We start from the raw sequence: 57,671 nt of genomic DNA on the forward strand, positions 1-57,671 counted from the left end.
GGGTTTCCCACATGGCTTCAATGGCGGCCATCTTCATTTTCTGGTGCTCGCTGGTCGCATAACCGCTCTCGTCCCCCAGCACCACCACCGATAGCGACGCAGCCAGGCCAAAGGACGCGGCCACGGTCATGGAGCGCTTGGCCAGATCCACATGCCGCCCCTTGAGCAGGTACCAGGCCGAGACGCCCAGCACAAAGAGCGCGGCCACGGTGTAGCCCGCCGAGACGGTATGGACAAACTTGGCCTGGGCCACCGGATTGAACACCACGTCATAGAAGCTGGTCACCTCCATCCGCAGGGTGTCGGGGTTCAGCCGCGCCCCCACCGGGTTCTGCATCCAGCCATTGGCCACCAGAATCCACAGCGCCGAAAAGTTGGTGCCCAGCGCCACCAGCCAGGTCACCACGCAGTGCGCCAGACGTGACATGCGTTCCCAGCCGAAAAAGAACATGCCGACAAAGGTCGCTTCGAGAAAGAAGGCCATGAGCCCTTCAATCGCCAGCGGCGCGCCGAACACATCCCCGACGAAGTGGCTGTAGTAGCTCCAGTTCATGCCGAACTGGAACTCCATGACGATGCCTGTGGACACGCCCAGCGCGAAGTTGATGCCAAACAAGACGCCCCAGAATTTCGTCATCTGGCGCCAGATCGGTCGGCCGGTCATCACGTAGATGGTCTCCATGATGGCCAGCAGCACCGCCAGACCGATGGTCAGCGGGACGAAGAGAAAGTGATAGAGCGCTGTCATCGCGAACTGGAGTCGCGATAACCCGACGAGATCAAGCTCCATGTCATGGTCCTTTCAGGATGAAATTCGTTGCAAGTTCAATCAGGGCGAAGCGATGCAAGCACCGCGTCGAATTCGGAAGATCCCCGGCGATGCAGGGCCTGCAGCCGCCCCTGATGCATCACGGCGACGGCGTCGGCCCACTCGGCCTCCCGTCGCAGATGGGTGGCGATCAACAGGGTCCTGTCGCGGCCCCGCTGCCGCAGCCGGGCCAACACATCGCGGGCGGTGGGCGCGTCCAATCCATCCGTCGGTTCGTCCAGCAGCCACAGTTCGCAGGGATGGAGAAACAGTCGAGCCAGCGCCAGACGCCGCGCCTGGCCGCCTGAAAGTCCGAGCCCGCCCTCCCCGAGCTGCAGGTCCAGCGCGGATCGCTGGCGCTGCGGGTCCGACTCCAGGCCACTGGCCTGCAATGCGGCCACCAGCTGAGCCTCGGAGGCCTCTGAATGGGCGAGCAGGAGGTTCTCTCGCAAAGTGTCCTGAAACACCTCGCTGCGCTGCGTCATCCAGCTGCTCCGAGCGGCTCGCACACAGCCCTGCAAAATCGGGATCTCTCCGGCCACTGCCGCCAGCAGCGCAGACTTGCCAGCGCCGCTGGGGCCCACCACCGCCAGGTGTTCACCAGGGGCCAGACAGAGATGAATGCCTTGCAGGACGCAGGCCTGGCCAGGGTCATAAGCGGCGTCCACGCCTGAAAGCAGGACCGCGCTGCGGGCCCCGCCAGGGGGGTCATGGGCAACATGCGGAGACGGCTTGTCAGGCGTGCCTCCCAGCGCTGCGCCGAGACGGCGAAGCGGAGGCTGGCAACGCCCTGCCTCCATCGCACTGCGCCGAAGTGCGGCAACCGACTCCAGGGCGGCCCAGAAACTGAACAGGGCCAAGGCTGCCATGGGGGCACTGATAGGGCCGCCCTCTGCCAGCATGGCCAGGCTCACCAGCAGGGCGGCCGCAGCGATCTGACCGCTCACGGATTGCCACCAGGCGCTGCGGCAGTCCAGCCGATGCAAGCGATCTTCCACGGCCGCCAGCCTGGCATCGGTCCTCGCCAGACGCTGGCAGTGCGCCTCGCATCGCTGCGCCATGACCAGGTCGACCTGCCCCGCCACCAGATCCACCGTGTGCGCCCGCAGACGTTCCAGCAGCACGGTGCGACGCATGGATTCCATGCGGGAACGCTTGGCCACCGCCCACCACACACCTGCGCCCGAGGCCCACAGGAACAGTGTCACCGCAGCCCCCAGCCAGACGGACAGACAGCCCAGCAAGACACCTGTCAGCAAGGAGGTGGTGAATGCCACGACCACGGGCAGCCAGACGCGCAGGTAGAGCGATTCCAGGCCGTCGAGATCCTGGGTCAGCCGGAACAGCACACGGGCGGGGTGTCTCTGGAGTGTCCGCACCGCAGTCGTCGAGGCCCAGGCCCTGAACAACTGCTCGCGCCAGGACGCCAGCACAGCGAAGGTGGCATCGTGCGTGACCACACGTTCGGCATACCGTCCAGCCGTGCGTCCCAGGGCCAACAGCCGGATCGCGGCACTGGGCAGAAATACATTCAGACTGGCGCCGGCTGCGGCGGACATCCCCGCCAGTGCCGTGGCGGTGATGAACCAGCCCGAGAGGCCCAACAGCGCCAGTCCTGCCGCCGCTGTGACGCAGGCCAGGCCCGCTCCCAAGGCCATGCGGCGCCTGATTGCGGGAGTCAGGCGCCGCCACAGTGCCGTGCCCAGCGCTGTGGATCGAGGCTTTTCGCTCATGCCAGCACCTCGCTGTTGGCGACAGGGCCCTTCTGCGCTGCGTCTGCCTGGCCCGGTAGAGGCGAGCAGCGATCGAGGTCGATCACCCGATCCAGCCGCGCCATCAAGGCGGGGTCATGGGTGGCCACAATCAGCGTGCGGCCGTCAGACGCTTCCAACAGCGCATGGATGACGGCGCTGGCTGTGGCCCCATCCAGATGGGCCGTCGGCTCATCCACCAGCCAGAGATCCGCAGAAGGCGACACCATGGCGCGAGCCACCCCCACCCGCCGCAGTTCTCCCCCGGACAGACCGATGCCCCCCTCCCCCAGCAAGCGCTTGGAGATGTCTCCCTCGGGCGTCACGAGACCCACCTTCTTGAGCGCCGCGTTGATGGCATCGCGGCTCACCGCCGAGCGTTGCAGCCCCACGTTGTCACCCACGGTCTGGCTGAACAGATGTGGTGCCTGGCCCAGCCAGGCAATCCGGCGACGCAAGGCGGGGGCGGACACTTGTGTCATCGCTTCGTCGCCAATGGTGAGGCCGCCGGCGGCCGCAGGCACCAGGCCGGCCAAAGTGGCGAGCAACATCGACTTGCCGGATCCGCTGGCGCCGACCAGAGCCACCCGCTCACCGGCAGCAACCTGAAAGCTCACGGCCCTGGATGATGCGCGGTCCAGCCCTTGTCCGACCCTCAGTCCCCGAACCTCCACAGCCGGGGGCCCCTCCCTGAAGCTCCATGCCGATGCACCCGACGGCGATTGCCCCGCGCCGGGGATCGAAGGCGCAGCCTTGGCCGGTTGCACGAGGCTGCGGATGGCCGCCAGCGCGGCCTGCCCTGCGGCCCGGTCATGCCAAGCCGCGGAGAGTTCACGCAGAGGCTCGAAGAATGCTGGCGCCATCAGCAGAATGAACAGGCCTTGCCCCAGGCTGAGGGACGCGCCCCAACTGCCAAACGGCAATTGCCCCAGCAGATGAAAGCCCACATAGACCGCCACCATGGCCACGGCCAGCGAGGCCAGCAGCTCCAGCGCTGCAGACGACAGGAAGGCGATGCGCAAGACCCGCAGGGTGCGCGCACGCAGATCTTCAGACGAATCGCGCACACGCCGCGCAGTCCTATCAACAGCGCCGAGTGCCCGCAGGGTGGAGAGGCCGCGCAGTCGATCCATCAGGAAGGCATTCATGCCGCCGATCGCACCCAGATGCGCTTCGCTGGCGGCTTGCGCCCTCCATCCGATGAGCGCCATGGCGACCGGCATGACGGGCGCCGTCAGCAGCAGGACCAGGGCCGCCATCCAGGACAGCCCACCGACCGTAAGCGCAATAACGCCGGGGACCACCATCACGCGCCAGCGCGCCGGCTCATACCGCAGTTGCCAGGGCAGCAGCAGTTCCGCCTGTTCGGCGATGACACTGGCGGCGGCGCCGGAGGTGATGGCGGCTCCATCCAGGGGCGCACGCTGCGCGAGTGCGGCCACCGCTTCGGTTCTGATGTCATGCACATAACGACGGGCCACCTGAAACGCGCGTCGAGAGGCCCACGCCTCCAGACTGGCACGGACCAGGCCCAGCAGAGCGAAGGTCAGCACCAGCATCAGCACCGCACGCCAGGTCTGTCCCGCAGCGATCTGCTGCACGGAACCCGCCAATGCGGCCGCCTGCGGAATCCACACCAAAGGCGCCGAACAGTGCAACAACCCTGCCCATCGGCTCTGCGACTGCGAGCACAGACCGATGCTTCGGTCTGACAAGGACCGAATGGCTTTCGGGTGAGCCGCAGGCGAGTCGCGGCCTGCCGCTTCTGAATCAGGCATGAAATGTCTTTCGACCAGAGGGAGTCCGATGCGACGCGCGCAGCCACCAGCCTCTGCGGAAGCGCCTCAGGAAGACAGCCGCAGACTTGGCCAGGCGTCACGCACGCCGAGACGATGAGGGAGACTCAGGCGCGCGCGGGAGGGCCGCGACTGAAGTGCGCGGGCCAGTTGTGGCGCGCAGGGATGCGGCCCCCGCCAGCAGGCGGGAGTGCGTCATCCGCAGGAAGGGACACCAGCATTCCAGAATGCGATGCTGGGTCAATGGGAGGGAGGTGATGCTGGAATCTGCAATACCCGCAGTCCGACATCGCTCGGCGGCTATTTTCGGTGCTGGGCGACGGATCGTCGTCATTGACGGCGATCCGCTGGGTGCCCATGGAGGTGCAGACTTCAATCCAGACCGTGCCGGTGGATCGGGCCAACCCTGATGTCAGGGACGGCGCCATGACGCCCCACAGGATGGCCAGCATGGCCAACCAGAGAATGCGAGTGCGTGGGGTGTGAGGGAGCCGGTACATCAGGACTGTGAGCGGCAGCGGTATTGCATCCGCTGTGTCACTCGCCTCGATCAAGGGGACGGCGCGTAGTGTAGTGGCAGCACCCTTCCATAGAAGGGATCTCCCTCAAAGGGAAGCGTGGACATTGAGAAAACACAACAATGCTATCCGTCGCATGCCTGATCAGTGCTGCAGTCCGCGCCGGGGTTTCAAAAATGGCGCTGAGGAATTGAGAAATTGAGGAATTGAGGAATTGAGAAATTGAGAGATTGAGAGATTGAGAAATGGGCACGAGCGAGGCCGCACAGGCATTGCGCCTGGAGTTCCTGGATGCGCACCTGTTTCCCGTTCAACCCCGCTGGCAAGCAGACGGCCGCAAAGGCGCGCGAGTGTATCGGGCGACCATTCGTTCAACAGCGTCCACGCCAGACAAATCTTTCCGGCTAGTGATCTGGACGCAACGTGCGCACAACTCTTTGATGAGATCGCCCTGCCATCAAGCGGCAGTCGCGCCAGCCCTCTATACTTTTTCCATGCTGCATCTCCGGCGCAAGAACGCATTCACCGCATGGATGGCCTCGCTGGCCATCCTGTGGGCTGCGCTCGCGCCGAGCCTGTCCTGGGCCTTTGTGCCCGACATGAAGGGCGCGTGGGTAGAGGTCTGCAGTGTCACCGGCGCCAAGCTGGTGCGGGTGGGAACGGATGGCCAGCTTCCGGATTCCCCCAAAGCCTCTGGCATGAAGGGCTGCAGCTACTGCGCCTCCCACGTCCCTGACCTGGGGTTGCCGCCCGCGCCAGACGCCGGCTTGCCGGCGCGTCTCCTCGCTGACCCGTTGCCGCCGCTGTTCCTCAGCGCAGCGCGCACGCTATTCGCCTGGGCCGCCGTCCAGGCGCGCGCCCCACCCCTGAACGCTTGAACCTCCCGTACGGTCCGAGCACGGCCTGAACGGCCTTCGGTCCCGTCTTCGTGGATGGCGCCCGGCGACCTCACGTCCGTCGCGCCCAGTTCAGGAGTGAACCATGTCACGGATCGAGCGCGCCTTGCGCGTGATGACGCTTTTTAATGCGGCGGCCATGGCTGCCTTGCTGGCCTGGTGGCTGAGCATTCCGGGGGGCCAGCCATGACAGTTCCCCATGACCTCGCAGAGACCGCATACGGGCGCGAGCTCGCAGTGGCGCTGCGCTCCCTGGCTGCGATCTTGGTGGTGCCCTTGGCAGCCACTGCCACCGCATTGACCCTGACAGGTCTTGCCCCGAACGGGCGGCCGCTTCACCAGTGCCTGTCGGTAGCGACTGCGCCCCGCTGGGCCGAGCCCAAGGATCAAAGTGCCGACGCATCGCCTCGCCGATCGAGCTCGGTGCCCTCCCACACCGCCGCCCATTCCAGCGCACCGCGCTGATCGATTCAAAAGGTCTCTCATGTCCATCCCGGCCTCCTTGCCGTTCACCACCCTGAACCAGGCCTTGAAGCTGCTGCCAGCCGCCCTGTCCGCAGGGTTTCTGGTGCCCGCCCTGGCCCAAGACGCCGGCAAGCTGCCGGATGTCCTGGTGACGGGAACAGCCCCTGCTGCCAGCTATCTGCCGGATGCATCCGTCAGCGTCAGCCGCACCACCACGCCCCTGAGCGCCCAGGCTGCGGCCATCCAGGTCGTTCCCCAAGCGGTGCTGCGGGATCGCAATGTGACGCGCACCGACCAGTTGATTGAAAACGTCAGCGGCATCCTGCCGGAGTCCACTTACGGCGGAAACGGTGCCACCTTCTTCAACATCCGCGGCTTCAGCGAAAACAACGGCCTGCGCGACGGTTTCCGGAACTTCGGCTACCTCGCCTTCCGTGACGTCCAGAACATTGAGCGCGTGGAAGTGTTCAAGGGACCGTCGGGTGCCCTGTATGGGGGCGTCGGAGCGGTGGGTGGCTACGTCAACACCGTGTCCAAGCAAGCGCTGAGCAACGACTTCACCGAGCTTCGCCTCACCGGCGGCTCTTACGATCAAGCGCGTACCGCAGAGGATGTGAACCGTTCGACCAGCCCCGCGCTGCGCGTGCGCCTGAATGCATCCGCCGAGCACAACAACATGGAGCGGGACCATGCCTTATTCAATAGTGTGTCCATCGCGCCTGCACTGAGCTGGTCGGTGGATGCCGACACCTCGGTCACGTTGCTGACCGAGTTCAATCTGCTGCGCCGTCAGGGCTTTGATTTTGGAGTCCCGAATATCCCGGATTACAAGAAGCTCGACACCAAACGTTATTACGGACTGACTGACGGCATGGCCGCCGGCGTATCCGGGGACTTCGGTCGCAATGACACGCGCGCCGTCACCGCGCAGCTGGAGCATCGATTCAACGAGACGTGGACCCTGCGCACCGCCGTTCAGTACACCTACGCACGTCAGCAATCCACCCAGACCTTCCCCAACACCACAACCGCCACGGACAAGCTACTGGACTTCACGGTCTATTCAGGCTCTGTGGAGGAATCCACGCAATACGGGCTGCGCTCTGAACTGCTGGGCACGGTGAATCTGGCCGGCTTCCAGCATCAAGTGCTGGCGGGGGGGGACTATGGCTATCTTGAACAAGGAAGCCGAGGGTCCCGGAGCTATGGATTGACCCTGGACCTGACCGCCCCCAGCGTGCAGTTCCCGCTCACCGATCTGGGCAGCAATGCCTCGCATCAGGGTCAAGGCCGAGACCTTGGGATCTTCATTCAAGATCAGGTGATCTTCAGTCCGGCCTGGCAAGCGTCATTGGCCCTGCGGGCAGACCACTTCCGCAACCGGGCCTTGGTGGCCGGCAGCGAAACCAGCCGTGAGAGCCAATCGGCCTGGTCGCCACGACTGGGACTGGTCTGGTTGCCGACCGCCCAGACCTCGGTCTTTGCCGACTGGAGCCGCAGCCACGCGCCGAACGTCGGTCATGGCGCCAATGAAAACACCTTCGAGGCCGAAGTCGCCACCCAGTGGGAGGCGGGTGTAAAGCAGCAACTGTTCAACAACCGGCTGCTGCTGACACTGGCCGCGTTTCGCCTGGAACGCAGCAATATGCTCACGACCGACCCCACCGATCCGACCCGTCAGGTGTTGACCGGCCAGCAGAACAGCCGGGGCCTGGAGCTGGACCTCGCCGGGGCGATCACCAACACCTGGAAAGTCATGGGCAGCTACAGCTATACCGATGCCTTCGTGAAGCGTGACGGCAGCTTGCCCACCGGCGATGCACTGACCAACGTGCCGCGCCATCACGCCAACCTGTGGTCCACCTGGGACCTTGCTTCGCTGCCGGGCTGGGGAATCGGGGCGGGCGTCTATTACGTGGGGGCCCGCGAGGCCACCTTGCCCAACAGCTACAAACTCAGCGCTTACGTCAGGAGCGATGTTGCGGTGTTCTACCGCCACAACGAGTGGCGCGTGCAGCTCAACGTAGACAACGTGTTGGACCGTTCCTACTACACCGGCGGCAGCGCCAGCACCTTCAACTACATGCTGCAGCCTGGCGCGGGACGCTCGGCCCGCCTGTCCGCCAGCTACCTGTTCTGATTCCCGGGCCCCCTCATGACACCCACCTCACTCACGATCGCTTTGGCCCTCGTGCTGGGGATCAAGTCCGCGCTGCGGCAAGCGCCGTTCTCGATCCCTAGCGTCTCAGCCGACCAGCAGCGAATGGCGCCATGTGCCGGACGAACGCAATGGCGTCAAGGTGGGCATCGCCAAGAGGGGTGGGTCGCTCTACCACCTGCGCGCCAGTGTCGAAGCCACGAATCAGACGTACCAGCCCGACGATGGCTTGCCATCACTCAACGGCCGCCCGGTCGCCGTACCGCTGGACCGGCAACTGAGTGATCCCTTCGGTGACTCCACCACCCGCAATCGGATTGCTGACCTCGCGGGTGATGTCGCGTTGGACGCCTTCACCCGCGCAAGCCTTCAACTGACCCACCTGGAAGCAGATTCCACGTCGATCAAGAACGTATTAAACGGCTCCCCCTTGGCCAATCAGCCCGCTGGCACCTGGGCGCGTGTCTCTTCTTGGGAACCGGGCACCACGCGGCGTATCAATGCCGTCACCAGCTCGGTCAGCCGCGATCAGGCACTGGCTGGCGTGACGCACGAAAGATCAGCCCCCACGCCTTGCGGGGACGCTCGGAGTGGGAGGCTGCTGAGTGCAGCTCAGGAGCGACGACGCCCCTCGGTGCGCCCGATCAAGGCGGCACGGGCCTTGCGGTTGAACTCGGGGAACATCGCCTCGGTCATCGCCCGCACCGCAGGGGACGCGGTTTGCGGTGACCCGGCGTGGTACGGAGGCTCCGGGGCGTATTCGGCCAGCAATTGCACCGTCTCCGCATAGGATTGATCGCGCAGCAGGCCCACCAGCGTGAGGCCCAGATCCAAGCCTGCGCTGACACCCGCCCCGGTGATGCGATTGCGGTCCCGAACGACTCGGCCTTCCGTCTCGATGGCACCGGCGTCTTTGAGCACCGCACGGGTGGCCCAATGCGAGGTCGCACGATAGCCCTTCAACAGACCGGCGGCGCCAAGGATCAACGAGCCTGTGCAGACGCTGGTCACCCACTTCGCGCGCGCCCCGCGATCAGCGAGGAACGCCAGCAATGCGGCGTCCTGCATGGCGGCCAAGGTGCCGTCGCCGCCACCGGGAACGAACAGGATGTCCAGATCGCGTGGCGCCCGCTTCAAGGTCGTGGTGGGCACGAGGCTGAGGTTCGAGTCGCTGGTCACCGGCGCCATGGTCTTGGCAATGTGATGCACCTTGGCGCCCATCAGCGAAGAAAACATGTGCTGCGGGCCGACAAAGTCCAGCGAGGTCATGCCGGGGTAGAGCAGCATGCCGATCTGCTCCGTTCCGGTCCAGTCGGCAGGCAGGTTCTGCATGCCGTCGCTGGCGGTGTGCGTCGCTGTCGGCGGGACGGCGGCCTGCGCCAGCCAGGGTGAGGCGGCCATCGCCGCCGCAGCCGCGCGGAGAAAGTGTCGACGGGGGTTGGGTGTCATCAAGGATCTCGTGTAATGAAGAGGCCTACAGACCGAACCGCTGCCGCCAGCGGCCCGGCAGCAGCGTATCGACCAGCAGCGCCACCAGCATGGAGGCGCCGAGCAAGGGATAGAGCAGGCCCAGCAAGGCAGCGACCACCACCGCGCCCACGGCGGCCTGGTCCCCGGCACGACGCGGCGGCGCCGCCAGGCGCCCACGGGGGCGGCGCTTCCACCACATCACCACGCTGGACACTGCCAACACCACGATGGACAGGCACCCCGCCAGCATCAGCAGCTGGTTCAACAGCCCGAACTGACGGCCGGTATGCAGGCTGATGCCCCATTCGGTGAGCCGCCCCGCTGCTCCGTAATCCTTCAGACCGATGTCAGCCAGAACGGCGCCGCTGTATCGATCCAGATGCACCACCCGCACGTCCCGCACGTCGTCCGGAAAGCGCATGGCCGAATAGACGCCTTGAGGCCCGCTGGGCAGACGCACCGGCGTGCCGGCCGGCAGCCCCATGCGGGCGAAGATCTGCAAGGCCTGATCCAAGTTGAGAGACCGGGCAGCGCCCGCAGCGCCTGCAGAGGCCGGCGGGGCCGCCACCGGCACTTGTTGCTCTTGTCCTTGATGGGCTTCGTGGCCCTCATGATGCTCATGGCCCTCATGCCCGCCCGAGGTGGACCTGGGCAGTGCTGCCTGGCTCGATGACCAGGGCACCTCCGGCAATCCTGCCAGCGGCAGCGTGGAGGGCGGTGCACCGCCCCAGACGTAGCGCGGAGTTCCCACGCCCCAGGTGCTGGTGAGCCGGCCAAACTGCTCGCCCCAGAATGCGGACCAAGGCATTCCCGTCACCGCCAGAAACAGGATGGCGGCTGCAGCCACACAGCCGGTGACCGCATGCAGGTCGCGCCACCAGAGCCGCTGCCGGGGCTGTCCACGGACGCTCAGCACACCGCCGGAGCGGCCCCGCGGCCACCACAGGAACAGGCCCGAGACGACCAGCACCATCGCCCAGCCCGCCACCACCTCGATCCACAGATTGGCGATCTTTCCAGCGAGGGCCAGAGAATGAAGGTGCTTGATGACGGTCATTAGGCGCGAGGCATCGGCCACTTCTCCCAACACGCGGCCGTCAATGGGATCCATGTACACCGCCACCACAGTCTTGGACGAGGTCTGAATGCCCACCTCTGCACTGCGGCCCGGCGCGGCCGGTGAGACGAATCGCACGGCGGTGCCAGGTTGGGCCGCCATGGCACGATCCACCAGCGCCTCGGCACTCAACGGCTGGCCGGGTTTGACGTCCACGGTCAACAGGGGCCGATAGATCCAGTGCTCGATCGGGTCCTTGAACAGATAGAGCCCGCCGGTGACCGCCAGCAGAATCAGGAAAGGCAGGCAGACCAAGCCTGCATAGAAATGCCAGCGCCAGACTCGGCGGTACAGCGCGGATTCATTGTTGTTGCTGCTGCTGCCGTTGCCGTTGCCGTCGCTGCCGTGTCCAGGGCCGCCGCGGCGGCTGTTCTTGCTGCCATCGTCCTGCGCATTCAGAGGCGCGTGGGTGTTCATTCAGGCCTCCCGTTTAATAGTCCAGCCGCAGGGTGGCGCGGGCTGCGCGCGGCGAGCCGAGCTTGATCCAGTCCTGGGACCAGGGGTGGCTGGCGGTGTAGTACTTCTTGTCGAACAGGTTGTCGACGTTGAGCTGGAGGGAAGCCTTGGCGCCGGCCCAGCCAAACCGATAGGCAAGCATTGCATCCACCCGTGCGTAGCCCGGCAGCTGGAAGGTGTTGCCGAGATCGCCTTCGCGCTGGCCCTGCGCAAACACACCCGCGCCGGTGCTCCATTGACTGTCAATGGCGTAGCGCGCCCAGACGCTGCCGGCGTGACGGGCCACATTGGTCAGCCTCTTGCCCTCATAGCTCGGGTCCTCGAGCACGCGGGTGTCGGTGTATGCATACGACGCGATGACCGAGACGCTCCGGCTGACTTGGCCCGACAGGTCCCATTCCAAGCCGCGCGAACGTGCCTTGCCCACGGTGACGATGTTGTAGTAGGGGGCCTCGTCAATGGGTACCTGCCCCGAGCGGTTGCGCTTGGTCAGCTCGTAGACCGCAAGCGTTGAAGAGAGCTTGCCGTCCAACAGCTCCACCTTGTGGCCGACTTCAAACTGACGTCCCCGCTCCGCCGGCAGCGCCGCCCCCGTCACAGTGTCCCGGCCGTTGTTGGTGGACACGGCGTCCTGATACTGCGCATAGATCGATTGGTTGGGAGCGAACTGCCACACCGCCCCCAGTCGTGGCGTCGTGAACGATGCCTTGTTGGGCTCCGTGCCCGGTGCCGCGTAGATGGCGCTGGTGCGATCATGGCGCAAGGCACCGGTCAGGAACACGCCATGGCCCAGAGCCACCTGGTCCTGCACATAGACGCTGGTCCAGCGGGTGCTGTCGTCAAGATCGGGCACCCGCGAGGACGGGTCCAGCGGCGCCGTATGCCCCAGCGCCGGCTCGTAGATGTCCACCGCGCTGACCTGCTGGAAATACAACGCGCCGGTCTTGCGCGCACTGTAGACATCCACGCCGAAGAGCAGGGTGTGATCCAGGCCGGCCGCTTCCAGCCTGCCGATCAGGTCCACATTGAATTGATCCAGCTTGTAACGGCCATCCGGTCGGACGTTGAAGTAGTAGCGGCAGATCGGATTGCCGGTTCCGGGGCAGCTGTCGTCCGCGGTCGTGCCCGCGCCGAGGTCGACGCGGTAGGGGGCGATGTCCACTTCCGAGGTGTCACTGCGCAGGCTCAGCAGCTTGCTCTTGATCTGCCACTGGCTGGAGAGACGGTGCTCCAGCTCCAGCCGCAGGCTGGTGGTCTTGCTGGAGGACAGCTCGGGGGAATCGTTGAACTGGCGCGACCACGGCAGGTCCGCCGGGCGGTTGCCCGCTGCAGGCACGCCGTAGTCGGTGCGATAACGCTGGTCGCTGTAGTCCAGCGTGGCGGTCAATGTGGTCTGGCTGCTGGGCTGCCAGGCCAGCGCTGCGCTGAAGGCGCCCAGCTTGTCGCGGACAAAATCGCGGACCGAATCTGCGGTGGAGTACGACCCCGATACACGGCCGCGCAGGCTGCGATCGTCGTTGAGCGCACCGGAGGCCTCCACGGCGGTGCGGGACAGCCCGTACTGGCCCACCGTCTGCTCCAGGCTCCAACTGGCCACTGAACTGATGGGTTTGCTGATCACATTGACCAAACCGCCCGGCTCGGCGCGCCCGTAAAGCACGCTCGCGGGGCCCTTGACCACCTCCACCGATTGCACATTGGCCATGTTGATGGGTACTCCGGTGACTTTGGTGCCATCCAGGTAATAGGTCGAGCCGCCCGACATCGCCCCCATGGCGGTCATCGACACGCTGGGGAAACCGCGCAGGATGGTCAGCGGCATGGCGCTGCCGTTGAAACCGAAGTCAAACTGCACGCCGGACACGTTCCGCAGCGCATCGCTGAGTTGCAGCGTGTTTTGATCGTCCAGCACGGCCCGAGAAATCACCTGAACACTCTGCGGGCTTTGGAGGGATGGTGTCAGGGTGCGATTGCCCGTGGCCGTATCGGGCGCCTTGTAGGTGTCGCGCTGGCCGTCCACCTTGACAGTGGGCAGGGTCTGGGAGGGAGTTTCCGACTGGGCGTGGGCGGTCAGGGTCAGGCAGGCCAACGCGAGCGTCGTCAGAGGAGGAAGCTTGTTCATACAGTGAGGTCTTGGGCCGGTCTTCTCGCTGGCGAGAACCGGCGAATGCGCGGTGGGGCAGGCCGCGTGGCGGCTGCCGGCATCTTGCTGAGCCGGCGCCATCTGCCAAGGCTCAGCCGTCTCCAAAGCTCAGGCTTGGAAGGGCGGCGCGCGAGGCTGGGCAGCGGCCCAGGCGAACAAGGTTCGAGGCGCTGTGAGGAACAGCGCAGGGCAATAGGCTGCCCTAGGTTTGATTGGCAGGGCCGTGGACACGGTTGGAGGCAATCCCAATACGGGGGAATGGGTCGAGCAGTAAGGGCATTGCTTCAGCCCGTGCTTCGAACCACCCTCGTCGGTGGAGCCGGACTTGTCAGTCCCGGTCTGGCGGCTGCCATCCACCTTTACCCACTGCATGCCAGTGACGCTGCAGATCTCCGTCCAGCTTGCCGACACGTCATGTCGAAGGGTTTGCGCCATCGCCGGTGCCAATGCACTCATCAGTATCGCGACGGACGCAATCCACGCGATGAGAGCTTTGAGGGAACGGCCAAAGGACATTTGGAGAGTGTAAGAGAACGGAAGCCTCGCCATTTGCAACTGCTCCACCAAGTCGAATCAGCCTCAATGGCGCGCCGCCACCTCTTCTGGCGTGGGCCCCAGGATGTGGCGTCCATCGATGAAGCAAGCCAGGAACTTCGGGGCCGCCCCGGGCAACGCGGCGCAGCGAAGACACTGCAAAGCTGCGCCAGTGGCAGGTCTTCCTGAACAAGAACCGCATCGAAGCCGCGAGCCTGGGTGACACCATTGCACTGCTGGGTGACCTGCTGTGGCCGCCCAACGGAAGTCGCCGCTGCGGGTCGTCAGGCAACGGCCACTTGCCACTTGGCGCCCTGATGCGCGGCGCTGGATCTGGGAAATTCGAGGTGAATCAGCCGAAGTGGCTGGGCTGCAAACCAATCAGCCTATTGAGGCTAAGCGCTTGGATATTGCGAGGAATTTTTGGTAGGCCGTGCAGGACTTGAACCGAGCGTACTGGAGCCTTGCGGGGCGAAGAAGAGCTGAAAGTACTTTGCTGACTGCAATTTAGTGGATTCGTCCGGAATCGCCCCAAGCTGATGACTGTACGTTGGTGTACCGAAAATCAGCTGTACAGCGTTCTACCTTTCGTACCCCAAGCCAGCGCCATCACACACCCTGCCGCTCACTTCTTGGCAGGCTTGGACTGACCTTGGTAGCTGCTTCCAACGCACGCACATTGAGCTCGGCGCCTTCCGCCTCAACTGGAACTCGGGGTTGCGCAGCATAAATCTCGTATCGAAATCTCGCGTGGGCGTCGGCATGCTTCTTTGAGCCTCCCGAGCAGCTTGGGAAGATCTTTTGCAATCGGGCGAATGGGTGGCTCATCTGGTGAGCTAGTTTGTCGCCAACAATCCGACGTGCACAGCTTGGCCAGGGAGTACAACAACATGGGTCCTACTTATTTCAACTATTGGGGGAAAGCCCGGCCAGTCGCTGATGGCCGGGCTGAATGGCATTTGCTGCCCTTTCACTGCCTTGACGTCGCGGCTGTCGGCGTGGTTTACCTCCAGAGAGCCCCACATCTTTGCCGCCGGCTGCAAGAGCAACTGCAGATGTCGGACGCGCAGCTTCTGGATTGGATGGCTTTCTGGTTGGCCATTCACGACCTCGGGAAGTTCGCCTCGGCGTTTCAAGCGCAGCGATCCGACATCGTGAAGCGCTTGCAGGAGCGAGCGATCAATACCAGTTACACGGTTCGACATGACTCCCTGGGCATGATGTTCTGGCGAGAGCGCTTGTCCACGCGAGTGATGCAGGAAACATGGTTTGGGCCTGATACCGAAGGCCTGATGTACGGCCTGGATTTTTGGGCCCGTGCAGTCACCGGGCATCACGGCCAGCCACCGGAGGAGTCGCGCCGCGATCTGGGACCGCATTTCCATAGTGACCACGATCTGCCAGCGGCGACCGAGTTTGCCGTTCAGATGAAGAACACCTTTCTTCGCGGCTTTGATTTCAACCAAGGGTGTTTTTCAAACCCGAAAGCCTTTCTGCGTGAGAGCAGACGCCTGTCTTGGTGGGTTGCCGGGTTGGCCGTGTTGGCTGATTGGGTCGGGTCGAACCAGGACTACTTCAACTATCACGATGAGCCGCTGCCCTTGAAGGACTACTGGGCCAGCGCCTTGATCAAGGCGGAACGCGCGGTTGGCGCGGTTGGCATTCTGCCAGTTGCCACGAAGTGCCAGCTTGGTTTCGACCAGTTGTTCCCTGATATTTCCGTGCCTTCCCCCTTGCAGGCTTGGGCAGAGGACGTGCAGTTGGTGACCGGCCCTCAAATCCATTTGCTCGAAGACGTCACTGGTGCCGGCAAGACAGAAGCTGCCATGGCTTTGACACATCGCTTGATGGGTGAGGGTTCAGCGGATGGTTTCTTCATTGGCCTGCCCACCATGGCCACTGCCAATGCCATGTACGGTCGGCTGAGTACCTTCTACATGCGGCTGTACGACGGCCTTGCCAGCATGACCCTCGCCAACGGCCAGCGTGATTTGGTGTCTGCCTTCGCCCAGTCGGTGTTGGAGCCGGGCGAACCGGAAGCTGACGTTGACCAGCAGGATGAAACTGCGACCGCGCGTTGCACTGCTTGGCTGGCAGATCACAACAAGCGCGCGCTGCTCGCGCCGACCGGAGTGGGCACCATCGACCAGGCTCTGATGGCTGCCTTGCAAGGGAAGCATCAATCTTTGCGTTTGCTGGGCTTGTTCCGAAAAGTCTTGGTGGTCGACGAAGTGCACGCCTGCGACCCCTATATGCAAGGCGTACTTGAACGCCTGCTGGAGTGCCATGCGCAGGCGGGCGGGAGTGCCATCCTGTTGTCGGCCACTTTGCCGCAAGTCATGAAGCAAAGCCTGCTGGACGCATTCGCAACCGGGGCCGGGTCACAAGCGCCGGAGGCATGTGGTTCGGGCTATCCATTGGTCACCAGTTGGTCTGCCGCCCGACCTGATCAACTGCTTGAGGCCGAGGTGGCTACTCGGGCCGATGTGTCTCGCAAGGTAATGACGCGTTACTGCGCGGACGTTGGCGATGTTGTGACCGGCATCAAGGAGGCACTGGAAAAGGGGCAGTGCGTTTGCTGGATGCGCAACACGGTGATTGACGCCTTGGACGCACACGCCATGTTTGCTAACCACATGCCGGCAGATAACTTGACGTTGTTTCATGCGCGCTTTTCTCTCAGTGATCGCCTGGGCTCAGAGCAACTCATTCTGGAGCGCTTTGGCAAACACAGCACGCCCGAGCAACGGCGTGGCCGCCTCGTTATTGCAACCCAGGTGGCCGAGCAGTCGCTTGATGCAGATTGGGATCTGGTAGTCAGTGACCTCGCCCCCATTGATCGATTGATTCAGCGAGCCGGCCGCTTGCAGCGCCATCGCCGTGATGCTCAAGGTCGGCGCCTCTTTGACGCTGCGCAAGCAGATGGCCGCGGTGCCCCGACCCTATGGGTATTGGGGCCTGCCTGGAATCGTGAGCCGACGCGTGATTGGTTCAAGGCCGCCTTTCCCAAATCCGCGAAGGTGTATCGGCATCACGGGCAACTGTGGCTGACGGCGCAGCTGTTGCAGGCGGGCAGCTTCGCGATGCCGGCGGACGCACGCACGCTCATTGAGGGTGTGTTCGGTGCGAGCCAAACCTTTCCACCAGGCTTGCAGCCCTTGGCTGACGGCGTGGAGGGCGAGGAAATGAGTGAGGCCTCCTTGGCCAAACAGAATTCCATCAAGCTGGGCGTTGGCTACCAGCGCGGCAGCGTGGACTGGTGGGCTGATGCCAAAACGCCCTCCCGCATTGGCGAGCCCAGCGTGAGCGTGCTGCTTGCCCGCTGGCGCAATGGCCGTTTGGTGCCGTGGGTTGATCACGCTGAGGTTCGCTACGCCTGGGCTTACAGCACCGTGCGCGTGCCACAACGGTTGATCGCAGCCACCGCTGATCTGGATGACGCCGATCAGCAAGCAGAGTTGTTGCGGGTCCAGGAAACCCTGCCGGATAAGGGCAAGTGGTCGGTGCTCTTGCCGCTTGAGGAGCTTGAGCAGCGTCATGAAGGCGTTGCGCTGGCTCAGCAGGGTGCTCGTCAGGTGAAGCGTCGATGGACCTACGACCCGCAGTTTGGACTGAAGGCCGTAGGGTGAGACTTGTCATACGGTCATCCCCACCATGGTGGGGAACGAGGTCCGAACGTTAGACGGCTCGGTTCATCTTCAACACGTTGAAGAAGCCAACACTATCGCAAAATAAAAAATTTTATCCGAAGGTTAGTCGGCTCTTATCATTTTCTGCTAGTGTTCGGCCACAACGATGCAGGGAGAACTGTCATGCAATTGTTTGAAGAAAATTGGATGCCCGTGCGGACACGCACGGGAGAGCGCCGCTGGATTGCGCCTGATCAGCTGTCTGACCCCGACCTGGTTGCGTTCGACTCTGAGCGGGCCGATTTCAACGGTGCCTTGATGCAGTTCGGCATCGGGCTTCTGACGACCACCATTCCGTTGGAAGACGGCCTGGATTGGCGTGGCCTGTTCCAGTCGCCGCCTGATCGGAGTTCATTGCGCCGTTGGTTTCAACCACACGCCACAGCGTTCAAGTGCGACGGCGACGGTCCGCGATTTTTGCAGGACTTTTCGTTGACCAACCCGCCTGATGTCGGCATCGCCTCGCTGCTGATCGACTCGCCGGGTGAAAACGCCATCAAGAACAACAGCGACCATTTCGTGAAGCGAGGGCGCATCGAACATCTCTGCCCGCATTGCGCGATTACCGCCTTGCTGACGCTGCAGATCAACGCGCCAGCAGGTGGGGCCGGCAATCGCACTGGTTTGCGTGGCGGTGGCCCCTTGACCACTTTGTTGGCTTGCCAGCCGACGCAGTCACTTTGGCATGACCTCTGGCTCAACGTGATGGAGTTGCCTGCGAGCCATGCGTATGGCGGCGACCCGAAGAAGACGGCGGCGCACTTCACCTTCCCCTGGCTGGCAGACATCACTGGCATCCAGAAGGAGGGTGGCGAAACTTCGCCACTGCAAACGCATCCGTTCCATGTCTTTTGGGGCATGCCTCGCCGAATCCGTCTTGATTTTCAAGCCACCCAACCTGGCGAATGCGATCTCTGCCATCGCTTTCATGAGCAGTTGATTCATCAATACGCCACAAGGCCGTACGGCTTGAACTACAAGGGCCCCTGGGACCATGTCTTGTCGCCTTATTACGAAACCAAGGAGGGTTGGTTACCGCTACACCCACAGCCCGGAGGCTTCGGCTATCGGCACTGGCTGGCCTGGGTGCTTGGCGCTGGTGATGACAAACAGCGTCAGCGGCCCGCACGGGTTCTAGAGCATTACCGGACCACCCGTCGTGCCAATCATGCCGGTACGCAGTTGAAGCTATGGGCCTTTGGCTACGACATGGAGAACATGAAACCGAGGTGCTGGTATGAGTCCACCTTGCCGCTTTATGGATTGGAAGGCTGTGACACCCAGGACGTTGTGCGGATTGAGGCCATGGTTGGCACTTGGCTAGAAGCAGCCAAGTTCAGCCTCTATGCCTTGCGCAGTGCCGTCAAATCAGCCTGGTTTGGTGGTGATGCCCGCGGCGACTACAGCGCCGTAGACGCAGCGTTCTGGACCCAGACCGAGTCAGCGTTCTACGAGTACTTGAAGCTGTTGATCAGCTCAGCTCGTGAGGGTCGCCTCATCGATGGCCCGCAACTCGGGCAGCTTTGGCTTCAGGCCTTGAGCCGCGCCTGCTTGCGCCTGTTTGACGAGGTGTTTGTGGGTGCCGGCCAAATTGGCAGGCAGAACCCGCAGCGCGTAGCTGCCGCACACAAGCTGCTTCGAAACACACTGTACGGCAACAAGCTCCGTGCCATGTTGAATCTGCCCGTCACAGAGCCCGCAGGCAAGGGTTCCAAGCGGCTCGTAACCAAATCCAATTGAGGAGGGACGCATGTCCAGAAAACTGACTGAAGACACCCCGGTCGGCAAAGCCTTGATCGACTGGTGGAAACATCTTGATGATGACAAAGGCGGCCGGGCGCAGTTGCGGCGCGCGTCAAGCGTGTTCGAGGCGCTGATGTGCCCCGCATTCCAGCGTTTGCAGAGCCGCCTGGTTGCAATCAGCCCAGAGATGTTCAGCAAGGGACATCAGCTCGACCGGCTGGCCATGGCCTGCGCGTTGATGGCGCACGTCAAGGTCACGAGCGAACTCACATTGCCAAAGGCCATGAGTGCTCGGCCCAAGGGCGCAGAGCGCAATCCAGTCAGTGAGCTGCGATTCAAGCGTTTGCTTGAGTCACCCGACGACGAGGCCTTGTTCTCCGGATTGCGCCGTGCTCTGCCCCTGATCGAGCAAAAAGTAGATTTGCTGAGCCTGGCCAGCGCCGTTCTGTACTGGGGCAACGATGTCAAACGTGCCTGGGCTTATGACTACGACTGGCTTTGAAGCGGGTCGCACCTCAACTGAACTTTCACCATCACTGTCAGGGAGATAAAAATGTCCACTTTCCTTCAACTGCACGTTCTCACCAGCCACGCACCGTCTAATCTCAACCGTGATGACACCGGTCGTCCGAAGACTGCCTTGATGGGTGACGCGCTGCGTTTGCGGATCTCATCGCAAAGCCAGAAGCGGGCATGGCGGACTTCAGATGTATTTGAAGAAGCGTTGGGTGAGCATCTCGGCAAGCGGACACGCATGCTGGGCAAGGAAGCCTATGACCTGATCAAGGCAGCAGGCGTTGATGACAAGAAGGCGCGCGAATGGGCCCGTCAGATCGCCGCCTGTTTCGGCAAGATCAAATCTGACAAGAAAACCGAGCAAGACGAAGACTTGCAGATCGAACAGCTTGCCCACGTGAGCCCTGCTGAGCGCGCTGCCGTGCTAGCTTTGGCCCAAGCCTGTGGCGAGCGCAAGGCCGGTCCAGACGAGTCCGAACTCAAGTTGCTCACCAGCGAAGCTGGCGCTGTCGACATCGCGATGTTTGGCCGCATGTTGGCTGATTCGCCGGCATTCAACGTCGAAGCGGCAGTGCAGGTTGCGCACGCTATCACCGTGCACCGCGCCGCAGTTGAAGACGACTATTTCAGTGCCGTCGATGACCTGAACCCCCGTGGCGCAGGACATATCGGCGAGCGTGGCTACGGCGCCGGTTTGTTCTACCTTTACGTGTGTATCAATCGCGACCTGCTCAAAGCCAACCTCAATGGGGACGATGCCTTGGTCAGCAAAGCGCTGGATGCGTTGCTGCAGGCCATCACCAAGGTCAGCCCGACGGGGATGCAGAACAGCTTTGCGTCTCGCGCTTATGCCAGCTATGTGCTGGCGGAAAAAGGGTCGCAACAGCCCCGCAGTTTGTCCCAGGCGTACATCAAGCCGGTCAAGCCCTACGGCAACCAGTCGATGCTGAGTGAGGCCATCGCCGCACTGTCTAAGCAGCGTGACGGCTTTGACAAAGTGTACGGCCAGTGTTCCGACGCCCACCGCGAGATTAATGCAGAGGAAGGCACGGGTTCGCTTTCGGAGATTGCCGCTTTCTTGCAGGGCTGAGAGATGGACTACCTCGTATTCCAACTACGTGGTGCGATGGCGTCTTGGGGTGAGGCTGCAGTGGGTGAATACCGCGGCAGCCATGACTACCCCACGGCATCTGCACTTGCCGGCTTGCTCGGGGCCGCGCTGGGTTTGCGACGTGACCAGGAGGCGAACCTCAGAGCGCTGAATTCGAGCTACCTCTACGGCGTGGGGATCAGACAAGCTGGGACTTTGCTTCGGGATTACCAAACGGCACAGGTGCCAGGACGTACGGCGCTGAAGGGACGCCGCCACACAACGCGAAAGGATGAGTTGAGTGTGGCGCGCACTGACCTGAATACGATCTTGTCGACGCGTGACTATCGGCAGGACGTTGACTTGTTGGTAGCAGTTCAGGCGCGTGATGGCGCGCCACACACCTTGGAAGCGTTGCGGAATGCGCTCCTGCGGCCTGCGTTCGTGCTCTACCTCGGACGCAAGTCTTGCCCTCCGTCAGCGCCATTGCATCCGTGTGTTGTCAAAGCGGATTCCTTGATCGATGCCTTTGCCGCATTCGGTGCAGCCACTGGCGAAGCAACGCCTTTGCCCTTGGTCAAGTTGGCCTGGCCGGATGGCATGAGCGCCGGCACGGCAGCTGACTTGACGGTGACACGCAAGGACCGGTTGATGCACCGTGGATCGTGGCAGTTTGGCGACCGGGTGGAGCACCTTGCTCTGCTGTCTAAGCAGGAGGCCTGACATGCATTTCAGTTTGATTTCGCCGCGACCTGGCCATGAAAACCAGGCCGCCCATCAAATGCTTCAAGGTCCATACCGTGAGCATCAATGGCTGTGGCAACTGTTTCCAGCCGAGGAGGGCACGCCCCGCGATTTCATCTTCAGACGAACGGAGGTGGGAGGATTGCCCCGCTATCACGTCGTCTCGAAGCGCCCGCCATTGCGCGAAGGACAGGCGTGGGGCGTGCAGACCAAGCTGTACCAGCCGCAACTCCAGACCGGTGACACGTTGGAGTTTGAGTTGTGCGCCAACCCGGTGGTGACGCGCACGGTCAATGGCAAGCACTCCCGTCACGACGTGGTGATGGACGCCAAGCGGCAACACCTCGTTCAACTGGGCCTCGCGACCTGGGCTGAAATGCCAGAGGCTGATCGGCCGGCTGCTTACGAACTTGTGGCTGGTGCATGCACACGTTGGCTTACCGAGCAGGGCAAGCGCTGCGGCTTTGCGTTTCGTGCTGACCAGATTTCAGTTGATAGCTATCTGCAGCATGTGATCAAGAACGGCAAGCTCAAATTCTCAACGGTGGAGTTCGTGGGCACCTTGGTGGTGACCGATGCCGAGAAGTTTGTGGCGATGTTGCAGAGCGGTCTGGGGCATGCCAAGGCATTCGGTTGCGGCCTGATGCTGGTTCGACGACCGGTGTGAACGTGCGTCGCCAAACCCCGTGAGCTTTGCTGGCCACGGGTTTTTTCGTTTAGAGGCGAAACATCATGAGCGGACCCCAGCTGCTGCCACTCAAGCCGATCCCGATCAAAGAGCGGCTTTCAATCATCTTCATTGAGCGAGGCGAAATTGATGTCATTGACGGGGCCTTCGTCGTAGTCGATTGCATGGGCGAACGTGTGCGGCCCGTGTTGACGCATGTGCCGATCGGCGGAGTGGCTTGCATCATGCTGGAGCCTGGGACGCGGGTTTCCCATCGCGCTGCGGCGCTTGCCGCGCGGGTTGGAACTCTTCTCGTTTGGGTTGGTGAGGCCGGTGTTCGCCTGTATTCGTCTGGCCAGCCAGGGGGCGCTCGGTCGGATCGGCTGCTTTACCAAGCCAAGTTGGCGCTCGACGATGACCTTCGGCTGAAAGTGGTGCGGAAGATGTATTCGATGCGCTTCGGCGAGGAGTCGCCACAGCGTCGGAGCGTGGAGCAACTTCGGGGCATTGAGGGCGCGAGGGTGAAACGTACCTACCAGTTGCTTGCCCACCAGTTTGGCGTGAAGTGGAAGGGCCGGGATTACAACCCCGAAACCTGGGATGCCTCTGATTTGCCAAATCGTTGCCTGTCAGCGGCCACGGCTTGCCTTTATGGCGTCACGGAGGCGGCGGTGCTTGCCGCTGGATACGCTCCTGCGGTTGGGTTCATACACACAGGCAAGCCCTTGTCCTTTGTGTATGACGTCGCAGACATTTACAAGTTCGAGTCGGTGGTGCCACTTGCCTTCAAGATTGCTGCCAGCAATCCCCCCAACCCAGACCGCGCGGTGCGGCTGGCCTGCAGGGATGTGTTCAGGCAGACCAAGCTCCTCGAACGGATCATTCCCGATATCGAGGAAATCTTGTCGGCAGGTGAAATCAAGCCGCCCGAACCGACTCCGGAGTCGATTCCACCGGCATTGCCCAACGCGGAGGGCATGGGCGATGCTGGTCATCGTTCTTGAAAATGCGCCGCCAAGGCTTCGAGGCCGCATGGCCGTCTGGCTGCTCGAGGTTCGCGCTGGTGTCTACGTCGGAAATTACTCGCGCAAGATGCGCGAACACATTTGGCAGCACGTCATCGAGGGGCTTGAGGATGGCAACGCAGTGTTGATCTGGCGCGCAACCAACGAGTCGGGTTTTGATGCGTATTTCAGCCCATCGCGGCCACCCATTTCAGCGGAACGCGGACAGCGTTTCAGACGAAGGCGGCCACCATTTCAGGCTGAACGCGGACAGCGTTTCAATCTGATCCCGGACACCCCGGGCGCGCGCAAGTGACCTGAGCCGTTGGCATGCTGACCGATTTTTCGGTCCTCATGCCCACCCCCAGGATTCACATGCGCCAACTACGTCAAACCCTTCGACTGCACCTGGAATCGGGCCTGAGCATGCGCGAGTGCTCGCGCGTTCTGGGCATCGCCAAGACGACCGTCAACAGCATCGTCATGAAGGCCCGCGCCGCCAGAGTGGATTGGGCCATCGCTCAGACCTTGGACGATGCTGCCCTGGAAGCCCGCCTGTACGGCCCGCCCGTGCCGCGTGCGAGCACCCAGCTCGAACCCGACTTCGCCCTCGTCCACCAGGAACTCAAGCGCCCCGGCGTCACCCTGCAACTGCTCTGGGAGGAGTACCAGCGCAGCCTGGCCGACGCCGGCTCGCAAGCCTACAAGTACACCAGCTTCTGCGTGAAGTACCGTACCTGGGTGACCGGCCTCAAGCGCTCGATGCGCCAGGTCCACCGTATGCGTCCGCCGAAGTCACCTTGAAGTCCGGTGACCGGAGTTGGATGCTTGTGTCCACGACCAAATTCGTGGACATATGGGCACTTCAGACTTGAGCACAGAGGAACCGAGGACACCGACTGGGCGTAGCTGGCGCCGGCATTCGGAAGAGTTCAAGACGCGAGTCATCGAGCTGGCGCGCCAGCCCGGCGTCTCGACGGCGGCGGTGGCTCTGGCCAACGGCCTCAACGCCAACATGCTGCGCCGCTGGGTTCGAGAGGCCGATGAGTGCGCCCCGAGCAGTGGACACAACGACACTGTGGCGGTGGTGCCGGCGTTTGTGCAGCTACCCATGCCGCAGGAGACGCCGCCCACCTTGCCACTAGCGTCGACGCAAGCGCCGAGCACCGTTGCGGTGGAGATCCGCCGTGGCGACACCACTGTTCAGGCCGAGCTGCAGATGGACGCGCGCAGCGCTGCCTGGCTGCGCGAGGTCCTGGGTTGATCCGCGTCGATGCCGTCTGGTTGGCGGTGCAGCCCTTGGACATGCGGCTGGGCACCGAGGCCGCACTGGCCCGCGTGGTCGGCATCTTCGGTGCCGCGCATCCTCACCACGCCTACCTGTTTGCCAACCGTCGCGCCAACCGCATGAAGGTCCTCGTGCACGACGGTATCGGCGTGTGGCTCGCGGCCAGGCGGCTCAACGCCGGCAGGTTCGTGTGGCCACTGGACGGTGCGAGCACGCTGAGCCTGACGCGCGTGCAGCTCGACGCGCTGGTGCTGGGCCTGCCCTGGCAACGCCTGGGCGAGGCCGGCATCATCCGCACGATATGAGCGTAGCTGCCCGAGGTCGGGCAATTGCGGGATATGCCGATGCGCTGAGTCGCTGCCTTCGGCACCATGACTCTCCATGATCAGCGCGCAGCAACTGGAAGCCTTGGACCCGCAGACGCGGCAGGCCGTGCAGTCGCTGCTCGCCCAGGTCCAGCAGCGTGACCACGAGCTCGCCTTCAAGCAGGCGCTCATCGACAAGCTCACGCACGAGATGGCGATCCTCAAGCGGATGAAGTTCGCCGCCACGAGCGAGCGCTTCGCCAGCACCCTCTCGCCCGAGCAGAGAAGCCTGCTGGAGGAGACGCTGGACACCGACATCCATGAGCTCGACGTCGAGCTGCAGCGTCATCGTAAGAAGGCCGACAAGAAGGACGAGGACGAGAAGAAGGCGCCCAAGCGCGCCCAGCTTCCCGCCCACCTGCCGCGCCGCGACGTGCCGCACGAGCCGGCGGATACGGCCTGTGGTTGCGGCCAGGCCATGCAGCGCATCGGCGAGGACGTGGCCGAGAAGCTGGACTACCAGCCCGGCGTGTTCACCGTTGAGCGCCACGTGCGTGGCAAGTGGGTCTGCAAGTGCTGCGAGCGCATCGTGCAGGCACCGGTGCCGGCCCACGTGATCGACAAGGGCATCCCGACCACCGGCCTGCTGGCCCACGTGCTGGTGGCCAAGTTCATGGACCACTTGCCCCTGTACCGGCAGGAAGCTGTGTTCGCGCGGGCCGGCCACGTGATCGCCCGCTCGACGCTGGCGGAGTGGGTGGGCGCCTGTGGCGCGCAGCTGCAGCCGCTGGTGCAGGCCCTGGCCGACGAACTGCGGCGCCACCTGGTGCTGCATGCGGACGAGACGCCGGTGGCCATGCTCAAGCCGGGCAACGGCAAGACTCACAAGGCCTACATCTGGTCGTACTGCACGCCGAGCACTAACCCCGTCAAGGCGGTGGTGTTCGAGTTCAGCGAGACCCGCAGCGGCGAGAACGTGCGCGACTTTCTGCAGCTTGAGACGCCCAACGCCTGGAAGGGCACGCTGGTCACCGATGGGTTCAGCGGCTACTCGGCCTGCGTCGACAAGGGCGTGACGTCGGCACAGTGCATGGCGCACAGCCGGCGCAAGTTCCATGAGCTGTGGGCCAACCATGGCAGCAAGGTCGGCGAGCAAGCGCTGCGCTTCTACCAAGCCCTGTTCCGCATCGAGCGCCAGGCCGAGAGCCTCACCAGCGAGGAGCGGCAGAGGATCCGGCAGCGCAAGTCACGACGGATCCTCGCCGTGTTCCACCGATGGTTGCTCGCACAGCGGCAGCTGGTGCCGCCCGGCTCCGCGACCATCAAGGCCATCGACTACAGCCTGAAGCGCTGGAAGGAACTCACGCACTTCGTGGGCGACGGCGACGTGCCGATCTCCAACAATTGGGTCGAGAACCAGATCCGCCCGATCGCGATCGGCAGATCGAATTGGCTCTTCGCCGGCAGCCTGCGAGCGGGCAAGCGCGCGGCGGCCATCATGAGCCTGCTGCACTCGGCCCGCATCAACGGGCACGACCCGTACGCCTATTTCAAGGACGTGCTGGATCGCTTGCCGACGCACCCGGCAAGCCGGATCGACGAGCTGCTGCCGCACCGCTGGTCACCGAGCTGAAGCCTCTTCGCCGCTGGACGCTGATTCCCACCCACGGTTTCAGGGGCGGGGCATGCGCGCCATATTCCGAACCGCAGCCGTCAAGGTGTGTTCGGCGGACGCATACGGTCCACCCAGCCGGCGAGCGTCTGTTCATCGACTACGCCGGCCAGACCGTGCCGCTGATCGACGCTGCCACCGGCGAGATCAGTGCCGCCCAGATCTTCGTGGCCGTGCTCGGCGCCTCGAACTACACCTTTGCCTGTGCCACCCCGACGCAGACTGCCGCCGACTGGGTCGGTGCCATCATGGACGCACTGGAGTTCATGGGTGGCGTGCCCCGGCTGATCGTGCCGGACCAGGCTCGGGCCCTGATTGCCCGGCCGGACCGGTACGAAACCACGCCCGGCCGCCTGGTCGAGGAGTTCTGCGACCACTATGACGTGGCGATGCTGCCGGCTCGGCCCGCTCACCCCCGCGACAAGCCCAAGGTGGAGGTTGGCGTGCAGATCGTCGAGCGCTGGATTCTGGCGCGGCTGCGGCATCGACGCTTCTTCACCCTGGCCGAGCTCAACGCCGCCATCCGGGTCTTGCTGGTCGATCTGAACCAACGCCCGTTCAAGAAGCTGCCCGGCTGCCGGGCCAGCGCCTTCGCGGCCCTGGACCGACCTGTGCTCAAGCCGCTGCCGGCGGCCCGCATGCCCATCGCCCGCTTCAAACGCGCCCGCGTCAATATCGACTACCACGTCGAGCTCGATGGCCATTACTACAGCGTGCCGCACCGGCTGGTGCGCGAGCAGGTCGAGTTGCGCGTCACCTCGACCACGGTGGAGATCCTCAGCCGTCAGCAACGCGTGGCCGTGCACGCCTACAGCGAGCGGCGTGGCGCCCACACGACGGCACCGGAGCACATGCCCGCTTCGCACCGCGCCCACCGGGAATGGACGCCGGCCAAGCTCCTGGCCTGGGGGGAGCGCATCGGCGAGGCCACTGCCGCCGTGGTGCGCTGGCAGATGGAGCACCGGCCGCACCCCGAGCAGGGCTACCGATCCTGCCTCGGCCTGCAGAGCTTGGCGCGGCGATTCGGCCATGAGCGGCTGGAAGCGGCCTGCGTTCGCGCCATGGCGATCCGCTCACCGACCTATCAGAGCATCAAGTCGATCCTCACCACCGGGCTGGACCGGCAAGCCGCGTCGGCTCCAGCCACACAAGCCGCCCTGCCGCTGCACGACAACGTGCGCGGCCCCGATTACTACCATTGAAGAAGGAGAAGCTCTTGCTCAACGAACATACCCTGGATCAACTGCGCGGCCTGCGCCTGGACGGCATGGTGAACGCGCTGGCCGATGACGCCATACGCACGGCGGCGGCCGAGTTGTCCTTCGAGGAGCGGCTGGCCATGTTGGTGCAGCGCGAGGTTGACTGGCGCGACGGCAAACGCCTGGCCCGGCTGCTCAAGGCCGCCAAACTCAAGGTCAGCAGCGCCTGCATCGAGGACATCAACTGGCGCGGCTCGCGCGGCCTGGATCGCAGCCTCATCACCCAACTGGCGGGCTGCGACTGGCTGCGCCACGGCCACAACGTGCTGCTCACCGGGGCCACCGGTTGCGGCAAGACCTGGCTGGCATGCGCACTGGCTCAGCAGGCGGCTCGCCAGGGATTCGCCGTGCTGTACACACGGGCGCCTCGCTTGCTGGAGGAACTCCGGGTCGCGCACGGCGATGGTTCCTTCAGCCGGCGCCTGGCGCAACTGGCGCGCATCGACTTGTTGGTCATTGATGACTTCGCCATTGCGCCGATCACGGCGGCCGACCGCAACGACCTGCTGGAGCTGCTCGACGACCGGGTCGGCAGCCGCTCGACTCTCATCACCAGCCAGTTGCCGGTCTCCAGCTGGCACGAGTGGCTGGACGATCCGACCCTGGCTGACGCCATCCTCGACCGCATCGTTCACTCGGCCCACAAGATCGCGCTCAAAGGCGAGTCGCTGCGCAAGAAACAGGACCCGGCATGAGCATCAAACCGACCAACCCAAGGCCGTCCACGCCAGCCCGGTTCAGGCTGATCGCGGACACCTGAGCTACCATCAACCCAGGCACTTGCGCGCGCCCAAACTGTCCGCGATCAGTTTGAAACGCTGTCCGCCATCACGCTGAAATGACTGTCCGGGATCGCTGAAATCCGCAGGTTTTGATTTCAAAACTGCTGGTAAAAATCGTCGAACCCCAGTCGAGTTTGACGGAATTCAGCTCGTGAGCTTCTTTCCTGAAGCTCGCTGAACCGGACCGAACGGCCGCTCTTTAACAACGTAATTCGCACTTGATTTTTCGGTGAAAAATCAAGTGTCAAAAATTCCTTTGTATTTCAAGAAGTTAGAGCAAGTGTGTTCCCCACGGGCGTGGGGATGAACCGTTGAGTAGTTGCGCCATGAAAAGTCCTTTTCGGTGTTCCCCACGGGCGTGGGGATGAACCGGTAGAGTCTGTCCGACGGCACGTGGCGGGCACCGTGTTCCCCACGGGCGTGGGGATGAACCGTCGTCAGGTCGGACGTCTTCAATGGATCGTTCGTGTTCCCCACGGGCGTGGGGATGAACCGAAGGAGGCCCAGGCCGCGTTCAACAGGTGGGTGTGTTCCCCACGGGCGTGGGGATGAACCGTACATGAAAAATGTGCAGATCGGGAAGGTCCGTGTGTTCCCCACGGGCGTGGGGATGAACCGTGGGCAGTCCAGCACCGACATATTCCCGCTGGGTGTTCCCCACGGGCGTGGGGATGAACCGATCGCATCCACCTCGTCGGCTAACTCCCGCATGTGTTCCCCACGGGCGTGGGGATGAACCGGCGTTTGCCACGCTGACACTGAAGTACCCTCAGTGTTCCCCACGGGCGTGGGGATGAACCGGTACGAACCTGCGCACGCGTGAGGACCTGGAGGTGTTCCCCACGGGCGTGGGGATGAACCGAAGTTGACGAGCGCCCCGACTGCCCAGGAAGCGTGTTCCCCACGGGCGTGGGGATGAACCGACTTCTCTACCTGGGTGAAGGACCGCATTGAGGTGTTCCCCACGGGCGTGGGGATGAACCGCGATCCCAGGTATTCGCCGCACTCGCTGTTTTGTGTTCCCCACGGGCGTGGGGATGAACCGCAGAAGTTCCGAACGAAGGGCAGCCGAACCTGGTGTTCCCCACGGGCGTGGGGATGAACCGCGGCTATGGCCGTCCCACGCCTTCGAGCGAATGTGTTCCCCACGGGCGTGGGGATGAACCGCATCCCCTAGGTCCGGCTCCACCGCCTCTTCGGTGTTCCCCACGGGCGTGGGGATGAACCGTCATTTCCCATCGCCATGATCACCCGCCACTGGCGTGTTCCCCACGGGCGTGGGGATGAACCGCGGGGTAGGCATGCCGAGCATTTCATGCAGAGGTGTTCCCCACGGGCGTGGGGATGAACCGTCGGGACGGTCACCAAGCGAGCCACGGTGCTCGTGTTCCCCACGGGCGTGGGGATGAACCGCTTCTGGGACACGGCAGCATGAACATCCCGTTGTGTTCCCCACGGGCGTGGGGATGAACCGGGCTCTGACTCCAAGGAAGAGGCCGAGTACAAGTGTTCCCCACGGGCGTGGGGATGAACCGGTGCAGGTTGTTACGTTGGCGAACACAGTTCGGTGTTCCCCACGGGCGTGGGGATGAACCGCCATGGCGGTCCTGAAGGCCACTTCGTCTGCCGTGTTCCCCACGGGCGTGGGGATGAACCGCTGGATCTCACCAGCAGCGACGGCAGCATGGCGTGTTCCCCACGGGCGTGGGGATGAACCGGTGGAGCGCCGCTGCTTCCTGGTCCAGGCCAAGTGTTCCCCACGGGCGTGGGGATGAACCGTCAAAGTCGTGTGGCGACGCGTACCCGTGCGCGTGTTCCCCACGGGCGTGGGGATGAACCGGACGACTGGAGGGTCGTACTCGCAGATGAGCTGTGTTCCCCACGGGCGTGGGGATGAACCGGTAGCGCAGCAGGTCGTTGGCTTCCTTGGCGTGTGTTCCCCACGGGCGTGGGGATGAACCGTACAGGGCAAATGAAAAGGCGCAGTCGCGCCTTGTGTTCCCCACGGGCGTGGGGATGAACCGCTGCTCCGCCACCTCGGAAAAACACAGGCCGAGTGTTCCCCACGGGCGTGGGGATGAACCGCGCAGGATCGCGTAAGCACCCCCGCCCACGCTGTGTTCCCCACGGGCGTGGGGATGAACCGCACCGGTCCATCAGCTCGCCCTTCTCCATTTCCGTGTTCCCCACGGGCGTGGGGATGAACCCCACGGGCGTGGGGATGAACCGCTTCAGCCAGTTGCCCTTGACGGCGTTGAGGAGTGTTCCCCACGGGCGTGGGGATGAACCGTGGTGATGCTGAAGCGCATCTACGCCAGCTTGCGTGTTCCCCACGGGCGTGGGGATGAACCGCCACCGAAGTGGTGGACCGCACTACCTTCCTTGTGTTCCCCACGGGCGTGGGGATGAACCGGCGCCCGGGGACGGGTTCTTGACGCAGATGTGGTGTTCCCCACGGGCGTGGGGATGAACCGAATTGTGAGGGGCCGTTGGGGCGGTTCGTCCAGTGTTCCCCACGGGCGTGGGGATGAACCGCCACGGAAATCGAGGCGGCGGACGGAACGGTAGTGTTCCCCACGGGCGTGGGGATGAACCGGTGGTTGACGTGTGGGTGGATCGCCTCTGCCACGTGTTCCCCACGGGCGTGGGGATGAACCGCATGAGCGCAATCATCAGCCCTTGCGGGCTCTGTGTTCCCCACGGGCGTGGGGATGAACCGGAATTTGCGGAGTTCATTGAGCCAATCTCCTCGTGTTCCCCACGGGCGTGGGGATGAACCGTCGTTCGCGTCAGTCATCCAGACCGTGATCGTGTGTTCCCCACGGGCGTGGGGATGAACCGCCGACTACCTGGCCATGCCCGCCGGCACCTGGGTGTTCCCCACGGGCGTGGGGATGAACCCCTTGAACTCGCTTTCGCCCTCGGCCTTGCCGCGTGTTCCCCACGGGCGTGGGGATGAACCGGCGCATCAGGTTGTCCAGCGCCAAACCGGTGAGTGTTCCCCACGGGCGTGGGGATGAACCGTGGCGCTAGAAAAAGTCGCGATCTGCGAAGACGTGTTCCCCACGGGCGTGGGGATGAACCGCCTCGTCGCCCTGCGCCGCCGCTGCGCGACAAGTGTTCCCCACGGGCGTGGGGATGAACCGGCGTATTGGCGTGCTTCTCAAGCAGTGCTTCAGTGTTCCCCACGGGCGTGGGGATGAACCGGACCGGGAGGCAGAGGAATGGGAGCAGCGCGAGTGTTCCCCACGGGCGTGGGGATGAACCGCGTTGGCGGCATGGATGTCGCCAGCGTCGAGCGTGTTCCCCACGGGCGTGGGGATGAACCGCGATTGACGATGCACTGCGCTACATCGGCGCCGGTGTTCCCCACGGGCGTGGGGATGAACCGGCGCAGGAGCGATTCCAGAGGCTCGCCAACACGTGTTCCCCACGGGCGTGGGGATGAACCGGGTCATCAGGTTGGCGTGGCGGATTTCTGACAGTGTTCCCCACGGGCGTGGGGATGAACCGCCGGAGTAGGCGTCGTGCACGTTGGTCAGCAGGTGTTCCCCACGGGCGTGGGGATGAACCGGCTGCCGAGTTCACGCCGGCCGCCAGGTCCACGTGTTCCCCACGGGCGTGGGGATGAACCGCCGGGGAAGAGATTCAGTCCAATGTCAGCGGCGTGTTCCCCACGGGCGTGGGGATGAACCGCCACCGGAGAAGCAGCATGAGCGGGACGACAAGTGTTCCCCACGGGCGTGGGGATGAACCGCCTGCGCACTACCGCCAAGTGGGTGTCCCTGGGTGTTCCCCACGGGCGTGGGGATGAACCGTTGTCTTGGCAGGAGGAGCGGCAGAAGGACCCGTGTTCCCCACGGGCGTGGGGATGAACCGTCGCACAGGTACTCACGCGAGAACGCCGCCTCGTGTTCCCCACGGGCGTGGGGATGAACCGATTTTCAGGGGCTGCGTCGCTAGGCTTGATCCGTGTTCCCCACGGGCGTGGGGATGAACCGATGCCAGCACCCGCAGTCCTCGTCGATCACGCGTGTTCCCCACGGGCGTGGGGATGAACCGGACTGGAACCCGGCCACCCAGGACCAGCCTGAGTGTTCCCCACGGGCGTGGGGATGAACCGGATGCCACCTATGTGCTGGCCCGTTACACGATGTGTTCCCCACGGGCGTGGGGATGAACCGCCGATGATGACCGCGCCTTTGGTCAGCAGACCGTGTTCCCCACGGGCGTGGGGATGAACCGCTCACCGTCCCCGAGGATTACAAAGACATCCCGTGTTCCCCACGGGCGTGGGGATGAACCGACCGCGAAGAGCGAGCTGAACGTGCGTGCGATGGTGTTCCCCACGGGCGTGGGGATGAACCGGGGCGCAGCATGATCAGAACGGAATCGGGTCTGTGTTCCCCACGGGCGTGGGGATGAACCGGCTGCGGGGCTTGCTGTCGATCAACGCGCCTCGTGTTCCCCACGGGCGTGGGGATGAACCGGCGCATGCAGACACCCAAATGCACGCCGTAGTGTGTTCCCCACGGGCGTGGGGATGAACCGCCAAGAAGCGCACGTATGACGTGGAAATCCGCGTGTTCCCCACGGGCGTGGGGATGAACCGCCCTCCCGGTCGCTGACTGCAGGCACGCGCAGCGTGTTCCCCACGGGCGTGGGGATGAACCGGCACCTTCGGCGCTGCCTGGGCGGCGAGGGCTGTGTTCCCCACGGGCGTGGGGATGAACCGTAGAGCTCGCTGAACAGGTTGATGCCGTTGGGGTGTTCCCCACGGGCGTGGGGATGAACCGCCTCTGGAGCTCGCAGGCCTGGCCGAGATCAACGTGTTCCCCACGGGCGTGGGGATGAACCGTCTTGCCGCGCACGGGTACGCGCTTCCATGTGAGTGTTCCCCACGGGCGTGGGGATGAACCGCACTGGGGTTGGCCGTTACGTTACAGGACCGGGTGTTCCCCACGGGCGTGGGGATGAACCGGTGACGCCCGCATGCATCCTCGATGTCGATCAGTGTTCCCCACGGGCGTGGGGATGAACCGCCCTCCCGGTCGCTGACTGCAGGCACGCGCAGCGTGTTCCCCACGGGCGTGGGGATGAACCGGTCTCGAACTCGCGCTGCGCCGCGGCGCGGAAGTGTTCCCCACGGGCGTGGGGATGAACCGGCCCCGGGCGAGCGCTCGCGCAGCTTGCTCTGGTGTTCCCCACGGGCGTGGGGATGAACCGAGCGATTCATACGCCCCTATGGGGAATCTGCAGTGTTCCCCACGGGCGTGGGGATGAACCGTGGGTGCAGGATCTGCGCAAGGAGCATCGGCAGTGTTCCCCACGGGCGTGGGGATGAACCGAACAGCCAATACGAACACTTCTCTGGATTGTGGTGTTCCCCACGGGCGTGGGGATGAACCGCAATTCAAAGGTCATCGAGTTGCTTGGTTCTTGGTGTTCCCCACGGGCGTGGGGATGAACCGGCACACAGCAGCACTTCCAGGAACACCCCGGCGTGTTCCCCACGGGCGTGGGGATGAACCGCGGAGACACCGCCGATTCCATTTGCTGGGACTGTGTTCCCCACGGGCGTGGGGATGAACCGGCACCCCGGTGCCCATCATCGACGCCTACGCCGTGTTCCCCACGGGCGTGGGGATGAACCGCCGAAAGGACCGCGCAACTCGCCGCCGAGGCCGTGTTCCCCACGGGCGTGGGGATGAACCGAAAGCCCCAGCGACTGCTACCAACAGTCCCGGGTGTTCCCCACGGGCGTGGGGATGAACCGGGCTCCCAGTCTGCCGCTGCAACTGCTTAACCGTGTTCCCCACGGGCGTGGGGATGAACCGGCCTTGATCTGCCCGCTGGGACCAAATGCGCCGTGTTCCCCACGGGCGTGGGGATGAACCGGTGAAGAGCTTCAATGTCGTTCGTGCTGTCTGGTGTTCCCCACGGGCGTGGGGATGAACCGGAAAAGATCCAGGTTGGTAGCGACAGGCAACCCGTGTTCCCCACGGGCGTGGGGATGAACCGGGCGGCGTTTCGGGCGCCGCTGCGGGCGCGGTGTGTTCCCCACGGGCGTGGGGATGAACCGCATTCTGAGGGACGCACACCTTACCCGTAGTGGTGTTCCCCACGGGCGTGGGGATGAACCGCATGCTTCACTGACATGCAAAAAAAATCCCGCGTGTTCCCCACGGGCGTGGGGATGAACCGCTGAAGGCGCCCGCGTCGCGGTCGTCCAGGTTGTGTTCCCCACGGGCGTGGGGATGAACCGCGCGGACAGGCCGCCGCGACCCAGATGCACGAGTGTTCCCCACGGGCGTGGGGATGAACCGATCCCGCCTCCGCGTCGAACTCCATGCGGTCCGTGTTCCCCACGGGCGTGGGGATGAACCGAGTGCCACTTCGGGTGGTTCGACGCCGAGACCGTGTTCCCCACGGGCGTGGGGATGAACCGCACTACCGGCCGGCGCCGACCGACTGCGCCACGTGTTCCCCACGGGCGTGGGGATGAACCGCTTGAGGACGATCGGCCGCCGAGCAACGGTGCGTGTTCCCCACGGGCGTGGGGATGAACCGAACTGCCGCCGGCAGCCGTAGCCTCCCTGGGAGTGTTCCCCACGGGCGTGGGGATGAACCGGCCAACCTTGAGAATGCCAATCTAGTAGGTGCGTGTTCCCCACGGGCGTGGGGATGAACCGCCCATTTTTGCGGCGCTGGCGCGGGCGTTCTGCGTGTTCCCCACGGGCGTGGGGATGAACCGTTGCTTGTGATTTTGATGTCTGCTTTGCTGTGCGTGTTCCCCACGGGCGTGGGGATGAACCGCCAGATGCCACGTCCGAGCGTGTTCACTGTCGGTGTTCCCCACGGGCGTGGGGATGAACCGCCGCCCGTCGCCAACGCGGCGGCGCATGACCTGTGTTCCCCACGGGCGTGGGGATGAACCGTTTCGGATTTCCAATGCCATGGTTGATTTCTCCGTGTTCCCCACGGGCGTGGGGATGAACCGGACTTGGCCGATGCCGGCGAGCTCAACGCCAAGGGTGTTCCCCACGGGCGTGGGGATGAACCGGCCGAGATTGCTGCGGAGTTCTCCAGCAACTCGTGTTCCCCACGGGCGTGGGGATGAACCGTTCACGCCGGTGTTTGAGGGCACCAGGCTGACGTGTTCCCCACGGGCGTGGGGATGAACCGCCATCAACGCGGTGCTGGAGAAGCGGGCAAGTGTGTTCCCCACGGGCGTGGGGATGAACCGGCGCATGGCGAGGAATACATGCAGCGCCTGCGGTGTTCCCCACGGGCGTGGGGATGAACCGCCGCTCGGCCACATGGCCATGTGGACACTCGCGTGTTCCCCACGGGCGTGGGGATGAACCGCCGGATGGGAGTTCGTCTAGCACCAGCACTACGGTGTTCCCCACGGGCGTGGGGATGAACCGAGGACGACGACAACCGGCGCTTTCTTGCATGGGTCAATCTAGCAATGAGACGGTGTTAGGTGAGAAGCCGGTACCGGCTGCTTCCGACATCGCCGCCGATCCTCAGTTCATCGTAGAGGCATTCGATGCTGAGGAGTTCGAGAGGGCATGGCTCGCAGCCGTGTCAGGGTCTCGATGGCAACTGTAGCCAATGGTGTTCTGTAGCGATGATGCCTTGCCGCAAAGGGAGTAACGTACAACGGCCTTACAGGTCCGGGGCCACTCGGCGCAAAGGTGGCCGAGACGTTCAGGAGCGGCACGTATACCGAACTGACTACGGCCGAAGCGACTACTCTGTACAGAGTCTGGGGTGGGAAGGCCGGTGAACTCGGTCCATATTGCACGAGAACTCCCCCAAGTGGGCCGGTTCAATCAGTCCTCGATAGCGCTCTCAATCCGGCCTGGGGCAACACTGCGACCAACGTGACAAGAATTCAAGTTCCAAGCGGAGTCAAGATTTACGATGGTTTCGCGGCTCCGCAAGGTGGGCTGGTTGGCGGTGGGAGTCAAGTATTCATTCCGAAGGTTGACCCAGCATGGATAGTCAAATGAATGCCTGCCCATGGGAGCGGATAGATGACTTCCAGACGCGTGGTGAGTTCGACCGCTTCGTGGCTTGGGCGGCCGCCCAAGTCACCTCGGGCGATGCGGTGGAGATCCCGGTCGCAAGTCCGTACATTGGCGCTTCGAGCTTCACCGAGAAATGGTTCAAGCACGTTCCAAGCGGCGGCGTTTGGCGCCTCGTGTGGCCTGACGGACCTTTCACCGGAGTGTTTGAGCCGGTGACTTGGTCCGCTGCAGCAAAGGGAGGAACGAACTTCTTCCGCAGAGCAAAGGCTGGCGAGGCGCCGAGCTTTGTTCCTCGGCCAGGTGACCGACACGTCGAACCTCCTCCCCGTTTGCACAAAATATGCACCGAATTTGCACATGGGATGTGCACGGGTCAAGGAACGACATCAGGAATGACAGCGCATCCGCACCTACCTTCATAGGGATGGCGTGTCTCATGGTGATGGTAGGCCGTGCAGGACTTGAACCTGCGACCAAAGGATTATGAGTCCTCTGCTCTAACCAACTGAGCTAACGGCCCCCTGAAGGATCAGCGGAAGCGGCGGATTCTACTCAACGCGGGGGCCTGCTCCGGCTGTACCGCCCAGCCTACTTCTGCGACAAGGCATTGCTCACCATCCGCGACGTGATGTCCACGATCTGGATCATCCGGTCATACGCCATCCGCGTCGGCCCGATCACCCCCAGCGTGCCCACCACCTCGCCATCCACCTCATACGGCGCCGACACCACCGACAGCTCCTCATACGGAACCACCTGGCTCTCCCCGCCAATGTAGATGCGCACCCCTTCCGCCCGGCTGGACACATCCAGCAGCCGCATCAGTTGCGTCTTCTGCTCAAAAAGATCGAACATTCGCCGCAGGCTGCCCATGTCATGGCTGAAATCCTGCACCGTCAGCAGATTGCGCTCGCCGGAGATGATCACCGGCTCCTGTTCCTGGTAGCTCTGCGTGCCCACATCCACCGCCGCGCTCATCAGGGAGGCAATCTCCCCTCGCAACGCGTCCACCTCCGTCCGCAGATGGTCCCGCACCATGTCCAGGCTGAGGCCAGAGTAGTGCGCATTCAGCCGGTTGCTGGCTTCGGTCAGTTCGGATTGGGTCAGGTCTTGTGCGGTGAACACCAGCCGGTTCTGCACATCCCCCTCCGGGGACACCATGATCACCAGCACCCGCCGCTCGCCCAGCCGCAGGAATTCAATGTGATGGAAGACGCTGCTCTTGCGCGGCGCGGTGATCACCCCCACAAAGCTCGACAGGCTGGACAGCAGCTGCGCCGCGTTGGCAATCACCCGCTGCGGCTGATCCGGCAGCAATTGCGATTCCAGCGACGGCACCTCGGCCGCCGCCGAGGCCTTGGCCGTCAACAGCGTGTCCACAAAAAGCCGGTAGCCGCGGGCCGTCGGGATGCGGCCGGCACTGGTGTGCGGGCTGGCGATCAACCCCAGTTCTTCCAGGTCGGCCATCACGTTGCGGATGGTGGCAGGGCTCAGTTCCAGGCCCGAAGCTTTGGAGAGCGTGCGCGACCCCACCGGCTGTCCGTCCGCGATGTAGCGTTCAACCAGAGTCTTCAGCAGAGTTTTGGCGCGCTCGTCGAGCATGATTTCATTGTATTGAATCCCCAGGCCACCGCCGGGCGGCACCGTGGCGCTGTGGTGTAATTCTGCGCATATGTCCAAGCGCTTCCGTCATGTGGCCATCGTCGGCAAGCCCCAGGCTCGGGGCATTGGTCCGCTCCTGGAGGAGATTGCCGACTTTGTGGCCAGCCAGGGATTGGATGTTTCCCTGGATCAGGAAACAGCCGACAGTACCGGCATTTCCACCTTTCCTGCCCTCAGCCATGCAGAAATGGGTCAGCAGTGCGACCTGGCCGTGGTGGTCGGCGGGGACGGCACCATGCTCGGCTTCGCCCGCGAGGTCGCCCGCTACGGCATGCCGCTGGTCGGCATCAACCAGGGTCGGCTGGGTTTCATCACCGACATCTCTGCTGACAAATACAAGGAGTCGCTGGCCCCCATCTTTGCTGGCGACTTCGAAAGTGAACACCGCTCCATGCTGGAAGGCGCTGTCCTGCGGGATGGCGAACAGATCTTCTCCGGCGTGGCGCTGAACGACGTGGTGGTCAGCCGCGGTGCCACCGCGTCCATGGTGGAACTGCGGGTGGATGTGGGCGACGAGTTCGTGGCCAACATGCGGGCGGACGGCGTCATCGTCGGCACGCCCACCGGTTCCACCGCCTACGCCCTCTCCGCCGGCGGCCCCATCTTGCACCCCGGCATCGCCGGCTGGGTGGTGCTGCCGATTGCTTCCCATGCCCTCTCCAACCGGCCCATCGTGCTGCCGGACTCGGGTGAGGTGCGCCTGACCATCGTGGCCGGCCGGGACGCCAGCGTCAATTTCGACATGCAAAGCCTGGCCAGCCTGCTGCATGGGGATTGCATCACCGTGCGGCGCTCCCAGCACCGCGCCCAGTTCCTGCATCCCCGGGGTTGGAGTTATTACGCCACGCTGCGCCGCAAGCTGCGCTGGTATGAAGGCGTAAGCTGAGCCGCCGCCCCACCGATCCACTGACGATCGACTGACTGATCGACTGACCGACCCGATTTGAGCGATTAGAGGACTCACCGACATGCTGCGCCGCCTGAGCCTGCGAGATTTCGTCATCGTGCCGGAGCTGGAACTGGACTTCTCCGCCGGTTTCTCCGCCCTGACCGGGGAAACCGGTGCCGGCAAGTCCATCCTGATCGACGCCCTGCAACTCGCCCTGGGCAGCCGGGGCGATGCCGCTGTCGTGCGGGAAGGCGCCGCCAAGGCCGAGATCAGCGCTGAATTTGATCGCCCGGAAGCCGTGCTGAGCTGGCTGGAAGAAGGCGGTTTTGCCACCGACGACGAACATGCCAGCCTGTTGCTGCGGCGGGTGATCGATGCGCAGGGCAAGAGCCGGGCATGGATCAACGGTAGCGCCGCCACGGTCGCCCAACTGCGAGAACTGGCCGAGCATCTGCTGGACATCCACGGCCAGCATGCCTGGCAAGGCCTGACGCGCCCCGCCAGCGTGCGCCAGTTGCTGGACGAGTTCGCCCAGATCGATGCCAGGCCGGTGGCCAGCACCTATGCGCAATGGCGGCAGGCCAGCGAGGCGCTCGCCCACGCCCAGGCGCGGCAGGCGGATCTGGCACGGGAACATGAACGGCTGAGCTGGCAGATCGGCGAGGTGGACCGCCTCTCGCCCGGCGCGGACGAGTGGGAAGAACTCAATGCGGAACATCAGCGGCTGTCGCATTCCCAATCCCTGATGGATGCGGCACGGGGCGCACTGGACCGGCTCAGTGAGGCCGAGATCAATGCCCAGGCGCTGACCGATGATGCGTTGTCTGCGCTGCAGGATGTGCTGGCGTACGACGCCGGCCTGCAGGACACGGTCAACACGCTGCTCGGCGCGCAGGCGCAGTTGCAAGACGCCGCCCACAGCCTCAGCAGCTACCTCAACGCCGCCGATCTGGACCCGGACCGCCTGCAGCAGCTGGATGAGCGGGTGTCGGCCTGGGTGACGCTGGCCCGCCGCTATCGCCGCCCGCCGGCCGAGCTGCCGGTGCTGCTGGACGAATGGAAGGCCGAGCTGGCCCAGCTGGATGCCGCCACCGATCTGGAAGGCCTGCGGGCCAAGCAGGCCCAGGCTCTCAAGGCCTATCAGAAGGAAGCCAAGCTGATCAGCGCCGCGCGGGCCAAGGCCGCACCGGCCCTGTCCAGCGCGGTGTCGCAGGCCATGCAGCAGTTGGGCATGGCGGGTGGACGGTTTGAGGTGTCGCTGCAGCCGCAGGACGAGCCGCAGGCCTTTGGTCTGGAATCGGCCGAATTCCTGGTAGCCGGGCATGCCGGCAGCACGCCTCGCCCGCTGGGCAAGGTCGCTTCGGGCGGGGAGCTGTCGCGGATTGCATTGGCCATTGCCGTCACCACCAGCCAGCAGAACAGCGGCGCAGGCACGCTGATCTTTGACGAGATTGATTCCGGCGTGGGCGGGGCGGTGGCTGAAACCGTCGGCCGTCTGATGAAGCAACTGGGCCAACGCGTGCAGGTGCTGGCGGTGACCCACCTGCCGCAGGTGGCCGCCTGCGCGGACCATCATTTCCTGGTGGCCAAGGCTGCACGGGCCGGTGTCACCAGCTCGGAGGTGCAGCCCATCCATGGGGAGGCACGCACCGCAGAAATCGCCCGGATGCTGGGGGGGGAGCGGCTGTCGTCCACCAGCCTGGCCCATGCCCAGGAGATGCTGGCCCACTCGGCCCGCGCCCTGCCTCCGTCCACGGCCCGCGTCACGGACTCCGCCGCCAAAGGCAAGAAGGTCAAGCCATGATCCCGCCGCAAGAGCCCACGCTCGCCGCGCAGGCCGCACACACCACCGATCTGGTGTTGGTGACCGGCATGTCCGGCGGCGGCAAGTCCATTGCCATGCATGCACTGGAGGACGCCGGGTTCTTCTGCGTGGACAACCTGCCGCCCGAATTGCTGCCCCACTTCCTCGAGCTGGAGCAGGAAAGCGGGTCGCGTCGCCGCGTGGCGATTGCGGTGGATGTGCGCAGCGCCGGCTCGCTGCCTCAGCTGCTGCTGCACATCAAGGAGTTGCGGCTGAGCGGCGGCGTAGCCCTGCGCAGCATCTTCCTGGATGCGGACAACGACACCCTGCTGCGCCGCTTCTCCGAAACCCGCCGCCCGCACCCGCTGCGCGCTGGCGTGGACGACAGTGACACCCATCGCGCCCTGCAGGACGCGATCGCGCTGGAGCGGGAACTGCTCACGCCGCTGCGCATGGAATCCACCGTGATCGACAGCAGCCAGCTGCGGCCGGCCCAGTTGAGGGCCTGGGTGCGGGACCTGGTGCGGGTCAGCGGGTCGTCGCTGACGCTGGTGTTCCAGTCCTTCGCCTTCAAGCATGGGGTGCCCAGCGATGCGGACTTCGTGTTTGATGTGCGGGTGCTGCCCAACCCCTATTACGACCGGGAACTGCGCCCGTTGACCGGCCGCGACCCGGCGGTGGCGGATTATCTGGAGCAGCAGCCGGAAGTGCGGCTGATGCTCAGCCAGATCGGCGCCTTCATTGCGCAGTGGCTGCCCAGCTTCGGCTCGGACCAGCGCAGCTATCTCACCGTGGCCATCGGCTGCACCGGCGGGCAGCATCGTTCGGTCTATCTGGTGGAGACGCTGACCAAGCAGTTCGCCTATCACGGTCAGGTGCTCAAGCGGCACCGGGAGCTGGACGCGCGCTGATTCAGCGCATTCAGGCGGCGCGGCTGTCGCGCTCCGTATCATCCGTCTGGCTGGTCAGCAGAATGCCCAGCACCACCGAGGCAATCGGGAAGGTGCACACCAGCAGCAGCATCCACCCCACCAGATTGCGGCCCGCGAGTCTGACGGCCATGCCCATGTACACCCAGTGGGCAATCAGGCTGACGGCCATGCCCAGCCCGCACAACACCCCGCGTCCGGCTCCAATGTCACCGTCCTGCGTGCCACTCACCAGCAGCCAGAGGCAACCTGCCCAGATGATGAAGGCCACCAGCGCGGATTCGAGGGCGCTTTTCATCGGCGATTTGGCAGCAGTGGACATGGTGGAGAGCGGATGGAAGTGCTGTTGAGGTGACGCGCTGAGCGAGGTCACCGACACGGCGAGGTCGATGAATGGAAGGGATGAACTGGGATTGATCGGGTCTGGGCACCCGGTCATGCACCCGGTTCGGAGGCTGTGCCGAAGAATATCCCAGCCAGGGGCCTTCGACCTCAGGTCAATCCAGCAACTTTTTCAGCGGCGCCGGCAGCGCGTATTGGCTCAATTGCTCGCGCGCCACCCACTGGCCCGGCGCAGCCGCCTCGGCCGGCCCGGACAGCACGGCGCGGCGCGGGTGCAGCACCCAGTCAAAGTGCGTCAGCGCATGCTGCACGCGGGGCAATGTTTCCACTTGAGCCACCCCCAGGGAGCGGCGGTGAGCGTCCAGGTCGGCTTCGGAGTCGAACATCGGCAGGGTCCACAAGCCCCCCCACAGTCCTTCGCTGGGCCGTTGCTGCAGCCAGATGCGGCCTTCATGCTCCAGCCACAGCCACCAGTTCTCCCGCTGGCCACGCTTGAGCTTGCGGGTCTTGATCGGGTAGAGCGTCGGGTCGCCTTGGGCACGGCCCTGGCACAGGCCCGAGACCGGACACAGCAGGCATTGCGGCTGGCGTGGGGCGCAGTGGCTGGCGCCGAGATCCATCAGCCCCTGGGTGTAGGCCGGCATATCGGCTTCCAACGCGGGCAGCAGCGCCTCAGCCTGCCGCCACAGCCGCTTCTCCTGGGCCTGTTGGGCCAGGTCGCCGTCAAACGCCAGCAGTCGGCCAAGCACACGCTTGACGTTGCCGTCCAGGATGGCCACGCGTTCACCGAAGCAGAAGGACGAGATGGCTGCCGCCGTGGAGCGGCCGATGCCCGGCAACTCCGCCAGTTCAACCGCCGTGCGGGGAAAGGCGCCGCCGTGGCGATCCATCACCGTCTGCGCGCAGCGGTGCAGGTTGCGGGCCCGGCTGTAATAACCCAGCCCGGCCCAGGCGGCCATGACGTCGTCCTGCGGCGCGGCGGCCAGGGCCGCCACATCCGGGAAACGCTCCAGGAAACGCTTGTAGTAGCCCAACACCGTGGTCACCTGCGTCTGCTGCAGCATGATCTCGGAGAGCCATACACGGTAGGGGTCGCGGGTGTTCTGCCAGGGCAGGTCGTGCCGCCCATCCTGGCGCTGCCAGGCCAGCAGCAGCGGCGCAAAGTCGCCACGCAGCGCCTGCATCCGGGTTTGGAGTTCTTCGTCGGTCATCAGGGGGCGGAGTATCGCGCTTGCAGCCGGGCCACCTCGGCTGCGGGCTGTGATGCAGAGGGCCGCCAGTGCTGTTAGCGCTTCTGGCAGGTCGGGCAGAAAAAGGTCGATCGCTGCCCCTGCACAATTCGGCGGATGGGGCTGCCACACACACGGCAAGGCTCTTTTTCACGTCCGTACACCCGGGCCTGCATCTGGAAGCTGCCAGCCACACCGTGTGCGTCCTTGAAGTCCCGCAGGGTGCTTCCACCCGCCTCCAGCGCCTCGCCCAGCACCTGGGTGAGCGCCTGCGCCAGGCGTTGGGCTCGGGGGCGGCTGATCTTGCCGGCCGCCAGGCGCGGGTCGATGCCCGCCATGAACAGCGCCTCGCAGGCATAGATGTTGCCCGCGCCCACCACCACATCTCCGGCCAGGATGGCCTGCTTGATGGCCACCCGTCGCCCTCCGAAACCGCGGTGCAGATGCGCGCCATTAAAGGCCTCGTCGAACGGCTCCAGGCCCATGCCGGCCAGCAGTTTGGCCGCCGGCGCCACATCCAGGCCCTCGGACCAGACCACCGCACCAAAACGGCGCGGATCGGTCAGGCGCAACACGCCTCGGTCGGTGACGAGTTCGAAGTGATCGTGGGGACCCGCGCTGGGGGGCTGTTCACGGAAGGCCAGTGACCCGGACATGCCCAGGTGCATGAGCAGGCCACCGTCTGGCGGCAGCGGCTGGGTGGGGTCCTGGAGGTCGATGGCGTCGCCCTCGGCCCGCAAGGGGAGCCACAGGTACTTGCCCCGGCGCGTCACCGCGCCCACCCGCCGGCCCACCAGGCGCCCCGCCTCTACCCCCAACGGCCAACGCAGCGGCTTGCCCAGGCGGACATCCAGCACACGAGACCCTTCAATGGCGGAGGCAAAACTCAGACGTGTAACTTCAACTTCTGGCAACTCTGGCATGGCTCAATGATAGGGGGACAGGTGTTTCGCTGCCCGCCAGCGCCCAGCCGGCCCTGCCCACGCCGTGGGTCTGGGTCTCCCGGCCGGCTTGGCTCGCGTGCGTTGCGCCGAGCTTCCCTAGAATGGCCTGGAGTGTTTCTTGCCTCATTCGCGACAGTTCAGGAGTTTTCCCATGCCCGCCTCCGTGCGCCACCCCTGGTGGATCCCCGCCGCCCTCGCCCTGAGCTGCGCTGCCCATGCCCAGACCGCCCGGACTGACACTGCTGTTCAGTCCCCGACGTCGGCGGCTTCCGCGCCGCTCAGCAGCACCGCTGCATCGGCCCCCATGCCCAAGTCCAGGCCGGCAAGCGGCGCGGCCAAGGCGGCCAAACCCGCCAGCGCAGCCGCCCCCGCGAAGGCGAAAAAACCTCCAAGCCAACGGCGACTCAGCCCTCGGGCCCAGCCCTGCCCGCATCGGCCGCCACACCGTCACCCACGCGCGCCCCCGAGGCTGCCGGCCATGGCAACGGCACGCAGACGCCCGGCACACCGGCCGCGCCTGTGGCTGCCGCGTCCGCACCGGAACCCATCCGGAATTCCGGCCTCGATGCGCTCATGTTCTACCAGGTGCTGATCGGCGAACTGGCGTTGCAGGGGGACCAGCCGGGTGTGGCATTCCAGGAACTGCTGGATGCGGCGCGTCGCGCCGAAGATGAAGCCCTGTTCCGACGCGTAGTGGCCGTGGCCCTGCAAGCCCGGGCCGGAGACCAGGCGGTGGTGGCCGCTCGCGCCTGGCGCGACACACTGCCCACCTCGCAGGAAGCCCTCCGCACGCTCATCCAGTTGTTGGCCTTGCTCAATCGCCCGGCCGAGGTGGCGCCCCCCTTGCGTGCGCTGTTGGCGTTGAATGCGCCGGATTCGCGCGCCGGTCTGCTGGCGGGCCTTCCGCAACTGTTCAATCGCAGCCCGGACCCGCAGAAGGTCCAGGAAGGCCTGGAACCCTTGCTGCGTGAGACCGCTGCCCGGCCGGAAACCCGGTTCGTGTCGCTGATGGTGCTGGCACGCCTGGCGCAGATGGCGGGCAATGCCGAGGCCGCCCTGGTGCATGTACGCGCTGCCGCCCGGGACTTCCCGGACCGGGACGAGCCGCTGGCATTGGCCCTGGAGCTGCTGCCCCAGCGTCCGGAAGCCGAGGCCTTGATCACCGCCGAATTGCAGGCCCATCCCGACAAGCAGGGGCTGCGGCTGGCCTACGCACGGGCCCTGGCGCGCGCCCAGCGGCCTGCCGATGCGGCTCGCGAGTTCCGTCGGGTCACGCAGGAATCGCCGGAGAACCTGACCTCCTGGCTGGCTCTGGGCTCGCTGGAGCTGGATCTGCAGCATCCCGATGCCGCTGAAACCGCCGTGCAGCGCTACATGGGCCTGCTGGACGAGCAACCCGCCCAGCGCGAACGCCTGGAACTGAGCGAGCGCGAAGCGCGTCAGCAAGGCTTGCTGCTGCTGGCACAAGCGGCGGAAATGCGAGGGGACCTGAAGTCGGCGGAAGCCCGCCTGAGCCAGATCGATGCCGCCCCGGGCAACATCGACATCGCCTACCGTCGCGCATCCCTCATGGCCCGCCAGGGCAAGCTGGAGCAAGGCCGCAAGCTGCTGCAGGCGCTTCCCGCAGACCAGGCCCAGGACCGCCGCGCCAAGGTGCTGGCCGAAGCGCAGCTGCTGCGTGAAAACCGCCAATGGCAGGCCGCCTACGACCTGCTGGGGGAGGCCGTGGCTGCCCATGGCGAGGACACGGATCTGCTCTATGAGCAATCCATGATGGCCGAGAAGCTGGGCAAGATGAAGGAGATGGAAGCGCTGCTGCAGAAGGTCATCCAGATCAAGCCGCAGCACTACCACGCCTACAACGCCCTGGGTTATGCCCTGGCCGATCGGAATGAACGCCTGGAAGAGGCGCGTGACCTGATCTCCAAGGCGCTGAGTTTTGCGCCGGGCGAGCCCTTCATCATGGACAGCATGGGTTGGGTGGAGTTCCGCCTTGGCCGCATGGGTGAAGCCGAGCGGCTGCTGCGCCAGGCTTACGGGTCCCGTCCGGATCCCGAAATCGCCGCCCACCTGGGTGAAGTGCTCTGGACCGCCGGCCAGCAGGACGAGGCCCGCCGCATCTTTGCAGAAGCGATCAAGCGCGACCCTGAAAACGAAGCGGTGAAAACCACCGTGCAACGGCTGAAGGTGCGCCCCTGATGCAGCGCCGCGCGACCCTGGCGGCCGTGGTCGCCGCCGCGCTGTGGCTGAGCGGCTGTACCAGCGTGCCCAAGGTGACGGAGCAGGAGGCCACGCCCCTGTCCAACGCACCTCGCCTGACCGGCCGTTTGGGTCTGGTGGTGCCGGCAGGCCCGGGCGGACAGCCACGCGGCCAGAACGTCACCGCCAATTTCGAGCTGTTGGGGGACTCCACCCGCGGCCGATTGGAGATGAGCACGCCAATGGGCAGCCTGGTGGCGCGGGTGTCCTGGCAGCCCGGTGCGGCCACCCTGCGCACGCCCGATGAGGAACGCAGCTACGACACACTGGACGCCCTCACCCAGGAACTGCTGGGCGAGGCCCTGCCGGTGCAGGCCTTGTTCGACTGGCTCAAGGGCCGCCCCTGGGCCGGTACGCCCCATCAGCCTGCCGGCGACCAAGGCTTTGAGCAACTGGGCTGGCAGGTGGACCTGCGCCGTTTCCAGACAGGCCTGATCGTGGCCCAGCGGCTCAATCCGGGCGGCCAGGAGCCCCTGGCCACCTTGCGGCTCAAGCTCGACGAGAGTCCGTAAGGTCTGACCTCCGAAGATGTCGGGCCCAAGGGGGTTCCGGCCGCACGCTCCCAGGCTGCCGGACAATAGCGGCGGGGCGGCGGGCTGTTCTGCCACCCCGCCATTTTTTTCCGCCCCCATGACCGCTCGTCCCCTGCAAGCCCTCTACGACGTCCCGGCTCCCGCCAAGCTCAACCTGTTTTTGCATGTGGTGGGCAAACGGCCGGACGGCTACCACCTGCTGCAGTCCCTGTTTGTGCTGATCGACTGGGCGGACACGCTGCATTTCGAGCGCCGTGCGGACGGCGCACTGCATCGTCACGACCAGGGTGACGCGCTGCCACCGGACGATCTGTGCCTGCGGGCCGCCCGGGCCTTGCAAGCCGCCAGTGGCACGAGCTTCGGCGCCGACATCCACATTGAAAAGCGTCTGCCGGCCGGCGCGGGCATGGGGGGCGGATCGTCGGATGCGGCCAGCACGCTGCTGGCCTTGAACCGCTTGTGGGGACTCCACTGGCCGCGCTCGCGCCTGCAGCCGATCGCCCTGCAGCTGGGGGCGGACGTGCCCTTCTTCGTGGGGGGCCGTAATGCCTTCGTGGAGGGCATTGGTGAAATACTTCACGCTGTTCAGGTGCCCCCAACTCGCCTGGCGGTCGTGAAGCCGGCCGTGAGTATCGGCACCAAGGAAATTTTTTCGAGCCCCCTGTTGCAAAGGTCGGAAAGCGTGGCTATAGTAGCGGGCTTTCCTGCAGTGAACGGCGGGCACGAAGCAAGCGAAACCAATTCAGCTAAACCAATAGCTGAATGGAATCAAAGCCAAGTGAATACCGGGCACGCTGGAGTTGGAAGCTTAAGCAAATCAGACGACGCGCAAAATATGCGCAACGTTGTAAGTGACGCGATGCTTAAGAAACTCTGCGAGCAGGCAGTTTCAGGGTGGGGCAGAAATGATCTGCAAGCTCCCGCCGAAGCCGCCAGCCACGAAGTTTCTGATGCATTGCACTGGTTGCAAACTCGCTACGGCAATAGTCGAATGACGGGTTCAGGCAGCGCAGTATTTGCTATACTCCCGGCTTCGCAGCAGGATGCTGATGACTCAAATGCCAGCTTAGGAAGTAATTCCAAGGCGACATCGGAAGCAAAAGCAAATGGTTCACTAAATATTAGTTATCCATTTGATTTGCCTCCGAAATGGGCTGGTAGAATGTGTCGCAGTCTTGAAGTTCACCCATTACTGGGCTGGGCAACAGACTGAAGGTTTTGGGGTGTTGTGCCACGCACAATGTCCTGTGTAGGGGAGTCGCCAAGTTGGTTAAGGCATCGGATTTTGATTCCGACATGCGAGGGTTCGAGTCCTTCCTCCCCTGCCAAATTTCTTAGTTTCAATCCGGGACCCGCTGGGTTGGCCACCGGGCCACAATTTTTTGGATGGCCCGCTGTGCTGCTCAATACCGTCCTCTTCACGGGTAACGCTAACCCGTCTCTCTCCAAAGAAATCGCTACCCACCTGGGCCTCGAGCTCGGCAAAGCTGTGGTTGGCCGTTTTTCTGACGGCGAGGTGACTGTCGAAATCCAGCAAAACGTCCGCGCTCGCGACGTCTTTGTGATCCAGCCCACCTGCGCCCCCACCAACGAAAACCTGATGGAATTGCTCATCATGGTGGATGCACTCAAGCGCGCCAGCGCCCGTCGCATCACTGCGGTGATTCCCTACTTCGGTTACGCCCGTCAGGACCGTCGTCCCCGCAGCACTCGTGTGCCCATCTCGGCCAAGGTCGTGGCCAACCTGCTGGAAACCGTCGGCGTCGAGCGCGTGCTCACGATGGACCTGCACGCCGACCAGATCCAGGGCTTCTTCGACATCCCGGTGGACAACATCTACGCCTCGCCGGTGCTGCTGTCCGACCTGAAGGCCCGCAATTACGAGAACCTGGTGGTGGTGAGCCCGGACGTGGGTGGCGTGGTCCGTGCGCGTGCGCTGGCCAAGCAACTCGGTTGCGACCTGGCCATCATCGACAAGCGCCGTCCCGCCGCCAACGTGTCCGAAGTGATGCACGTCATCGGTGACATCGACGGCCGCAACTGCGTGATCATGGACGACATGATCGACACCGCCGGCACGCTGGTGAAGGCGGCCGAAGTCCTGAAGGACCGCGGCGCCAAGCGCGTGTTTGCATATTGCACTCATCCCATCCTGTCCGGCCCGGCCATCGAGCGCATCTCCAGCTCGCAGCTGGACGAGGTCGTGATCAGCAACACCATTCCCCTGTCGGAGGCCGCCAAGGCCTGCGGCAAGATCCGTCAGCTGTCTGTTGCCTTCCTGTTCGCTGAAACCATCCGTCGTATTTCGGACGGTGAGTCGGTGACCTCGCTGTTCTCCGAACAGAACAACAACTTCTGATCTGCAGAGTTCTGGTGAGTGCCCACTGGCAGTCACCAAGCAAGAAGGCGCCTGGTCGCGGGGCCTTCAACCGGAATGCCATGGGGGCATTTCGTCACATTGGAGCAAGTTATGAAATTCGTCGCTTTTGAGCGCAAGCTGCAGGGGACCGGAGCGAGCCGCCGCCTGCGTCACGCCGGCAAGGTGCCCGGTATTGTGTACGGTGCTGGTGAGCCCGCTTCCATCGAGCTGGACCACAACGCCCTGTTCCACGCCCTGAAGAAGGAAGCTTTCCACAGCTCCCTGCTGGACATGGAACTGAACGGCGCCACCACCAAGGTGCTGCTGCGTGACTACCAGATGCACCCGTACAAGCAGCAAGTGCTGCACGTGGACTTCCAGCGCGTGGACGCCACCACCAAGATCACCAAGAAGGTGCCGCTGCACTTCGTGGGTGAAGCCGAATCGCCGGCTGTGAAGACCGACAAGGGCACCGTGAACCACGTGGTGACCGAGCTGGAAATCACCTGCCTGGCCCAGCAGCTGCCCGAGTTCATCGAAGTTGACCTGAGCAACCTGACCATGGGTCACTCGGTGCACGTGAACGACCTGAAGCTGGCCAACCACATCAAGATCGTCACCCACGGCAAGCCGAACCCCGTGATCGCCACGCCGGTGCCGCCGGTGGTGGAAGAGATCGTGGTCGCCGCAGCTCCGGCTCCGGAAGCCAAGGGCAAGAAGAAGAAGTAATCTTCTTGCGGTTCCCCCCAAGGGAACGCCCTCTTCAGAGGGCAGCAGAGGCCCCGCTCAGCGGGGCCTTTTTCATGCCCGCTCCACTCGATAATCACCCCATGATTCGACTCTTTGTTGGCCTGGGCAATCCCGGCACCGAATACGAAGACACCCGCCACAACGCCGGGTTCTGGTGGATCGACACGCTGGCACGCGGCCTCGGGGCCACGCTGCAGGCGGACCGCAACTACCACGGCCTGGTGGCCCGGGTGAACAACGCGCCGGGCGCGGCCGGTCCCATCTGGCTGCTGCAACCGATGACCTACATGAATCTGTCGGGCAAGTCGGTGGCGGCCTTGGCCCGATTCTTCAAGATCGCCCCCGAGCAGATCCTCGCCATCCATGACGAGCTGGACATCCCCCCGGGCGAGATGAAGTTCAAGCAAGGCGGCGGCAACGGGGGCCACAACGGCTTGAAGGACATGCAGGCGCAACTGGGCTCGCCCAACTTCTGGCGCCTGCGGCTGGGCATCGGTCATCCGGGCCACAAGGCAGAGGTGGCCAACTATGTGCTGCGCAAGCCCCCGCTGGCCGAACGGCAGTTGATCGACGACTGCATCGGCAAGTCCATGGAGGCGCTGCCCTACATGCTGCAAGGCGAGTTGGCCAAGGCGCTCACCAAGATCCATGCCAAACCGCCGCGGCCGAAGCCGCCGCGGCCGGAACCGGGCGCTGGCAAGGAATCTGGCGCTGGCAAGGGCTCGGACACCAGCCAAGCATCAGCGGCTGAGAAGGCATCGGGGGGGGACAAGGCGCTCGGCGCCGCGAGGGGATCCCATACTGGTCAGGCATCGGACGACCATAAGGGCGACCATAAGGGCGACCCCAAGGTCAACAACAAGGGTGACCACATGGCCGGCCACCAGGCCGAAAGCCAGGCTCAAAGCCAAGCCCAGAGCCAAGCCGAAAACCAAGCCGACAGCCAGGCCGAGCACCAGGCCGACCACCGGGGCGACCACCGGGGCGAAAAGCCAGGCCCACACAGCGTCTGACGCCATGCGCCCCACCCGTCTCTTCCTGACCGCCCTGCTGTCCGCAGCCTTGCTGGGCGCACCAGGGGCGGGGTGGGCGCAGGACCGGACCCAACGCTACTACCGCTGCGGCCCCAAAGGCCAGGACTTGCGCGACACCCCCTGCCCGGCCGGTGCGGCTGGCAGCGCGGTTGATCTGCCGGAAGACACGGTCACGCCCGATCAAGTGCGTGCGGCTCGTCAGCGCACTCAGCAGGAAGCCAGAGACCTGGACACGCTGCAGCGGGCCCGGGAGAAATCCGATGCGCAGGCGCGCACGGGGGCGGCGGGCATCAACGGGCTGAGCACCTTGCGGCCCAGCGCTGAACCAGCGTCGCGTCAGGCGCGGGACAAACCCAAGCCCAAGCCGCCGAAGGGGCCGGCAGCGCCGAAGCCCCCAAAGCAGCCGAAGCCGCCCAAAGAGCCCAAAGAGCCCAAAGAGCCCAAAGAGCCTAAGGAGTCTAAAGCCCCCAAGGCACCAAAAGCTCCCAAGACCCAGGAGTCGCAAAACGGGGCTCAGGCGTCCGACCCGCCCAAGCAGTCAGTTGGCGCCAGCAAACCCAAGGCACCCAAGAGCCCAAGGCGACCCAAAAATCCCGAGGCACTGGCGGAGGGCCAAGCACCGTAGCACCCGGTCCCAAGCCTCTACCTCTGCCTCTGCCTCTGCCTCTTCCTATTCCTCTGCCACTGTCCAGCCCCGACCCCCTGCCCGTTAGAATGCGCCTTGTTGGTGCTCGTGCAGGCATTGCGCCTGTGCAGTTAAACGGGAATCAGGAAGCCGATGCTCCATCGGAGCGTCAGCCAACCTGAGCTGTCCCCGCAACGGTAAGTGGCCGCCGGCCCTGCCGATCACAGGCACGCGTTGTGGCCGCCCTTTCTTGATGACGGGGCCTCTGGCCCGACGCGGGTCTGTGCTCAGCCTCCGGCACTGTCTGTCCTCATGTCCACTGGTGCTCGCACTGGGAAGGACGCAGGCATCGCGCCACCAGCCCGGATACCGGCCAACAGGAGGCCAGTTGCGCAAGCGGCTGGCCGTGTCACGGGTGCCTGCGGGGAAGCTGGCGTCCGTATCGCCTGCTGATTGCCTACATGTCCCGCTGTTTCCTGAGCGTCCGGCCCCGCGCCCGCTCGCTGCTTGCGCTTGCCCCTCTCACACTGGGCTGCACGCTGGCCGCTCATGCGCTCGCCGCTGACACGTCTGCTGCAGCTTCTGCGGTAGCCACCTCGGCTGTTTCGACAGCGGCTTCTAATGCGGCTTCTAATGCCGCTTCCTCGGCTGCTTCCACTGCTACTTCAACTGCTGCTTCTACTGCCGCCTCCATTTCGGCTCCCACCGTTGCTACGACAGCAGCTGTTGACGCCACACCGACCGACGTCGCCGCGAACGCCTCCCGCTCCACGAACACCACCTTGCCGCTTGCATCGCCGTCCCACAAGCTCGACGAAGTCACCGTCACCGGCTCCCGAAGCCCCATGCGCCTGGCCGATGTGCTGGGGGACCTGACCCTGATCAGCCGCGCCGACATCGAGAAGCAGGGCTATGGAAGCCTGCCGGATCTGCTGCGCAATGTGGCCGGCATAGAAATGACCCGCAACGGCAGCGCTGGCGCCAACACCAGCCTCTTTGTGCGCGGCGCCGAAACCCGTCACACCGTGGTGTTGATCGACGGCGTACGCATCGACTCCCAATCCACCGGCGGCGCGGACTGGCAGAACATTCCCCTGTCTCAGATCGACCGGGTCGAAGTACTCAAGGGCCCCGCCAGCGCCTTGTATGGCTCCGACGCCATCGGCGGCGTGGTGCAGATCTTCACCCGCCGCGGCAATGGCCGCACGCAGGTGGAACTGGGCATCGGTGCCGGCAACCTGGGCACCAGCCGAGCGGATGCCAGCATCACCGGGGGCACCCGCCAGTTCGACTATGCCGCCACCCTGGCGGTGGACCGCGGCACCGGCTTCAACAACTATGTACGCACCGGCACCAGCAGCTCCAATCCGGACAAGGACGGCTGGCGCAACTACAGCGGCAGCCTGCGGCTGGGCGGACAACTCAGCGCCGACCATCGCCTGGAGGCCGTGGCCTTCAAGAGCCGCACCAACAGCGCTTACGACGCCAGCAAAACGGCGGACGACCGCAACATCACCACCACCGAAGCCGGCCGCCTGGCCTGGACCGGGCAATGGTCGACCGCCCTCTCCACCGAGCTGAGCCTGTCCGAATCCCGTTCCGAGCTTGAAACCAAGCCGACGTCCCTCTACCTCACCCAGACCCGGCTGCGCACCGCCACACTGCAGAGCTTCTACCGGCTGGACGAGCATCAGCAGATCAACGCCCTGCTGGAACGGCGTGAAGACCGTTTGGTCAACGGCAGTCTGGTCCGCCAGGGCAAGGACACCCGCAGCGACAACGCCGTAGGCCTGAGCTATCTGCTCACCGCAGGCGCCGCCAGCCTGCAGGTGCATGGCCGGCATGACGATGACCAGCAGTTCGGCGGCGCCAACACCGGCACGCTGGCGGCGGGTTATCGGTTGGGCGCCGGCTGGCGGGCCACCGCTTCGGCCGGCAACGCCTTCCGCGCGCCCACGCTCTACCAGCGCGGCAGCATCTATGGTCCGGACCTCAGCCAGCCCGGCGTGGAGGCCCTGCGTCCCGAGCGGGCCCACAGCGGGGAACTGGGCCTTCACTGGTCCGACGACCGTTACGACCTCGGCATCACCACCTACCGCAACAAGGTGCGCGACCTGATCGCCTTTGGTGCGGCCGGCACCTGCCCCTCGAGCACCGGCTGTTATGGCAACGTCTCCCGCGCCACGCTGCGTGGCACCAGCCTGAAGGCCGGCGCCCAGCTCGGCATGGTGCATCTCAGCGGACATCTGGATTTCAGCGACCCGACCGACGACAGCACCGGCAACACCCTCATCCGCCGCGCACGCCGCTTCGGCAGCCTGCGGGCCGACACCCAACTGGCCGCATGGACCCTGGGCGCGACCTTGCAGGCGTCCGGTAAGCGCTGGAATGACGCCACCAACAAGACGCGTCTGGGCGGATATGGGCTCGTGAATCTCGACGTGCAACGCAGCATCACCCGGGACTGGCGGGTGCAGTTGAACATCGACAATGCCTTCAACCGCAGCTACCAGACAACCACCTACTACGCCCAGGCGCCACGCACCTGGATGCTGACCCTTCGGTATGCGCCTTCGTTCTGACTTCCACATCCCCACTGCACCGTGCCGGATTCCGGCCCGACAGCGGTAAGCCCAAGGACCTCTCTCATGGCGGCACATCAGCTCATCGTCGGCGGCCAGCGCAGCGGCAAGTCGCGGCAGGCCGAGCGGCTGGCGCAACGGTGGCTGGCCACGCCCGGTCACCAGGTCAGCATCATCGCCACCGCATTGGCCCATGACGAGGAGATGCGGCAGCGCATCGCACACCATCAGGCGGAGCGGCCCAAGGGCTTTGAAACGCTGGAGGAGCCCTTGCAGTTGAGCGAGGCCCTGCGGCAGCACGCCTCTCCCCGTCGCCTGTTGGTGGTGGACTGCCTGACGCTGTGGCTCACCAACTGGCTGATGCCGATGACCGGCGAGCCGCGCCTGGAGGACTGGCGCACCGAATGCGCCGCCTTGCAGCAGTTGCTGCCCTCCCTGTCTTCGCCGGTGATTTTTGTCTCCAACGAAGTGGGCTGGGGTGTGATGCCCATGGGGCGTGAGGTGCGGGCCTATGTGGATGAACTCGGCCGCCTCAACCAGCTGGTGGCACGCCAGTGCGCCGAACTGACCCTGATGGTGGCCGGCCAGCCTTGGACACGGCCGGTGGTGAAGGACAAGGAATGAAGCGTTTGTGTGATTGGCCGATGATGGCGACATCGATCCCGGCCTGCGCCGGGGTGCGGCCCCATGGGATTGCACAGGTGCTCCGAGGGATGCTCCAACGGGCCTTCCGACTCGTGCTCCTTCCACCAATTTCTCAGTCGATCGATGAGCGGATTCGTCAGCGGGTGAGCCCTCGGATCAGTCAGCGCATGACTCAGCGCATCCCGCAGTGGATCACCCAGGCGACGCCAGTTGCGCTGACAGGGGTCCTCGCCTGCCTGGTCGGCACCGCCGTCCACGCCGCGCCCATCACCCTCAAGGACGATCGCGGCAGCACCGTCACGCTGCCGGACACTCCCCGGCGCATCATCAGCCTGCTGCCTTCCCTCACCGAGACGGTCTGCGAGCTGGGCGACTGCGACAAGCTGGTGGGCGTCGACCGCTATTCCAACCACCCCGCCCGCACCCAGGCGCTGCCCAAGCTCGGTGGCCTGGACGACACCAGCATCGAGATGCTGGTCTCCCTGAAGCCGGACGTGGTGCTGCTGGGGGTGTCAGCCCGCGTGATCGATCGACTGGAGTCGCTGGGGCTGAAGGTCGTGGCGCTGGAACCCAGGAGCATGGCCGATGTGCAGCGCGTGCTGGGCAAGGTGGGCCAGGTGCTCAACCGGCCGGAAGAGGCGCGCCGCCTTTGGAACCGCATCGATGGCCATATTGCCCAGAGCGCCGCCACCCTGCCCCCAGCCGCACGCGGGCTGAGCGTGTATTACGAAGTGGACGCCGGCCCCTACGGCGCTGGCAGCAATTCCTTCATCGGTGAGATCCTCACCCGCCTGGGCGCCCGCAACATCCTGCCTCCGGAACTGGGGCCCTTCCCCAAGCTGAATCCTGAATTCATCGTCCGCGCCGATCCGCAGGTGATCATGATCGGGCAGCGCAATGCGCTGGGTCTGCCACAACGCCCGGGCTGGGCAGGCATTCGCGCGGTGAAGCAGCAGCGCATCTGCGTCTGGGTGCCGGCGGAATCGGATGTGCTGGTGCGCCCCGGCCCCCGCATGTCAGAAGCCGCCGCCCTGATGGCCCGCTGTCTGCGGGACGCTGCAGCCGGCCCGGTGGCCTGGCCCTCGGTGCCCTTCAATGCACCGCCCGGAGGCATGCGCTGATGCCTCCGATGAGCACCCGCACCACCATCCAGCTGGCGGCCCTCCTCCTGCTGGGGGCGGTGCTGCTGGGCCTCGGCCTGGCGGTTGGCAGCACGGGCTGGAGCCCCTGGTTCGGTGCGCATCAGGGCTGGCCGGATGAGACGATGCGCCAGATCCTCTGGGACATCCGCGCCCCTCGTTCCATCGGTGCCTGGCTGGCTGGCGCGCTGCTGGCGCTGGCGGGCGCCATGGCCCAGGGCCTGTTTCGCAATCCGCTGGCCGACCCCTACCTGCTGGGCTGCTCGGCCGGCGCATCACTCGGTGTGGCGGCTCTGCTCTTTGCCATCGGCCTGTCCCCCACCGCCACCGCGCTGGCGCTGCGCATTGGCATGACCGGCGCGGCCTTCAGCGGTGCGGTGCTGGCCGTGGTGCTCTCCTTGCTGCTGGCGCGCGGCGTCGAGCACGGGCTGCGCCTGCTGCTGGCCGGTGTGGTGGTGGGTGTCGTGCTTGGCTCCGGCGCGGCCCTGCTGACGCTGATCAATCCGGATGCGCTGCGCGCCATGCAGGCGTTCATGCTGGGCAGCACCGGGTTTGTGGGCTGGAGCGCCGTGCAGGTGATGGCTTCGGTGCTGGTGCTGTGCCTGCTGGTGGGCCTGGGCTGCAGCCGGGTGCTGGATGCGCTCACGCTGGGTGAAGACACCGCGCGATCGCTGGGCCAGCGGCTCACGCTGATTCGCTTGCTGCTGATTGCCGCGCTCTCGCTCGCGACCGGCGCAGCGGTGGCGCAGTGCGGACTCATTGCCTTTGTCGGACTGATTGCACCGCATCTGGTGCGCAGCTGGGGCCCCACCACCCATGGCGCCTTGCTGCTGTTGTCCCCGCTGACCGGCGGGGCGCTGCTGCTGAGCGCGGATATCGGCGCACGCTGGATGATGGCTCCGCAGGAGTTGCCGGTGGGCATCATCACCGCGCTGCTGGGCGGCAGCTACCTGCTGTGGCTGATGCATCGGCGTGGCAGCGCCTTGGGAGCCACGCGATGAGCCCGCGGCCTGACCTCCAGGTGGTGCGCAGCGTC

44 protein-coding genes, 2 tRNA genes, 2 pseudogenes, 1 CRISPR repeat array and 1 riboswitch (2 of these 50 only partly in view) are annotated in these 57,671 nt (G+C 64.6%); of the genes and pseudogenes, 34 read left to right on the plus strand and 14 right to left on the minus strand.

Going from position 1 to position 57,671, the window contains the following annotated elements; translation table 11 throughout:
• The 4 genes from OU995_RS26885 to OU995_RS27645 form a co-directional block, all read right to left on the minus strand.
• Window positions 1-790, minus strand: the start of a protein-coding gene (locus tag OU995_RS26885; RefSeq protein ID WP_267833221.1) for a cytochrome ubiquinol oxidase subunit I. Its footprint begins 836 nt before the window's first position; 790 of the gene's 1,626 nt are visible here — the first part of the coding sequence; the start codon lies at window positions 788-790; its stop codon lies off the left edge, out of view.
• A 35-nt stretch (window positions 791-825) separates the two neighbouring features.
• Window positions 826-2,541 (minus strand): amino acid ABC transporter ATP-binding/permease protein, encoded by a 1,716-nt coding sequence (locus OU995_RS26890; protein WP_267833222.1) that lies wholly within the window; start codon window positions 2,539-2,541, stop codon window positions 826-828.
• Window positions 2,538-4,337: a thiol reductant ABC exporter subunit CydD gene (gene cydD, locus OU995_RS26895; RefSeq protein ID WP_420714777.1), complete on the minus strand. Its 1,800-nt coding sequence runs from the start codon at window positions 4,335-4,337 to the stop codon at window positions 2,538-2,540. Before cydD ends, OU995_RS26890 begins: the two co-directional genes overlap by 4 nt.
• 125 nt (window positions 4,338-4,462) lie before the next feature.
• A complete protein-coding gene (locus OU995_RS27645; protein ID WP_420714778.1) occupies window positions 4,463-4,855 on the minus strand; it encodes a DUF2946 domain-containing protein in 393 nt (130 codons plus the stop codon).
• A gap of 512 nt (window positions 4,856-5,367) precedes the next feature.
• Between OU995_RS27645 and OU995_RS26900 the strand changes: the two genes are divergently transcribed.
• Window positions 5,368-5,751: a DUF2946 domain-containing protein gene (locus OU995_RS26900; RefSeq protein WP_267833223.1), complete on the plus strand. Its 384-nt coding sequence runs from the start codon at window positions 5,368-5,370 to the stop codon at window positions 5,749-5,751.
• A 502-nt stretch (window positions 5,752-6,253) separates the two neighbouring features.
• Window positions 6,254-8,374 (plus strand): TonB-dependent receptor, encoded by a 2,121-nt coding sequence (locus tag OU995_RS26905; RefSeq protein ID WP_267833224.1) that lies wholly within the window; start codon window positions 6,254-6,256, stop codon window positions 8,372-8,374.
• 630 nt (window positions 8,375-9,004) lie between these two features.
• Here the strand turns inward: OU995_RS26905 and OU995_RS26910 are convergent.
• The 4 genes from OU995_RS26910 to OU995_RS27650 form a co-directional block, all read right to left on the minus strand.
• Complete coding sequence (locus tag OU995_RS26910; RefSeq protein WP_267833225.1) at window positions 9,005-9,841, minus strand: DJ-1/PfpI family protein; 837 nt, start codon at window positions 9,839-9,841, stop codon at window positions 9,005-9,007.
• 25 nt (window positions 9,842-9,866) lie between these two features.
• Window positions 9,867-11,396, minus strand: a complete 1,530-nt coding sequence (locus OU995_RS26915) for a PepSY-associated TM helix domain-containing protein (RefSeq protein ID WP_267833226.1) — start codon at window positions 11,394-11,396, stop codon at window positions 9,867-9,869.
• A 13-nt stretch (window positions 11,397-11,409) separates the two neighbouring features.
• Complete coding sequence (locus OU995_RS26920; protein WP_267833227.1) at window positions 11,410-13,557, minus strand: TonB-dependent siderophore receptor; 2,148 nt, start codon at window positions 13,555-13,557, stop codon at window positions 11,410-11,412.
• A gap of 129 nt (window positions 13,558-13,686) precedes the next feature.
• Entirely contained in the window at window positions 13,687-14,127 is a 441-nt protein-coding gene (locus OU995_RS27650; protein WP_420714907.1) for a DUF2946 domain-containing protein, read from the minus strand.
• 875 nt (window positions 14,128-15,002) lie between these two features.
• Between OU995_RS27650 and cas3 the strand changes: the two genes are divergently transcribed.
• The 16 genes and pseudogenes from cas3 to OU995_RS27655 all read left to right on the plus strand — a co-directional run bounded on the left by cas3 (window position 15,003) and on the right by OU995_RS27655 (window position 36,488).
• Window positions 15,003-17,741: a CRISPR-associated helicase Cas3' gene (gene cas3 / locus OU995_RS26925; protein WP_267833228.1), complete on the plus strand. Its 2,739-nt coding sequence runs from the start codon at window positions 15,003-15,005 to the stop codon at window positions 17,739-17,741.
• A gap of 183 nt (window positions 17,742-17,924) precedes the next feature.
• Window positions 17,925-19,541 carry a type I-E CRISPR-associated protein Cse1/CasA gene (gene casA / locus OU995_RS26930; RefSeq protein WP_267833229.1) on the plus strand — a complete coding sequence of 539 codons (1,617 nt, stop codon included), beginning with the start codon at window positions 17,925-17,927 and terminating at the stop codon, window positions 19,539-19,541.
• Between the two features lie 10 nt (window positions 19,542-19,551).
• On the plus strand, window positions 19,552-20,046 hold the full coding sequence (casB, locus tag OU995_RS26935) for a type I-E CRISPR-associated protein Cse2/CasB (protein ID WP_267833230.1): 495 nt from the start codon (window positions 19,552-19,554) through the stop codon (window positions 20,044-20,046).
• 51 nt (window positions 20,047-20,097) lie between these two features.
• Window positions 20,098-21,150 (plus strand): type I-E CRISPR-associated protein Cas7/Cse4/CasC, encoded by a 1,053-nt coding sequence (cas7e, locus tag OU995_RS26940; protein ID WP_267833231.1) that lies wholly within the window; start codon window positions 20,098-20,100, stop codon window positions 21,148-21,150.
• A gap of 3 nt (window positions 21,151-21,153) precedes the next feature.
• A complete protein-coding gene (gene cas5e / locus OU995_RS26945; RefSeq protein ID WP_267833232.1) occupies window positions 21,154-21,873 on the plus strand; it encodes a type I-E CRISPR-associated protein Cas5/CasD in 720 nt (239 codons plus the stop codon).
• 1 nt (window position 21,874) lies between these two features.
• Window positions 21,875-22,561: a type I-E CRISPR-associated protein Cas6/Cse3/CasE gene (cas6e, locus tag OU995_RS26950; protein WP_267833233.1), complete on the plus strand. Its 687-nt coding sequence runs from the start codon at window positions 21,875-21,877 to the stop codon at window positions 22,559-22,561.
• Between the two features lie 65 nt (window positions 22,562-22,626).
• On the plus strand, window positions 22,627-23,565 hold the full coding sequence (gene cas1e, locus OU995_RS26955; protein ID WP_267833234.1) for a type I-E CRISPR-associated endonuclease Cas1e: 939 nt from the start codon (window positions 22,627-22,629) through the stop codon (window positions 23,563-23,565).
• Window positions 23,546-23,881: a type I-E CRISPR-associated endoribonuclease Cas2e gene (gene cas2e / locus OU995_RS26960; protein ID WP_267833235.1), complete on the plus strand. Its 336-nt coding sequence runs from the start codon at window positions 23,546-23,548 to the stop codon at window positions 23,879-23,881. Before cas1e ends, cas2e begins: the two co-directional genes overlap by 20 nt.
• Before the next feature lie 59 nt (window positions 23,882-23,940).
• On the plus strand, window positions 23,941-24,369 hold the full coding sequence (locus OU995_RS26965; RefSeq protein WP_267833236.1) for a hypothetical protein: 429 nt from the start codon (window positions 23,941-23,943) through the stop codon (window positions 24,367-24,369).
• Between the two features lie 67 nt (window positions 24,370-24,436).
• The gene (locus OU995_RS26970) at window positions 24,437-24,829 is read left to right on the plus strand and encodes a transposase (protein WP_267833237.1); all 393 of its coding nucleotides are present in this window, start codon (window positions 24,437-24,439) and stop codon (window positions 24,827-24,829) included.
• Complete coding sequence (gene tnpB, locus OU995_RS26975) at window positions 24,826-25,158, plus strand: IS66 family insertion sequence element accessory protein TnpB (protein ID WP_267833238.1); 333 nt, start codon at window positions 24,826-24,828, stop codon at window positions 25,156-25,158. The genes OU995_RS26970 and tnpB overlap by 4 nt, the downstream gene beginning before the upstream one ends.
• 76 nt (window positions 25,159-25,234) lie before the next feature.
• Window positions 25,235-26,791 (plus strand): IS66 family transposase, encoded by a 1,557-nt coding sequence (gene tnpC, locus OU995_RS26980; RefSeq protein WP_267833239.1) that lies wholly within the window; start codon window positions 25,235-25,237, stop codon window positions 26,789-26,791.
• Between the two features lie 110 nt (window positions 26,792-26,901).
• Window positions 26,902-28,032, plus strand: a pseudogene (istA, locus tag OU995_RS26985) (IS21 family transposase); the annotation flags it as partial.
• Window positions 28,033-28,046: 14 nt separating this feature from the next.
• Window positions 28,047-28,784: an IS21-like element helper ATPase IstB gene (gene istB, locus OU995_RS26990; RefSeq protein ID WP_267830737.1), complete on the plus strand. Its 738-nt coding sequence runs from the start codon at window positions 28,047-28,049 to the stop codon at window positions 28,782-28,784.
• Window positions 28,785-28,944: 160 nt separating this feature from the next.
• Entirely contained in the window at window positions 28,945-29,049 is a 105-nt protein-coding gene (locus OU995_RS26995; RefSeq protein ID WP_267836399.1) for a type I-E CRISPR-associated endoribonuclease Cas2, read from the plus strand.
• Window positions 29,050-29,153: 104 nt separating this feature from the next.
• Window positions 29,154-36,301: a CRISPR direct-repeat array (repeat unit 29 nt; unit sequence GTGTTCCCCACGGGCGTGGGGATGAACCG).
• A gap of 28 nt (window positions 36,302-36,329) precedes the next feature.
• Entirely contained in the window at window positions 36,330-36,488 is a 159-nt protein-coding gene (locus OU995_RS27655; RefSeq protein ID WP_420714779.1) for a DUF6881 domain-containing protein, read from the plus strand.
• A gap of 865 nt (window positions 36,489-37,353) precedes the next feature.
• Here the strand turns inward: OU995_RS27655 and OU995_RS27000 are convergent.
• Together OU995_RS27000 and hrcA are read right to left on the minus strand one after the other, a co-directional pair.
• A tRNA-Ile gene (locus tag OU995_RS27000) sits at window positions 37,354-37,430 on the minus strand.
• A 68-nt stretch (window positions 37,431-37,498) separates the two neighbouring features.
• On the minus strand, window positions 37,499-38,512 hold the full coding sequence (gene hrcA, locus OU995_RS27005) for a heat-inducible transcriptional repressor HrcA (RefSeq protein WP_267833240.1): 1,014 nt from the start codon (window positions 38,510-38,512) through the stop codon (window positions 37,499-37,501).
• A gap of 70 nt (window positions 38,513-38,582) precedes the next feature.
• Here hrcA and OU995_RS27010 point away from each other — a divergent pair, with 70 nt between their 5' ends.
• The 3 genes from OU995_RS27010 to rapZ all read left to right on the plus strand — a co-directional run bounded on the left by OU995_RS27010 (window position 38,583) and on the right by rapZ (window position 42,176).
• Window positions 38,583-39,458, plus strand: coding sequence for an NAD kinase (locus tag OU995_RS27010; protein ID WP_267833241.1), 876 nt, complete (start codon window positions 38,583-38,585; stop codon window positions 39,456-39,458).
• An 82-nt stretch (window positions 39,459-39,540) separates the two neighbouring features.
• Entirely contained in the window at window positions 39,541-41,265 is a 1,725-nt protein-coding gene (gene recN, locus OU995_RS27015) for a DNA repair protein RecN (protein ID WP_267833242.1), read from the plus strand.
• Window positions 41,262-42,176, plus strand: a complete 915-nt coding sequence (gene rapZ, locus OU995_RS27020) for an RNase adapter RapZ (protein ID WP_267833243.1) — start codon at window positions 41,262-41,264, stop codon at window positions 42,174-42,176. Before recN ends, rapZ begins: the two co-directional genes overlap by 4 nt.
• A 10-nt stretch (window positions 42,177-42,186) precedes the next feature.
• On the opposite strand, the gene OU995_RS27025 is transcribed toward rapZ, so the two are convergent.
• The 3 genes from OU995_RS27025 to mutM form a co-directional block, all read right to left on the minus strand.
• Window positions 42,187-42,633 (minus strand): hypothetical protein, encoded by a 447-nt coding sequence (locus tag OU995_RS27025; RefSeq protein ID WP_267833244.1) that lies wholly within the window; start codon window positions 42,631-42,633, stop codon window positions 42,187-42,189.
• 58 nt (window positions 42,634-42,691) lie between these two features.
• The gene (gene mutY, locus OU995_RS27030; protein WP_267833245.1) at window positions 42,692-43,747 is read right to left on the minus strand and encodes an A/G-specific adenine glycosylase; all 1,056 of its coding nucleotides are present in this window, start codon (window positions 43,745-43,747) and stop codon (window positions 42,692-42,694) included.
• 74 nt (window positions 43,748-43,821) lie between these two features.
• Window positions 43,822-44,688, minus strand: coding sequence for a bifunctional DNA-formamidopyrimidine glycosylase/DNA-(apurinic or apyrimidinic site) lyase (gene mutM, locus OU995_RS27035; protein ID WP_267833246.1), 867 nt, complete (start codon window positions 44,686-44,688; stop codon window positions 43,822-43,824).
• 594 nt (window positions 44,689-45,282) lie between these two features.
• On the opposite strand from mutM, the gene OU995_RS27040 reads away from it, so the two are divergent.
• From OU995_RS27040 to OU995_RS27075, 8 genes and pseudogenes are all read left to right on the plus strand, one after another.
• The gene (locus tag OU995_RS27040) at window positions 45,283-46,908 is read left to right on the plus strand and encodes a tetratricopeptide repeat protein (protein ID WP_267833247.1); all 1,626 of its coding nucleotides are present in this window, start codon (window positions 45,283-45,285) and stop codon (window positions 46,906-46,908) included.
• A complete protein-coding gene (locus OU995_RS27045; RefSeq protein ID WP_267833248.1) occupies window positions 46,908-47,480 on the plus strand; it encodes an outer membrane lipoprotein LolB in 573 nt (190 codons plus the stop codon). Before OU995_RS27040 ends, OU995_RS27045 begins: the two co-directional genes overlap by 1 nt.
• 133 nt (window positions 47,481-47,613) lie before the next feature.
• Complete coding sequence (ispE, locus tag OU995_RS27660) at window positions 47,614-48,714, plus strand: 4-(cytidine 5'-diphospho)-2-C-methyl-D-erythritol kinase (protein ID WP_420714908.1); 1,101 nt, start codon at window positions 47,614-47,616, stop codon at window positions 48,712-48,714.
• A 38-nt stretch (window positions 48,715-48,752) separates the two neighbouring features.
• Window positions 48,753-48,829, plus strand: a tRNA-Gln gene (locus OU995_RS27055).
• 68 nt (window positions 48,830-48,897) lie between these two features.
• Complete coding sequence (locus OU995_RS27060) at window positions 48,898-49,860, plus strand: ribose-phosphate pyrophosphokinase (protein WP_058934026.1); 963 nt, start codon at window positions 48,898-48,900, stop codon at window positions 49,858-49,860.
• 111 nt (window positions 49,861-49,971) lie between these two features.
• Entirely contained in the window at window positions 49,972-50,589 is a 618-nt protein-coding gene (locus OU995_RS27065; protein ID WP_267833249.1) for a 50S ribosomal protein L25/general stress protein Ctc, read from the plus strand.
• 101 nt (window positions 50,590-50,690) lie between these two features.
• Window positions 50,691-51,305 (plus strand): annotated as a pseudogene (gene pth / locus OU995_RS27070) (aminoacyl-tRNA hydrolase); the annotation flags it as partial.
• 322 nt (window positions 51,306-51,627) lie between these two features.
• Window positions 51,628-52,269, plus strand: a complete 642-nt coding sequence (locus tag OU995_RS27075; protein ID WP_267833250.1) for a hypothetical protein — start codon at window positions 51,628-51,630, stop codon at window positions 52,267-52,269.
• Between the two features lie 83 nt (window positions 52,270-52,352).
• Window positions 52,353-52,662, plus strand: a riboswitch (cobalamin riboswitch).
• Window positions 52,663-52,816: 154 nt separating this feature from the next.
• On the opposite strand, the gene OU995_RS27080 is transcribed toward OU995_RS27075, so the two are convergent.
• Window positions 52,817-53,098: a hypothetical protein gene (locus OU995_RS27080; RefSeq protein ID WP_267833251.1), complete on the minus strand. Its 282-nt coding sequence runs from the start codon at window positions 53,096-53,098 to the stop codon at window positions 52,817-52,819.
• Between the two features lie 16 nt (window positions 53,099-53,114).
• Here OU995_RS27080 and OU995_RS27085 point away from each other — a divergent pair, with 16 nt between their 5' ends.
• From OU995_RS27085 to OU995_RS27105, 5 genes are all read left to right on the plus strand, one after another.
• Entirely contained in the window at window positions 53,115-54,851 is a 1,737-nt protein-coding gene (locus OU995_RS27085; RefSeq protein ID WP_267833252.1) for a TonB-dependent receptor plug domain-containing protein, read from the plus strand.
• A gap of 66 nt (window positions 54,852-54,917) precedes the next feature.
• Complete coding sequence (cobU, locus tag OU995_RS27090) at window positions 54,918-55,475, plus strand: bifunctional adenosylcobinamide kinase/adenosylcobinamide-phosphate guanylyltransferase (protein ID WP_267833253.1); 558 nt, start codon at window positions 54,918-54,920, stop codon at window positions 55,473-55,475.
• A gap of 188 nt (window positions 55,476-55,663) precedes the next feature.
• The gene (locus tag OU995_RS27095) at window positions 55,664-56,617 is read left to right on the plus strand and encodes an ABC transporter substrate-binding protein (protein WP_267833254.1); all 954 of its coding nucleotides are present in this window, start codon (window positions 55,664-55,666) and stop codon (window positions 56,615-56,617) included.
• Between the two features lie 8 nt (window positions 56,618-56,625).
• A complete protein-coding gene (locus OU995_RS27100) occupies window positions 56,626-57,636 on the plus strand; it encodes a FecCD family ABC transporter permease (protein WP_267833255.1) in 1,011 nt (336 codons plus the stop codon).
• Window positions 57,633-57,671, plus strand: partial view of an ABC transporter ATP-binding protein gene (locus OU995_RS27105; protein WP_267833256.1) — the start only. 798 nt of this gene lie beyond the right edge of the window; 39 of the gene's 837 nt are visible here — the first part of the coding sequence; it begins with the start codon at window positions 57,633-57,635; the stop codon falls past the right edge of the window. Before OU995_RS27100 ends, OU995_RS27105 begins: the two co-directional genes overlap by 4 nt.

Origin of the sequence: Roseateles sp. SL47 (genome assembly GCF_026625885.1) — a bacterium.
Taxonomy (GTDB): domain Bacteria; phylum Pseudomonadota; class Gammaproteobacteria; order Burkholderiales; family Burkholderiaceae_C; genus Roseateles.

Excerpts from the sequence above, each read along its gene's own strand:
- OU995_RS26890 (WP_267833222.1), bottom strand. The coding sequence starts at position 2,541 with ATGAGCGAAAAGCCTCGATCCACAGCGCTGGGCACGGCACTGTGGCGG.
- cydD (WP_420714777.1), bottom strand. The coding sequence starts at position 4,337 with ATGCCTGATTCAGAAGCGGCAGGCCGCGACTCGCCTGCGGCTCACCCG.
- OU995_RS27645 (WP_420714778.1), bottom strand. The coding sequence starts at position 4,855 with ATGTACCGGCTCCCTCACACCCCACGCACTCGCATTCTCTGGTTGGCC.
- OU995_RS26900 (WP_267833223.1), top strand. The coding sequence starts at position 5,368 with ATGCTGCATCTCCGGCGCAAGAACGCATTCACCGCATGGATGGCCTCG.
- OU995_RS26905 (WP_267833224.1), top strand. The coding sequence starts at position 6,254 with ATGTCCATCCCGGCCTCCTTGCCGTTCACCACCCTGAACCAGGCCTTG.
- OU995_RS26910 (WP_267833225.1), bottom strand. The coding sequence starts at position 9,841 with ATGACACCCAACCCCCGTCGACACTTTCTCCGCGCGGCTGCGGCGGCG.
- OU995_RS26915 (WP_267833226.1), bottom strand. The coding sequence starts at position 11,396 with ATGAACACCCACGCGCCTCTGAATGCGCAGGACGATGGCAGCAAGAAC.
- OU995_RS26920 (WP_267833227.1), bottom strand. The coding sequence starts at position 13,557 with ATGAACAAGCTTCCTCCTCTGACGACGCTCGCGTTGGCCTGCCTGACC.
- OU995_RS27650 (WP_420714907.1), bottom strand. The coding sequence starts at position 14,127 with ATGGCGAGGCTTCCGTTCTCTTACACTCTCCAAATGTCCTTTGGCCGT.
- cas3 (WP_267833228.1), top strand. The coding sequence starts at position 15,003 with ATGGGTCCTACTTATTTCAACTATTGGGGGAAAGCCCGGCCAGTCGCT.
- casA (WP_267833229.1), top strand. The coding sequence starts at position 17,925 with ATGCAATTGTTTGAAGAAAATTGGATGCCCGTGCGGACACGCACGGGA.
- casB (WP_267833230.1), top strand. The coding sequence starts at position 19,552 with ATGTCCAGAAAACTGACTGAAGACACCCCGGTCGGCAAAGCCTTGATC.
- cas7e (WP_267833231.1), top strand. The coding sequence starts at position 20,098 with ATGTCCACTTTCCTTCAACTGCACGTTCTCACCAGCCACGCACCGTCT.
- cas5e (WP_267833232.1), top strand. The coding sequence starts at position 21,154 with ATGGACTACCTCGTATTCCAACTACGTGGTGCGATGGCGTCTTGGGGT.
- cas6e (WP_267833233.1), top strand. The coding sequence starts at position 21,875 with ATGCATTTCAGTTTGATTTCGCCGCGACCTGGCCATGAAAACCAGGCC.
- cas1e (WP_267833234.1), top strand. The coding sequence starts at position 22,627 with ATGAGCGGACCCCAGCTGCTGCCACTCAAGCCGATCCCGATCAAAGAG.
- cas2e (WP_267833235.1), top strand. The coding sequence starts at position 23,546 with ATGCTGGTCATCGTTCTTGAAAATGCGCCGCCAAGGCTTCGAGGCCGC.
- OU995_RS26965 (WP_267833236.1), top strand. The coding sequence starts at position 23,941 with ATGCGCCAACTACGTCAAACCCTTCGACTGCACCTGGAATCGGGCCTG.
- tnpC (WP_267833239.1), top strand. The coding sequence starts at position 25,235 with ATGATCAGCGCGCAGCAACTGGAAGCCTTGGACCCGCAGACGCGGCAG.
- OU995_RS27655 (WP_420714779.1), top strand. The coding sequence starts at position 36,330 with ATGGGTCAATCTAGCAATGAGACGGTGTTAGGTGAGAAGCCGGTACCG.
- hrcA (WP_267833240.1), bottom strand. The coding sequence starts at position 38,512 with ATGCTCGACGAGCGCGCCAAAACTCTGCTGAAGACTCTGGTTGAACGC.
- OU995_RS27010 (WP_267833241.1), top strand. The coding sequence starts at position 38,583 with ATGTCCAAGCGCTTCCGTCATGTGGCCATCGTCGGCAAGCCCCAGGCT.
- recN (WP_267833242.1), top strand. The coding sequence starts at position 39,541 with ATGCTGCGCCGCCTGAGCCTGCGAGATTTCGTCATCGTGCCGGAGCTG.
- rapZ (WP_267833243.1), top strand. The coding sequence starts at position 41,262 with ATGATCCCGCCGCAAGAGCCCACGCTCGCCGCGCAGGCCGCACACACC.
- OU995_RS27025 (WP_267833244.1), bottom strand. The coding sequence starts at position 42,633 with ATGACCGGGTGCCCAGACCCGATCAATCCCAGTTCATCCCTTCCATTC.
- mutY (WP_267833245.1), bottom strand. The coding sequence starts at position 43,747 with ATGACCGACGAAGAACTCCAAACCCGGATGCAGGCGCTGCGTGGCGAC.
- mutM (WP_267833246.1), bottom strand. The coding sequence starts at position 44,688 with ATGCCAGAGTTGCCAGAAGTTGAAGTTACACGTCTGAGTTTTGCCTCC.
- OU995_RS27040 (WP_267833247.1), top strand. The coding sequence starts at position 45,283 with ATGTTCTACCAGGTGCTGATCGGCGAACTGGCGTTGCAGGGGGACCAG.
- OU995_RS27045 (WP_267833248.1), top strand. The coding sequence starts at position 46,908 with ATGCAGCGCCGCGCGACCCTGGCGGCCGTGGTCGCCGCCGCGCTGTGG.
- OU995_RS27065 (WP_267833249.1), top strand. The coding sequence starts at position 49,972 with ATGAAATTCGTCGCTTTTGAGCGCAAGCTGCAGGGGACCGGAGCGAGC.
- OU995_RS27075 (WP_267833250.1), top strand. The coding sequence starts at position 51,628 with ATGCGCCCCACCCGTCTCTTCCTGACCGCCCTGCTGTCCGCAGCCTTG.
- OU995_RS27085 (WP_267833252.1), top strand. The coding sequence starts at position 53,115 with ATGCGCCTGGCCGATGTGCTGGGGGACCTGACCCTGATCAGCCGCGCC.
- cobU (WP_267833253.1), top strand. The coding sequence starts at position 54,918 with ATGGCGGCACATCAGCTCATCGTCGGCGGCCAGCGCAGCGGCAAGTCG.
- OU995_RS27095 (WP_267833254.1), top strand. The coding sequence starts at position 55,664 with ATGACTCAGCGCATCCCGCAGTGGATCACCCAGGCGACGCCAGTTGCG.
- OU995_RS27100 (WP_267833255.1), top strand. The coding sequence starts at position 56,626 with ATGAGCACCCGCACCACCATCCAGCTGGCGGCCCTCCTCCTGCTGGGG.